General features: G+C 72.3%; 50 protein-coding genes and 1 tRNA gene (2 of these 51 cut by a window edge). 13 read left to right on the forward strand and 38 right to left on the reverse strand.

What is annotated here, in order from left to right; all coding sequences use genetic code 11:
• The 5 genes from AOM01_RS10240 to AOM01_RS10260 all read right to left on the reverse strand — a co-directional run.
• Positions 1-1,894 carry the 5' portion of a beta-galactosidase gene (locus tag AOM01_RS10240; protein WP_062292846.1) on the reverse strand. 77 nt of this gene lie to the left of the window's left edge, so 1,894 of the gene's 1,971 nt are visible here — the first part of the coding sequence; its start codon is at positions 1,892-1,894; its stop codon lies beyond the left edge, outside the window.
• A 52-nt stretch (positions 1,895-1,946) separates the two neighbouring features.
• Complete coding sequence (locus AOM01_RS10245) at positions 1,947-2,870, reverse strand: carbohydrate ABC transporter permease (protein ID WP_062292849.1); 924 nt, start codon at positions 2,868-2,870, stop codon at positions 1,947-1,949.
• Complete coding sequence (locus tag AOM01_RS10250) at positions 2,867-3,808, reverse strand: carbohydrate ABC transporter permease (protein WP_062292852.1); 942 nt, start codon at positions 3,806-3,808, stop codon at positions 2,867-2,869. Before AOM01_RS10250 ends, AOM01_RS10245 begins: the two co-directional genes overlap by 4 nt.
• 71 nt (positions 3,809-3,879) lie before the next feature.
• Positions 3,880-5,241, reverse strand: a complete 1,362-nt coding sequence (locus AOM01_RS10255; RefSeq protein ID WP_228374278.1) for an ABC transporter substrate-binding protein — start codon at positions 5,239-5,241, stop codon at positions 3,880-3,882.
• A 15-nt stretch (positions 5,242-5,256) separates the two neighbouring features.
• A complete protein-coding gene (locus tag AOM01_RS10260; RefSeq protein WP_062292858.1) occupies positions 5,257-7,386 on the reverse strand; it encodes a beta-galactosidase in 2,130 nt (709 codons plus the stop codon).
• Positions 7,387-7,567: 181 nt separating this feature from the next.
• Here AOM01_RS10260 and AOM01_RS10265 point away from each other — a divergent pair, with 181 nt between their 5' ends.
• Positions 7,568-8,653, forward strand: a complete 1,086-nt coding sequence (locus AOM01_RS10265; RefSeq protein WP_062292861.1) for a LacI family DNA-binding transcriptional regulator — start codon at positions 7,568-7,570, stop codon at positions 8,651-8,653.
• 9 nt (positions 8,654-8,662) lie between these two features.
• Here AOM01_RS10265 and AOM01_RS10270 read toward each other — a convergent pair whose 3' ends face one another.
• The 3 genes from AOM01_RS10270 to AOM01_RS10280 form a co-directional block, all read right to left on the reverse strand.
• Positions 8,663-10,339 (reverse strand): ABC1 kinase family protein, encoded by a 1,677-nt coding sequence (locus AOM01_RS10270; protein ID WP_082110172.1) that lies wholly within the window; start codon positions 10,337-10,339, stop codon positions 8,663-8,665.
• Between the two features lie 38 nt (positions 10,340-10,377).
• Entirely contained in the window at positions 10,378-10,956 is a 579-nt protein-coding gene (locus AOM01_RS10275; protein WP_062292867.1) for a PadR family transcriptional regulator, read from the reverse strand.
• A gap of 173 nt (positions 10,957-11,129) precedes the next feature.
• The gene (locus AOM01_RS10280) at positions 11,130-11,606 is read right to left on the reverse strand and encodes a hypothetical protein (protein WP_062292869.1); all 477 of its coding nucleotides are present in this window, start codon (positions 11,604-11,606) and stop codon (positions 11,130-11,132) included.
• Positions 11,607-12,024: 418 nt separating this feature from the next.
• Here AOM01_RS10280 and AOM01_RS10285 point away from each other — a divergent pair, with 418 nt between their 5' ends.
• Complete coding sequence (locus AOM01_RS10285) at positions 12,025-12,552, forward strand: hypothetical protein (protein WP_062292872.1); 528 nt, start codon at positions 12,025-12,027, stop codon at positions 12,550-12,552.
• Between the two features lie 94 nt (positions 12,553-12,646).
• Here AOM01_RS10285 and AOM01_RS10290 read toward each other — a convergent pair.
• The 11 genes from AOM01_RS10290 to topA all read right to left on the reverse strand — a co-directional run bounded on the left by AOM01_RS10290 (position 12,647) and on the right by topA (position 23,554).
• Positions 12,647-12,719 (reverse strand) — tRNA-Thr (locus AOM01_RS10290).
• Positions 12,720-12,788: 69 nt separating this feature from the next.
• Positions 12,789-14,324, reverse strand: a complete 1,536-nt coding sequence (locus AOM01_RS10295; RefSeq protein WP_062292874.1) for an alpha/beta hydrolase — start codon at positions 14,322-14,324, stop codon at positions 12,789-12,791.
• 9 nt (positions 14,325-14,333) lie between these two features.
• Entirely contained in the window at positions 14,334-15,482 is a 1,149-nt protein-coding gene (locus AOM01_RS10300) for a DNA polymerase III subunit delta' (protein ID WP_062293150.1), read from the reverse strand.
• Entirely contained in the window at positions 15,479-16,132 is a 654-nt protein-coding gene (tmk, locus tag AOM01_RS10305) for a dTMP kinase (RefSeq protein ID WP_062292877.1), read from the reverse strand. The genes AOM01_RS10300 and tmk overlap by 4 nt, the downstream gene beginning before the upstream one ends.
• A 97-nt stretch (positions 16,133-16,229) precedes the next feature.
• Positions 16,230-17,225, reverse strand: a complete 996-nt coding sequence (locus AOM01_RS10310) for a Gfo/Idh/MocA family protein (RefSeq protein ID WP_062292880.1) — start codon at positions 17,223-17,225, stop codon at positions 16,230-16,232.
• Between the two features lie 34 nt (positions 17,226-17,259).
• Positions 17,260-17,958: an ankyrin repeat domain-containing protein gene (locus tag AOM01_RS10315; protein WP_169746548.1), complete on the reverse strand. Its 699-nt coding sequence runs from the start codon at positions 17,956-17,958 to the stop codon at positions 17,260-17,262.
• Positions 17,955-18,758 (reverse strand): ankyrin repeat domain-containing protein, encoded by an 804-nt coding sequence (locus AOM01_RS14625; protein ID WP_062292886.1) that lies wholly within the window; start codon positions 18,756-18,758, stop codon positions 17,955-17,957. Before AOM01_RS14625 ends, AOM01_RS10315 begins: the two co-directional genes overlap by 4 nt.
• On the reverse strand, positions 18,755-19,291 hold the full coding sequence (locus AOM01_RS10325; RefSeq protein ID WP_062292888.1) for an RNA polymerase sigma factor: 537 nt from the start codon (positions 19,289-19,291) through the stop codon (positions 18,755-18,757). The genes AOM01_RS14625 and AOM01_RS10325 overlap by 4 nt, the downstream gene beginning before the upstream one ends.
• 94 nt (positions 19,292-19,385) lie before the next feature.
• The gene (locus AOM01_RS10330) at positions 19,386-20,234 is read right to left on the reverse strand and encodes an ankyrin repeat domain-containing protein (protein ID WP_062292891.1); all 849 of its coding nucleotides are present in this window, start codon (positions 20,232-20,234) and stop codon (positions 19,386-19,388) included.
• 11 nt (positions 20,235-20,245) lie between these two features.
• Positions 20,246-20,782 (reverse strand): sigma factor-like helix-turn-helix DNA-binding protein, encoded by a 537-nt coding sequence (locus AOM01_RS10335; protein ID WP_062292893.1) that lies wholly within the window; start codon positions 20,780-20,782, stop codon positions 20,246-20,248.
• Positions 20,783-20,905: 123 nt separating this feature from the next.
• Positions 20,906-23,554: a type I DNA topoisomerase gene (gene topA / locus AOM01_RS10340; RefSeq protein WP_062292896.1), complete on the reverse strand. Its 2,649-nt coding sequence runs from the start codon at positions 23,552-23,554 to the stop codon at positions 20,906-20,908.
• A gap of 178 nt (positions 23,555-23,732) precedes the next feature.
• Between topA and AOM01_RS10345 the strand changes: the two genes are divergently transcribed.
• Complete coding sequence (locus tag AOM01_RS10345; RefSeq protein ID WP_062292899.1) at positions 23,733-24,587, forward strand: inositol monophosphatase family protein; 855 nt, start codon at positions 23,733-23,735, stop codon at positions 24,585-24,587.
• Between the two features lie 263 nt (positions 24,588-24,850).
• Here the strand turns inward: AOM01_RS10345 and AOM01_RS10350 are convergent, their stop codons facing one another.
• The 5 genes from AOM01_RS10350 to AOM01_RS10370 all read right to left on the reverse strand — a co-directional run bounded on the left by AOM01_RS10350 (position 24,851) and on the right by AOM01_RS10370 (position 33,232).
• On the reverse strand, positions 24,851-25,576 hold the full coding sequence (locus AOM01_RS10350; protein ID WP_062292902.1) for an anaerobic ribonucleoside-triphosphate reductase activating protein: 726 nt from the start codon (positions 25,574-25,576) through the stop codon (positions 24,851-24,853).
• A 539-nt stretch (positions 25,577-26,115) separates the two neighbouring features.
• Complete coding sequence (locus AOM01_RS10355) at positions 26,116-27,642, reverse strand: DUF7059 domain-containing protein (RefSeq protein WP_062292904.1); 1,527 nt, start codon at positions 27,640-27,642, stop codon at positions 26,116-26,118.
• A gap of 193 nt (positions 27,643-27,835) precedes the next feature.
• Positions 27,836-29,188, reverse strand: a complete 1,353-nt coding sequence (locus AOM01_RS10360; RefSeq protein WP_062292906.1) for a M20/M25/M40 family metallo-hydrolase — start codon at positions 29,186-29,188, stop codon at positions 27,836-27,838.
• The gene (locus AOM01_RS10365) at positions 29,185-30,642 is read right to left on the reverse strand and encodes an MFS transporter (protein WP_062292908.1); all 1,458 of its coding nucleotides are present in this window, start codon (positions 30,640-30,642) and stop codon (positions 29,185-29,187) included. The genes AOM01_RS10360 and AOM01_RS10365 overlap by 4 nt, the downstream gene beginning before the upstream one ends.
• 229 nt (positions 30,643-30,871) lie before the next feature.
• Positions 30,872-33,232, reverse strand: a complete 2,361-nt coding sequence (locus tag AOM01_RS10370; protein ID WP_082110175.1) for a sodium-translocating pyrophosphatase — start codon at positions 33,230-33,232, stop codon at positions 30,872-30,874.
• A gap of 155 nt (positions 33,233-33,387) precedes the next feature.
• Between AOM01_RS10370 and AOM01_RS10375 the strand changes: the two genes are divergently transcribed.
• Both AOM01_RS10375 and AOM01_RS10380 read left to right on the forward strand, forming a co-directional pair.
• Positions 33,388-33,936, forward strand: coding sequence for a sigma-70 family RNA polymerase sigma factor (locus AOM01_RS10375; protein ID WP_062292912.1), 549 nt, complete (start codon positions 33,388-33,390; stop codon positions 33,934-33,936).
• Position 33,937: 1 nt separating this feature from the next.
• Positions 33,938-35,767: a hypothetical protein gene (locus AOM01_RS10380; RefSeq protein ID WP_062292915.1), complete on the forward strand. Its 1,830-nt coding sequence runs from the start codon at positions 33,938-33,940 to the stop codon at positions 35,765-35,767.
• A gap of 214 nt (positions 35,768-35,981) precedes the next feature.
• On the opposite strand, the gene AOM01_RS10385 is transcribed toward AOM01_RS10380, so the two are convergent.
• From AOM01_RS10385 to AOM01_RS14740, 3 genes are read right to left on the reverse strand one after another with little or no spacing between them, the layout of a single operon-like run.
• A complete protein-coding gene (locus AOM01_RS10385) occupies positions 35,982-36,353 on the reverse strand; it encodes a hypothetical protein (protein WP_062292917.1) in 372 nt (123 codons plus the stop codon).
• Positions 36,354-36,355: 2 nt separating this feature from the next.
• Positions 36,356-36,682, reverse strand: a complete 327-nt coding sequence (locus AOM01_RS10390) for a hypothetical protein (protein ID WP_156155942.1) — start codon at positions 36,680-36,682, stop codon at positions 36,356-36,358.
• Entirely contained in the window at positions 36,679-36,840 is a 162-nt protein-coding gene (locus AOM01_RS14740) for a DUF4244 domain-containing protein (protein WP_369401590.1), read from the reverse strand. The genes AOM01_RS10390 and AOM01_RS14740 overlap by 4 nt, the downstream gene beginning before the upstream one ends.
• A gap of 180 nt (positions 36,841-37,020) precedes the next feature.
• On the opposite strand from AOM01_RS14740, the gene AOM01_RS10395 reads away from it, so the two are divergent.
• Positions 37,021-38,322, forward strand: coding sequence for an ion channel protein (locus tag AOM01_RS10395; protein WP_082110178.1), 1,302 nt, complete (start codon positions 37,021-37,023; stop codon positions 38,320-38,322).
• Here AOM01_RS10395 and AOM01_RS10400 read toward each other — a convergent pair.
• Both AOM01_RS10400 and AOM01_RS10405 read right to left on the reverse strand, forming a co-directional pair.
• Positions 38,319-39,179, reverse strand: coding sequence for a type II secretion system F family protein (locus tag AOM01_RS10400; RefSeq protein WP_156155943.1), 861 nt, complete (start codon positions 39,177-39,179; stop codon positions 38,319-38,321). The two genes, AOM01_RS10395 and AOM01_RS10400, sit on opposite strands and share 4 nt — an antisense overlap.
• Positions 39,176-40,174 carry a TadA family conjugal transfer-associated ATPase gene (locus AOM01_RS10405; RefSeq protein ID WP_062292925.1) on the reverse strand — a complete coding sequence of 333 codons (999 nt, stop codon included), beginning with the start codon at positions 40,172-40,174 and terminating at the stop codon, positions 39,176-39,178. The genes AOM01_RS10400 and AOM01_RS10405 overlap by 4 nt, the downstream gene beginning before the upstream one ends.
• Before the next feature lie 163 nt (positions 40,175-40,337).
• Between AOM01_RS10405 and AOM01_RS10410 the strand changes: the two genes are divergently transcribed.
• From AOM01_RS10410 to AOM01_RS10415, 3 genes are all read left to right on the forward strand, one after another.
• Complete coding sequence (locus AOM01_RS10410; protein WP_062292928.1) at positions 40,338-41,147, forward strand: HAD family hydrolase; 810 nt, start codon at positions 40,338-40,340, stop codon at positions 41,145-41,147.
• 81 nt (positions 41,148-41,228) lie between these two features.
• Entirely contained in the window at positions 41,229-41,381 is a 153-nt protein-coding gene (locus AOM01_RS14430) for a hypothetical protein (protein WP_156155944.1), read from the forward strand.
• A 151-nt stretch (positions 41,382-41,532) separates the two neighbouring features.
• Positions 41,533-42,492, forward strand: a complete 960-nt coding sequence (locus AOM01_RS10415; protein WP_062292931.1) for a hypothetical protein — start codon at positions 41,533-41,535, stop codon at positions 42,490-42,492.
• Positions 42,493-42,636: 144 nt separating this feature from the next.
• Here the strand turns inward: AOM01_RS10415 and AOM01_RS10420 are convergent, their stop codons facing one another.
• The gene (locus tag AOM01_RS10420) at positions 42,637-42,909 is read right to left on the reverse strand and encodes a hypothetical protein (RefSeq protein WP_062292934.1); all 273 of its coding nucleotides are present in this window, start codon (positions 42,907-42,909) and stop codon (positions 42,637-42,639) included.
• A gap of 140 nt (positions 42,910-43,049) precedes the next feature.
• On the opposite strand from AOM01_RS10420, the gene acs reads away from it, so the two are divergent.
• Positions 43,050-45,038, forward strand: a complete 1,989-nt coding sequence (gene acs, locus AOM01_RS10425) for an acetate--CoA ligase (RefSeq protein WP_062292937.1) — start codon at positions 43,050-43,052, stop codon at positions 45,036-45,038.
• 69 nt (positions 45,039-45,107) lie between these two features.
• Positions 45,108-45,503 (forward strand): cupredoxin domain-containing protein, encoded by a 396-nt coding sequence (locus AOM01_RS10430; protein ID WP_062292940.1) that lies wholly within the window; start codon positions 45,108-45,110, stop codon positions 45,501-45,503.
• Positions 45,504-45,521: 18 nt separating this feature from the next.
• Here AOM01_RS10430 and AOM01_RS10435 read toward each other — a convergent pair whose 3' ends face one another.
• The 5 genes from AOM01_RS10435 to AOM01_RS10455 all read right to left on the reverse strand — a co-directional run bounded on the left by AOM01_RS10435 (position 45,522) and on the right by AOM01_RS10455 (position 52,350).
• Complete coding sequence (locus AOM01_RS10435) at positions 45,522-47,243, reverse strand: dipeptide ABC transporter ATP-binding protein (protein WP_062292944.1); 1,722 nt, start codon at positions 47,241-47,243, stop codon at positions 45,522-45,524.
• Positions 47,240-48,238, reverse strand: coding sequence for an ABC transporter permease (locus tag AOM01_RS10440; protein ID WP_062292947.1), 999 nt, complete (start codon positions 48,236-48,238; stop codon positions 47,240-47,242). Before AOM01_RS10440 ends, AOM01_RS10435 begins: the two co-directional genes overlap by 4 nt.
• A 2-nt stretch (positions 48,239-48,240) precedes the next feature.
• Entirely contained in the window at positions 48,241-49,329 is a 1,089-nt protein-coding gene (locus AOM01_RS10445) for an ABC transporter permease (protein WP_062292950.1), read from the reverse strand.
• 86 nt (positions 49,330-49,415) lie between these two features.
• On the reverse strand, positions 49,416-51,080 hold the full coding sequence (locus AOM01_RS10450) for an ABC transporter substrate-binding protein (protein WP_062292952.1): 1,665 nt from the start codon (positions 51,078-51,080) through the stop codon (positions 49,416-49,418).
• A gap of 484 nt (positions 51,081-51,564) precedes the next feature.
• A complete protein-coding gene (locus AOM01_RS10455) occupies positions 51,565-52,350 on the reverse strand; it encodes a phosphatase PAP2 family protein (RefSeq protein ID WP_082110180.1) in 786 nt (261 codons plus the stop codon).
• 28 nt (positions 52,351-52,378) lie between these two features.
• Here AOM01_RS10455 and AOM01_RS10460 point away from each other — a divergent pair, with 28 nt between their 5' ends.
• On the forward strand, positions 52,379-52,861 hold the full coding sequence (locus tag AOM01_RS10460) for a GNAT family N-acetyltransferase (RefSeq protein ID WP_062292958.1): 483 nt from the start codon (positions 52,379-52,381) through the stop codon (positions 52,859-52,861).
• Between the two features lie 145 nt (positions 52,862-53,006).
• On the opposite strand, the gene AOM01_RS10465 is transcribed toward AOM01_RS10460, so the two are convergent.
• The 3 genes from AOM01_RS10465 to AOM01_RS10475 are packed head-to-tail and all read right to left on the reverse strand — an operon-like array spanning position 53,007 to position 56,061.
• Entirely contained in the window at positions 53,007-54,662 is a 1,656-nt protein-coding gene (locus tag AOM01_RS10465) for an ABC transporter permease subunit (RefSeq protein ID WP_062292961.1), read from the reverse strand.
• Entirely contained in the window at positions 54,662-55,576 is a 915-nt protein-coding gene (locus AOM01_RS10470; protein WP_062292964.1) for an ABC transporter ATP-binding protein, read from the reverse strand. Before AOM01_RS10470 ends, AOM01_RS10465 begins: the two co-directional genes overlap by 1 nt.
• On the reverse strand, positions 55,573-56,061 hold the full coding sequence (locus AOM01_RS10475; protein ID WP_156155945.1) for a GbsR/MarR family transcriptional regulator: 489 nt from the start codon (positions 56,059-56,061) through the stop codon (positions 55,573-55,575). Before AOM01_RS10475 ends, AOM01_RS10470 begins: the two co-directional genes overlap by 4 nt.
• A gap of 70 nt (positions 56,062-56,131) precedes the next feature.
• Between AOM01_RS10475 and AOM01_RS10480 the strand changes: the two genes are divergently transcribed.
• Positions 56,132-56,243 carry the start of an RNA degradosome polyphosphate kinase gene (locus AOM01_RS10480; protein ID WP_062292969.1) on the forward strand. It continues 2,126 nt past the right edge of the window, so only the first 112 of its 2,238 coding nucleotides appear in the window; it begins with the start codon at positions 56,132-56,134; its stop codon lies beyond the right edge, outside the window.

Consider the following 56,243-nt stretch of genomic DNA (forward strand, 5'->3'; position numbering starts at 1 on the left):
CAGCGCCGTGGTTGATGAGGAACAGCTTCTCGCCGCGGCGCGCCGCCTCCACCTCGCGAGACGCGGAGGTCGCCACCGGCGCCACCCCCGAGTCCTCGAGCAGCCGCGCCACCACCGCGTCCGCGAGCGCGTCCGACGGCTGGGTCGCGACGTACCAGGCCGCTCCGTCGCCCGACCCGGAAGGCGCCCGGCGCGTGATGGCGGGACCGCCGGCGGCGAGGCCCTCGGTGAAGGTCGCGAGGACGTCGGCGGCATCGGCGTGAACCACCTCTGACCAGCCCTCGATCTCGCCGGCGAGCTCGCCGGCCACCGCGGACAGCGGAGCACCAGCGGGCGCGTCGAAGAACTGGTCCGGGTGCGCGAACGGCGCGAACTCCTCGACGCGGACGCCGAGCATGGACGCCCACGACCCGAGATACCCGGACGGCAGCACGCCCAGCCCGAGGTCCAGGATCGCCGACTGGTACGTCACCAGCACCGTCGCCCCGCGCTCGCGCGCCGCCGCGACCCGCTCCTGCACGTCGGGCGTCACCACCTGCATCGACGGCACGATCACCAGGTCGTACCCATCAAGCGAGGCGGAACGCGACGCGAAGTCCACCGTCACGCCCGCGCGCCACAGCGCGTGGTGCCAGGCGAGCACCGCACGCACGTAAGAGATGCGCGCGGGGGTGTCGTGCTGCTCGATCGCCCACCAGGAGTCCCAGTCGAACATCACGGCCACGCGCGACGGCACGCGCGTCCCGATCACGTCCGTGAGCCCCGCGAGCTCCTCACCGAGCGCGCAGACGTCCCGGTAGATCCGGGTGTCCTCGCCGGCGTGCGGCACCATCGCGGAGTGGAACTTCTCGCTTCCGCGCACGGACTGTCGCCACTGGAACTGCATGATGCCGTCCGCGCCGCGCGCGATCGACTGCAGCGACAGCCGCCGGAAGCCGCCCACGGGCTTGGGGGCGTTGCGCGGCCGCCAGTTGACCGCGGACGTCGCCTGCTCCATGAGGATCCACGGCTTCTCCCCCGCAAGCGAGCGCATGAGGTCGCGCACCGCCGCCGCGAACGGGATCGAGCGCGGGTCCGCGGGGTCCGGGTAGGCATCGTCGGTGACGAAGTCGACGTGCTGCGCCCACGCCCAGTAGTCGGCGGCCTTGAAGAAGCCCATGAAGTTCGTGGTGATGGGCTTGTCCGAGCGCGCGCGGATGATCTCCGACTCCATCTCGTGCAGCGCCAGGAGCGCGTCCGAGCTGAACCGGTCGAAGTCCAGCTGCTGCGTCGGGTTGATCGAGGCGGGTGCCGCGCGCGGCGGCATGATCTCCTCGAACGAGGCGTAGTGCTGCGACCAGAAGGCGGTGCCCCAGGCATCGTTCAGCGCCTCGATGTCGCCGTAGCGCTCGGCGAGCCAGGCGCGGAAGGCGACCGCCGACTCGTCCGAGTAGCAGCGCGGCACGTGGCAGCCGTACTCGTTGTTGACGTGCCACGCGATGACCGCGGGGTGGTCGGCGTACCGGTGGACGATGCGCTCGGCCAGTCGCGCGGCATAGCGGCGGTAGGTCGCGGAGCTGGGGCTGTAGTGCTGGCGCGAGCCGACGCCGAGGACCGTGCCGTCGGCCATCACGGGAAGGACGTCGGGGTGCTCGCGCACCAGCCACGGCGGCGGCGCCGCGGTCGCGGTCGCGAGGTCCACGGCGATGCCTCCGGCGTGGAGGCGGTCGATCACGTCGTCGAGCCAGGCGAAGTCGAACTCGCCGTCGGCCGGCTCGAGCTTCGCCCACGAGAACACGCCCACCGTCGCGACGGTGACGCCTGCACGCTGCATGAGGCGCACGTCGTCGTCCCACACGTCGGGGGCCCACTGCTCGGGGTTGTAGTCGCCGCCGTACCAGAGGCTGTCGAACATCGAGGTTGCTCCTTTGCAGTCGAGTGTCAGGGGCCCGGGTTCCCTGGTGGCGTCAGCCCTTGACGCTGCCCGCCGAGAGACCACTCTGCCAGTAACGCTGAAGGAACAGGAACGCGACGATCAGCGGGACGATGCTGATGAACGAGCCGGTGATCACCGTCGAGAACAGCACCTCGCCGCCGCCGCCGGACGTCCCCGCGGACTGCATCTGCGCGAGACCCACCGTGAGCGGGTAGAGGTCGGAGCTGTTGAGCATGATCAGCGGCAGGAAGTAGTTGTTCCACGTCGCGACCAGCGCGAACAGGAGCACCGTGATGAAGCCAGGGACCAGGAGACGGAACGCGACCGTGAAGAAGGTGCGGAACTCTCCGGCACCATCGACGCGGGCGGCCTCGATGAGCGAATCCGGCACCGCGTCAGCCGAGTACACCCTCATGAGGAACACGCCGAACGGGCTCACGAGCGACGGGACGATGATCGCCCACACGGTGTTGGTCAGCCCCGCGGAGCTGAACAGCAGGTAGGTGGGGAGCGCGAGCGCCGTCAATGGGATCATGATGGCGCCGAGCACGATACTGAACATGAGGTTCGAGCCGCGGAAGCCGTACTTCGCGAAGCCGTACCCGGCCAGGGTCGCGAGGAACGACGCGCCGACCGCGCTCACGCCCGCGTAGAGGAGCGTGTTGAGAGCCCAGCGACCGAAGATGCCGTCCTTGTAGCCGAACACGCCCTGGATGTTGTCCCACAGGGCGAAGCTGTCGCCGAACCAGAAGCCGAACGTCGAGAACAGGTCGCTCGTGTCCTTGGTGCTCGCGATCGCGAGCCACACCAGCGGCAGCAGGAAGTAGAGCGCGAGCGCCCACACGATCACCGAGAGCGCGGTGCTGCGCTCACGCCCACGCCGGTGGCGGCGGGGCCGGGGCTTGTGGAGGCCGGCTGCGCTCGAAGCCGCACCGGCGTTCATGGTGGCGGTCATCGCCGCACCTTCCTCTCAGCGCGCTGCGAGCTCAGCTGGACCACGTACGACATGACCGCGATGACGAGCCCCAGGAGGAACGCGATGGCGGCGGCGTAGTTGACGTCCTGGTTCACGAACGCGACGTTGTAGGCGTAGAAGTTCGGGGTGAAGCCGTTGGTGATGACCACGGGCGCGATCGAGTCGAGCAGCGCCGGCTCGTTGAAGAGCTGGAACGTGCCGATCACCGAGAAGATGACGGTCAGCATGATCGCCGGGCGGATCGCAGGGATCTTGATGCTCAGCGCGATGCGGATCTGGCTCGCCCCGTCGATCGCCGCGGCCTCGTAGAGCTCCGTCGGGATCGACCGGAGCGCGGCGTACATGATGATCATGTTGTAGCCGACGTACTCCCACGTGACGATGTTCATCATCGAGCCGAGGATCCCGGACTCGCCCAGCATGTCGGGCGGCGTGAGACCGAGCGCCTCGAAGCCCTGGGCGATGGGCCCGAAGTCCGGGCCGTACAGGTATCCCCACATGAGGGTCGCGACCACGCCGGGGACGGCGTACGGCATGAAGGCCAGCAGGCGCGCGCTGCGGGACGCCCGCGTGCGGCCGCTGTCGATCGCGAGCGCGAGGAACAGCGCGAGGCCGAGCATGATCGGCACCTGGATCACCAGGAACAGCGCCATGCGGCCCACGCCGCCGAGGAAGGCCTCGTCCATGAGGGCCTCGGCGAAGTTCTTGAGACCGACGAAGGCCTCGCCGCCGATCAGCTTCTCCTCGAAGAGGCTGAGATACGCCGAGTAGCCGAGCGGCACGAGCACCATCGCGACGAACAGGACCATGAACGGCAGGACGAAGAGGTACCCGACAGCGGAGTGCCTTGCCTTGCCCCGCGAGGGCTTCGATCGCGCCGCCCGGCGGGCGGGGGCGTCGACGGTGGTGACGGCCATGGGAACGGCCTCCTTCACTTCGGTGTGATTTCGGTGCGGGGGCGCCGGCTGCGCCCCCGCACCGGGTTGGCCTACTGGACGGTGAAGCCCTGCTCGGTCGCGTAGTCGACCAGCTGCTGCTGCCAGTCGTCGAGCGCGCTCACGGCGTCACCCTTCTTCTCGAGCGCCACGCCCACGGTCTCGTTGTACGACGAGTAGGCGAACTCCATGAACGGCAGCCACTGGAACTCGGGGTTCACCGTCGCGGAGATCTCGGCGAAGATCTTGTTCACCTGCTGGCCGCCGAAGAACTCGACCCCGGCGTCGGTGAACTCCGGGTCCTCGAGCACCGACAGCGCCGCCGGGAACAGGAACTGCTCCTGCGCGAACATCGTCGTGGGCTCGGGCTCGGCGTTGATCCACCGCGCGAGCTCGTACGCGGCGATCGGGTTCTCGGTGCTCGCCAGCACGGCGTCGGAGGAACCGCCCCAGTTGCCCGACACCTCGGTGCTCGCGTCCCACTGGGGAAGCGGTGCGGCGCCCCACTTGCCCGAGGTCGCCTCGGCGGTGCCCTGAAGGAAGATCGGACCCCAGGCCGGCACCAGCCAGCCCGCGTAATTGCCGTTGGCGATGTTCTGGAACCAGTTGTCGGTCCAGCCCGCGTCGGTGGAGACCAGGTCCGCCTGGGCGAGGTCCTGCCAGTACTGGACCACGTCCTTCGCGCCGTCGGAGTTGACGTCGATGGTGACCGTCTCGGCACCGTCGTAGCCGAACGGCTCGAGGCCGGCCTGCCACAGCAGCGCTACCATCTGCGTGGGCTCGTTCGCCGCGAGGTTGGAGATGTAGGAACCCGTCTTCTCCTTGACCTGCTTCGCGGCCTCGGCGTACTCGTCGTACGTGGCGGGAGGCGCGTCGTAGCCGGCCTCCTTGAGGATGTCGGTGCGGTAGAGGTTGCCCATCGGGCCGGTGTCCTGCGGGATGGCCCACACGCCGTCGTTCACGGCGACCTGGTTCCAGACCCACTCGACGTAGTCGCTGCCCAGCTCGCCCGCGCCGTACGGCGTGAGGTCGAGCAGCGACTCGGTCAGCGTGAAGCTCGGGATGTACTGGTACTCGATCTGCGCGACGTCCGGGGCGCCCTCGCCCGACTCGATCGCCGAACGCAGCTTCTGGTAGTGCTCGAGACCCTGGCCCACGTTCTCGACGGTGACGTCGATCTCCGGGTACGCCTCCTCGAACAGGGCGACCTGGTTCTCGATGTCGGGGACCCACGTCCAGAACGTCAGCTTGGTGGGGGTGGACATCGCCTCGTCGAACTCGTCGGTCGCGACCTCCGGCGAGGCGCTCGCCTCGCCGGTGCCGCCGTCGTCGCCGGCGCTGCAGCCCGTCGCGATGATGGAGAAGGCGGCGGCAGTGCCTGCCAGCGCCATTGCTGTCCTACGTGCCTTGTTCATTCCTGTTCCTTCTCTCTAGTGACCCGGGGTCAGGGTCTCCGGGTGGTCCGGCTCCGCGACGAGGACCATGGAGGCCCACGCCGCGAGGTCGACGTGATCGCCGGCGGCGTGCTCCGCGCCGGTGACGGGGTTCGCGAGCGGTCGCACCAGCGCGACGCTCGCGGGGTTCCAGCCCCAGTTGAAGACGAACCACACGCGGCGGCCGTCGGGGAGGGTGCCGGACGATGCGGTGACGGCTTCGGGAGGATCGGCCAGGACCGTGTTGCGAGTCGGGCCGAGCGCATCCTCGACCACCGCCGCGGCCAGCTCGCGCGACGGGACGCAGCCGACGGTGGTGACCGCACCGGCTCGACGGTCAGCCCGCGTGACCGCGGCGAAGTCCGAGAACCGCGGGTGGTCGTAGGTCGCGAGCACCCTGGCGTCCGCCGGCATCAGCCCGTCGAGCCACAGGTCGGCGGCGGCACCCTCGGGCAGGCGCAGCTCGCCGCCCGTCACCGGGACCGGCGCGTCGAGGTTCGAGAACTCCTCGTACGCCACGCCTGCGGCGTCGACCAGGCCGGGAGGCGCGACCTGGTGGCGGGCGCGCGCCTCGGTGTCGGCGTAGGCCGTGCGGGGGCCAAGCACCAGGTGACCCCCCGCGGCGACGTAGGCGTCGAGGAGGGCGATGTCCTCGTCCGAGGCGATGTAGAGGCCGGCCGCGATGAGCACCGGGAAGCGTCGCGCCAGCTCGACGGCGCCCAGGTCGTGCGCCTGCCCCACATGGAGGATGCGCGCCTGCGCCCGCGCCGCGAACGCGCCGTCGTAGAACGCGTCGACGATCCGCTCGTAGGGGTCGCTCGCGTCGCCGGCCGGCAGCCGGAACGGGGGCTGGAACTGCAGCGCGTGCTTGCTCGGGATCGACCACAGGACGGCCACCTCGGCGTCGGGCTCGTAGCCGTCGAGCAGGCCGCCGATCGCGTCGAGCGACGCGCCGATCTCCGCGATCTCCCGGTACACCCGCCCGGGTTCGAGGCTGTGGGGCAGCACGCCGCCCCAGTAGGTCTCGGCGCCGTAGGGCAGCGTGTTCCACTGCCAGTACTCGATGAGCTCGGCGCCGCGGGAGACGAGCGCGAACGCGGCCTGGGTGAGCTGCCCGGGGTACGGCGGGTAGTTGGTCGCGCAGTCGCCGATCGCCTGCGCATTCGTCTCGGTGACCAGGTAGCGGGCCTGCTTCGAGGAGAACATGCGGTCCCCCTGGCGGAACAGCGTGGGCACACCGCTGGTGGTCCAGTTGTGCGGGCTCGGCCGGCGGTCCCGCATGTCCAGACGGTCCTGCATCCCGTAGTACGGGTTGCCCGCCGTGACGGTGAGGGGCTCCGCGGTGCGCTGGTCGTCGAGGGCCGCGCGCGGGTACTGGAAGCACGTGGTGACGAACTGGTCCTCGGACCGGTACTCGTCGACGATGCGCGACTGCCAGGCGATGAACTCCGCGGTCAGGTCCGCCTGGAACGTCCGCCACGCGAGGTCGTACTGGGGGAACGAGTTGCCATCGGGGCGCCACAGCTCCGTCCAGTGCAGCAGGCGGTGCGACCAGTACGTGAGGCCCCACTCGCGGTTGAGGGTGTCGACGTCGCCGTAGGTACGCTCCAGGTGCGCGACGAACTTCGCGAACACCCCGTCGTTATGCAGGATCTCGATGCCCGGCTCGTTGTCGACCTGGAACCCCACGACGCCGGGGTGGCGCGCGTAGCGTCCCAGGATCGCGCGGATGACACGCTCGGCGCGACGGCGGAACTGGGGGTGCGTGAAGTCCATCTCCTGGCGGGCACCCCACGGGATGGGCTCGCCCGTCGCGCGGTCCGCCGCGATCTCGGGGTGAGCGACCTGCAGCCACGGCGGGACGGCGTACGTGGGGGTGCCGAGGATCACCGACATGCCGCGCGCGTGCGCCTCGTCGAGCGTGGGCAGCAGCCACTCGAGGTCGAACTCGCCATCGACCGGCTCCCACGTCGACCACACCGACTCGCCGACGCGGATGGTGGTGATGCCGGCCGCGACCATGAGGTCCAGGTCCACCGCGAGGCGGTCGTGACGCTGGTACTCCGGGTAGTACGCGACCCCGAGGCCGATGCGCTTGGCGGCAGCGCCGTCGCTGCTGTGATTCATAGATCCACTCCGTTGTTGATCCCTGCACCTGCCCGATAGGTCCGGTGTTACCGGCAACATCGGGCGACAACGGCGATGTTACCGGTAATATCGAAGAGCGCAACCCTCGGGAATGTCACGGTTCCGTGACCTTCAGGGGGTAGCGTGCAGGCAGGCGACGTGCGATGGAGGACCGAGAGCCATGGCTGAGCAGGCGATCCCGACACCGGGAACCGCGGATCGGGATGCGGGCGCCGTCCGCGCGCGCAGCCCCCGAAGCGCGACCTCAGGCGCGCGTAGGCCGGCGACCATCTACGACGTCGCGCAGGCGGCCGGCGTGTCGCATCAGACGGTGAGCAGATATCTCAAGGGCTTCGAGGGGATCCGCCCCGAGACCAGGGCCAAGGTCGAACGAGCGCTCACGGATCTCGAGTACCGCCCCAACCTCACCGCCCGCTCGCTGACCACGGGACGCTCGCGACGCATCGGCGCCCTCACGCACGACATCGACAAGTACGGCCCCAGCAAGATCCTCGGGTCGGCGTCCGCCGCGGCGCGCGACGCGGGCTACGTGCTGGACGTCGTCGCGCTCGACACGGGTGACATGGACTCGATCGCGCAGGCGCTATCCATGATCGCCGAGCACGACGTCGAGGCGATCCTCGCGTTGTCCTCGACCGACGAGATGACCAAGGCGTTCGCGCAGATCGACTTCCGCGTGCCCGCGCTGATCGCGACCGAGCCCGACGAGCCCGCGCGCGTCGCCTCGCAGTTCGCCACCGTCGGGATGCCCGCGCTGGTGGGCCATCTCGCCTCGCTGGGTCACCGCCGGATCCTTCACCTCGCGGGGCCGTCGCAGTGGTCGGCCGCGCGCAACCGTACGCGCGCGCTCGAGAACGCCGCGACGGAGCAGGGCCTCGCCGTTGTCCGGACCATCGAGGGCGATTGGTCGGCGCAGTCGGGGCACGCGGCTGTCAGCGGTCTCGCGGCCCTCGAGGCCACCGCGATCGTGTCCGCCAACGACCAGATGGCGCTGGGCGCGATCCTCGCGCTCAGCGAGCGCGGTCTCTCCGTGCCGGACGACGTGAGCGTCACCGGCATCGACGACATCCCCGACGCCGCCTTCTACCTCCCCCCGCTCACCACGCTCCGCATGGACCTCACCGGGCGCGGCCGGGCCGCGGTGCGCGAGCTGATCGGCCGCATCGACGGCTCCGAGGCGCACGAACCGCGCGCCGTGCAGTCCGAGCTGATCGTGCGCCGCTCGACGGGACCCGCTCCGCGCTGATCGACCCGCTCAGCGGTCGTGCCGCCGCCCGAAGATCACGTGCAGCAGCGGCACCACCGACGCGACCATGAGGGCGATGCCGGTGCCCGGGTCGTCGGCGTGCAGGCGCGCGCCCGCGATGAGCATCGCGGCGAAGATTAGTGCCGATACCAGGCGCCGCGCGGTGTGCTCGAGGCGGCCGAACGTGTCCTCGAGCTTGGGCGCGTTGATCGCCAGCCGGCCGTCCTCGACCGTGGTGAGCACCGCGTCGAGGCGCTTGGGCAGGTGCCACGCGACCTGCGCGTTCTCGCGCAGCTGGCCGCCCAGGTCGCCCAGCACGTTGCCCGCCTCCGCGCGCAGCAGCTGCGACGCGTAAGGCTCGACGGAGTCCCACACGTTGTATCGCGCGTCGAGCGATGTCGACAGCCCCGAGGTGAGCGACAGCGCGCGGATGATCAAGAGGAAGTTCTCGGGCAGCTGGAACGGCAGGGTCAGCATGACGTCGCTGAACTCGAGAGCGAAGTCGCGGAACTCGCGCGGGTCCAGCTCGCGCAGCTCCGCGAAGCCCATCCCGCCGAACCGCGCGAACACCTGCGTGAGGACCCTCTCGAGCTCCTTGGTGTCCGCGGAAGGCAGCAGGACCCCGGCATCGTGCATCGCGACCACCATCCCGCGGCCGTCGCGCGCGGCGGCCGCGATGATGAGCTTGCGCAGGCTCGCGCGCAGCCGGTCGGGGACCGCGCCCATCATCCCGAAGTCGACGAACGTGAGGGTCCACTCCGGCCCCTCGCCTCCCGACCGGGGCGTCACGAAGATGTTGCCCGGGTGCGGATCCGCGTGGAAGAAGCCGTGCACGAACAGCTGGTCGAGCATCACCTCCGCGAACACCTTCGCCACGGTGCGCGGCTCGATGCCGGCGGCGTGCATGGCGTCGACGTCGGTGATCTTGATCGCGGTGACGTCCTCGAGCGTCAGCACCCGGCGGGTGGTGCGCTCCCACACGATCGCGGGCACGCGCACGCGGGGGTCGTTCGCGAAGGCCTCCGCGAAGCGCTCGGCGTTGGCGGCCTCGTGGATGTAGTCGATCTCCTCGAGACTGGTCGCCGCGAACTCCTCGATGAGCCCCGGCATGTCGACGCGACGCGACACCACGCGCAGGCGGCTCAGCCACGCGCCCACGCGGCGCAGCGCGGACAGGTCCACGGCGACGATCCCGGCGATCCCGGGGCGCTGGATCTTCACCACGACCTGGGTGAAGCCCATCTCCTTCGCGACGGACGATGCGAGTGTCGCCCGATGCGCCTGGCCCAGCGACGCGGCGGCGACGGGGACCTCGTCGAACTCGGCGTAGACCTGGCCGAGCGGGACCCCGATCTCCTCCTCCGCGAGGGCGCGGATCTGCTCGAAGGGCACGGCGGGGACCTCGTCCTGGAGGTCCTCCAGCTCCTTGGTGATCTCGGGCGGAAGCACGTCGAGCCGGGTCGACATGAACTGGCCCAGCTTGATCATGAGCCCGCCGAGGTCGACCGCGAGGCTGCGGAAGCGACGCGCGAAGCGGTGCATCCGGGAGGCGCGCGTGCGCTCGGTGACGCGGCGGAAGCCGACGCGTGGGAGCAGCAGCTCGTACCACCAGAACAGCACGATCGCGCGCGCGGCGAACCGCAGGATGCGGCGGTAGCGCGCGCGGCCTTGCAGGACGTCGGGCATCAGCTCTCCCCGATCCCCGACGGCCTGACGACGGCTCGTCAGCCCTCGGCGAGGATCGAGTAGATCTTACGTCGGGCCTGGTCGAGGACCTCCACGGCCTGCTCGTGCTGCTCCGGGGAGCCGGAGCGGCCCACCTGGGCGACGGCCTGCGCGAGGTCGAAGCCGGCCTTCGACAGCGGGCCGATGCGCCCGGCCTCCTTGGTCTCGGTCGGGGCCCAGGGCGCGTCCTTGGCGGCGTCCGCGGCCTCGTCCCTGGCGGCGTCGGTGAGCGAGTAGACCTTGCGGTCGTTCGTCATCTCCGCGGTGACCAGACCCTCGTCCGCGAGCAGCTGCAGCGTCGGGTACACGGAGCCGGCGCTGGGCTTCCAGCGGCCGCCGGTGCGCTCCTCGATCTGACGGATGATCTGGTAGCCGTGCATGGGCTCCTCGAACAGGAGCGCGAGCACCGCGGCGCGCACGTCGCCGCGGCCCATCCGCGAGCCGACCTTCTTCTCGAAGCCCGAGCGGATCTGGTCGAACGCGTCCCACATGGCGTCCATCGCCTCGCCGGGGCTGGGCGGGGTGAAGCCCTTGCTGCGCGAGCCTCCGGTGGCTCCTGTGCCGTAGGTGCCGGTCATGATGCGCCTCCTCTGCGCCGTCGCCCGCGAAGCGAACGACTGTGAGCGATACATCGTTCAGTGTCGCTCGGGGGACGCGGGAGCGCAAGGGGGCCGGCGCATCGTCCGCTCGCACGGCCCGGAAACGCCGAACGGCCCCTCCCGAAGGAGGGGCCGTTCGTTCGCTCAGGCGCTTAGCAGCCCTGGAGACGGACGTTCTTGAGAAGCACCGAGGACGCCTTGGTCGCCGGCTTGGTCTTCTCCGCCTTGAAGGTGACGGTCTTGCCCGAGACCTTGAGCGGGTTCGAGGTGCTCATGTTCACGAAGGCGCCGTACTTGTTCTTGGCCTTGCCCTCGATCTTGAACTGGATGGTCTTCTTCTTGATGTTGTGCAGGTACGACTCGCTCCAGCGGAGGCCCGTGCACTGGCTCGGCACGGTGATCGAGAACGTGACGTAGCGGCCCTTCTTCGCGCCGACCTTCGCGACGTGGAAGGTCTGCTTCGGAGCGGTCGCGACGTAGGCGCGCTGGATGCCGGTCATGCCGGCGGCGGGCACCTTGTCGATCGGCAGCCACTTGGTGCCGGCGGCCTGCGACGCGGGCGCGACGGCGATGGTCATGAGCACAGCGGCGCCAACGGCGGCCAGCTTCATCCCCAGCTTGGTCTTCACAATTCCTCCCAGAAAAGTTTGCACGTTGGCACGTGATGCAGTGAAAGGATGCCATGGTTTCCAGGCGTCTCTCGACCGGATCGGCGAGATATTGCTCACTTGTCCGCGAGATTTAACACGCTGGCCACATTGCGGCGGGGGCAGGGCGGACAAACCGGCCATGCCGGAGGCGCGGCGGGGCGGTACGGGCCCGCCGTCGGATCTGCAGCCCGGGCCGCCGTCGCGCCCGCCGTCGTGCCCGCCGTCGGATTGATCCACGGGTGCAGAAAAAGGCGCGCGGATCTGCTCCGGCGTATCAATGGGGCGGCGGGCCCTGCCTGTGACAGGCTGAGCCTCAGCGTCGCCTACCGTCGCGGCCCGACGCGGGCTCCTCGGTCTCCCCGGGGGGGCACCGCTCGCCACCCGAAAGCGAGGTCCTGTGGACACCGTCTCCTCCGTCCTGGTCCTGGTCATCGCCGTGCTGCTCATCCGTGAGCTCAAGGCGGGCAATCGGATCGCCGCGTCGGATCCGACCATCCAGCTCGAGCCGCGTGAGCGCTTCCGCACCCTGCGCATGCAGATCCTGGAGCCGGTGCTCGCGCTCGTGGTGGTGGGCTCGATCCTCGCGACCGACCTCGAGCACACGCCGGTCCACGCGATCGTCGCGGTGCTCGGCGCGGGCGCCGGGTACGCATTCGGCTGGTACCGAGCCCGGTCGACCTTCGTCGCCGGGTACCCCGCGCACCGCGGGGTAGTCCTGCGCTACAGCATCGAGTCGTTCGTGGCACTGGGGCTCCTGATCGCGATCAAGCTGGTCGCGGAGCAGGACCTGCTGCCCGACGGCGAGACATTCCGCGCGATCGTCGCGGCGCTGCTCGCGTTCATCCTGGTCGAGTCGGCGGCCCGCGTCATCACGCTCGTCCAGCTGTACCGACGGGTCCCGAGCACGCTGCCCGCCGACGGGTAGGCGGCGGGCGGCACGCGCCCGGACGATGCGACGGGCGCCCCGGAAACGCGAAAAGGCCCGGCTCCCACACGGGGATCCGGGCCATTTCACAACGAGCCGCCTGTGGGAATCGAACCCACGACCTATTCATTACGAGTGAATCGCTCTGCCGACTGAGCTAAGGCGGCGTGCGCTCCGCGGGATACCCGCGGGAACGCATCCATGCCCCGGAGGGCACGGAAAGACATGATAGCGCCTCAGCAGCGCTTTCCCGAATCCGGCATCTCGCCGTCGACCAGGTACCCGCCCACGGCGTCGAGCACGCACGAGTTCGAGCGTCCGTACGCGGTGTGCCCCTCGCCCTCGTACGTGAGCAGCGTCGACCCGGCGAGCTGGTCGCTGAGCGACTCCGCCCACGCGTACGGCGTCGCAGGGTCGTGGGTGGTGCCGATCACGAGGATGGGCGCCGCGGAATCGGCGGCGTCCAGCGAGGTGACACGCTCCGACCCCTCCCACGGCCAGCCGTCGCACCCGAGCGAGGACGCGAACCACCAGCCGAACGTCGGGGACGCCTCCTCCATGGTCGCCCGGAAGGCATCCAGCGAGGCGACGGTGAACGGCTCCGTCATCCCGCCGTCGAGGCAGCCGATCGAGGTGAACGCCCACTGCGAGTTCGACAGGTACTCGCCCGTGGTCGGGTCCTTGTCCAGGTAGAAGCCGGCCAGCTGGTAGAAGATGTCCGCGGTGCCGCGGGTGAGGACCTCGTCGAGCCCCGCCTGCAGGTAGGGCCACGAGCCCTCGTCGTACATGGTGATGACCATGCCGTACACCATGACGTTGCCGTTGACGGGATCGCCGTCGAGCGAGGAGTAGCCCCGGTCGCGCGCCTGCAGAGTGATGTCCTCGACCTGTTGACGCGCCGCCTCGCGGTCCGCGGCCAGCGGGCAGTCGGCCTGCTCGTGGCACCAGTCGATGAAGTTCATGAGCGCGCCCTCGAAGCCGGCCGCCTGACCCGCCGCCTGCTCCTCGACCGGGAGCGTGAAGTCGACCGCGCCGTCGAGCACCATGCGCCCCACGCGCTCGGGGTAGAGCTCCGCGTAGGTGGCGCCCAGCTGCGTGCCGTACGAGTACCCGAGGTAGTTCAGCGAGGAGTCGCCCACCAGCGCCCGGATGAGGTCCATGTCGCGCGCCGCCGAGGACGTGTCGACGTTCTCGATGAGCGGCCCGCTGAGCTCGCGGCAGCCCTCCGCGAAGTCGGTGTTCGCCTGCCGCGCGTCCGCGATCGCCGCCTCCGTGTCGAGGGTGAGGTCGGTGAGGTAGTAGGCGTCGATCACGTCCGTGTCGCCGCACGCGAGGGGGCTGGACTCCCCCACGCCGCGCGGGTCGAAGCCGATCACGTCGTAGGCCGCGAGCACGTCCTCGCCGGCGGAGACCACGAACGACTCCGTGAGGTCCAGGCCGCTGCCGCCCGGCCCGCCCGGGTTGATGAGCAGGCTGCCGATCCGCGCGTCGGGATCGGTGGCGCGCGCGCGGTTGATCGCGAGGTCGACGGTCTCGCCGTCGGGGTCCTCCCAGTCGAGCGGCACCTGGATGGTCGCGCACTCGAGCTCGCCGCAGTCCTCCCAGGACACCTCCTGCGAGTACACCGCGGGATCCCCCTCCTCCACGGCGCCCGAGGTCGAGCCGGAGGTGGGCGCGGGGGTGACCGGGGCATCGTCATCCGTGGCCGTGCACCCCGCCAGCAGGGACGATGCGGCGGCCAGGGCGATCACGACGGCGAGGGGGCGTCTCATCCCGCCACCCTAACGACGGCCGGCGGTGGGAGGTCGCAGGTCGAGCGCCATCGCCTCCAGCGCGAGCAGCGGCGCGACGTTGCCCGCGAGCCGCTCGCGCGCCATGGCGAGCGCGTCCAGGCAGCGCATGGTGTCCGCGAGGGTGGTGCGGGCGGCGAGGTCGCGCACGTGGCCCTCGTGGGCGACGTTGACCATGCGCACCGAGGCACCGGTCTGCGCGACCGCGACGTCGCGGTACAGGGACATGAGGTCCGTGATGGCCCGGTCGAGCACGTCTCGCTTGTGGCGCGTCGCGCGGCGCTTCTGGTCCTCCTCGAGCTGGCGCAGCTGGGCGCGCAGCGCGGGCGGGATGCGGCCGCCGTCCTCGACGCCGAGCGTGGTCATGAGCTGCGCCCGCTCCTCCGCGTCGCGCTCCTCGGTGGCGGCCTTCGCGTCCGTGTCCGCGACCTCGACCAGGTCCGCGGCGGCGAAGATCGCGTCGCCCACGCCGCGGATGTCCGTGGCGAGCGCGAGCACCTGGTCGCGGCGGGCGCGCGCCTCGGGGTTGCGGGCGAGGCGGCGCGCGACGCCGATGTGGCTCTGGGCCGCGAGCGCGCACTCGAGCGCGAGCGCGGGCTCGATCCCGTCGCGAGAGACCAGCAGGGCGGCGACGTCATCGGGGTCGGGCGTGCGCAGGCCGACGATCCGGCAGCGGCTGCGGATGGTGACCGCGACGTCCTGCGGGCTGGGCGCGCACAGCACCCACACGGTGCGCGGCGGCGGCTCCTCGATGGACTTGAGCAGCACGTTCGAGGTGCGCTCGGTCATGCGGTCCGCGTCCTCGACCACGATCACGCGCCAGCGCCCCTGGCTGGGCGACGTGGCCGCGAGGCCGATGAGGTCGCGGACCTCGTCGATCGCGATGGTGACCTTCTCCGTGGCCACGAGGGTGACATCCGCGTGCGTGCCCGCGAGCGCGGTGGTGCACGCGCGGCACTCGCCGCAGCCGCCCTGTTCGCACTGGAGCGCGGCGGCGAACGCGCGCGCCGCGTAGGAGCGGCCGGAGCCCGGAGGACCGGTGATGAGCCACGCGTGGGTCATCGAGCCAGGGTCGTCGATCGCGGCGCGCAGCGGCCCGATCGCGTGCCCCTGACCGACCACCGACTCCCACACGCTCACGGCGTGCCCCACGGCTCGAGCGGCAGACCGTCCCGACGCCCCATCGCGCGCTCCACCGCCTCCACCACGGACGCGTGGACGGCCTCCACCGACCGCGCGGCGTCGACGACCGCGTACCGTCCCGGGTCCAGGGCGGCACGCTCGAGGAACGCGGCGCGCATCTGCGCGGCCTTGGCGATGGTCTCGCGCTCGACGCGGTCGAGGTCCCGGCTCATGCGCGATGCGTCGGGCTCCATGTCGAGCACCACGGTCACGTCCGGCAGCAGCCCCTCCGTGGCCCAGCGCGAGATCCGCTCGACCTCGTCGCCGAGCCCCCGGGCGCCGCCCTGGTAGACCACCGACGAGTCGAGGTAGCGGTCCTGCAGCACCACCGCTCCCGCCTCGAGCGCCGGCCTCACCAGCGTGGCGATGTGGTGCGCACGGTCCGCGGCGTAGAGCAGCGCCTCCGCGCGGGGAGCGACGTGGTCGCCGTGCATGATCGCCTGGCGCAGCTCCACCCCGAGCGGGGTGCCGCCTGGCTCACGCGTGGTGAGCACCTCGCGCGACCCGCCCGCGGCGGAGCGCAGACGCGCGGCGAGCAGCTCGACCTGCGTGGTCTTGCCCACGCCGTCGGCCCCCTCGAACACCACCCAGAAGCCCGGAAACGCCATGGGAAGAATCTACCGGGACCCTCCGACGCCGCCTCGCACGGGACGATGCGGCGGTCACCCGGCCGCGGCATCGTCCCCCGGGGACGTCGCGTCCGGGCTACAGCTCGTTCGGGTAGCGCAGGCCCACCTGCATGCGGACCTCGTCCATGATCTCCATCACCTCGATGGACTGGTCGAGCGTGAGCAGCGGGCTCTCCGTGTCGCCGGCGTGGATGCGGCGCGCGACCTCGGCGGCCTCGAACTGGAAGCCGTTGGGCACGTCGCCGTCGTAGGTCCACGAGGTGCCGTCGAGGCGCTTCACCGTGAAGGACGTGGGGGCGTAGAACGTGTCCTGCACCTCGATGCGGCCCTCGGTGCCGCCGATCAGCGCCATGCACGGCGTGCGCGCCTCCATGGTGGTGGTGAGGCTGGCCTGCGCCGTCGCGTAGTCGAAGATCATCGCGACCTGGCCGTCGACGCCGGTCTCGCGGAGGCGGCCCGTGGCGGTGATCTTGTCCGGCACGCCCAGGAGGTCGTGCGCGAAGGCGACCGGGTAGACGCCCAGGTCCAGCAGCGCGCCGCCCGCGAGCGCGGGGTTCCACATGCGCTCGACGTGGGTGAGGAGCTGGCCGTGGTCGGCCTGGACGGACACCACGTCGCCGATCTCGCCGCGCGCGATCGCGTCGCGCAGCGCGTACACGTGCGGCAGGTGGCGGGTCCACATGGCCTCCATGAGGAACACGCCCTTGGCGCGGGCGGCGGCGACCACCTCGCGCGCCTGGTTGGCGTTCTGCGTGAACGCCTTCTCGCACAGCACGTTCTTGCCCGCCTCGATGGCCATGAGGGCGTGCTCGTGGTGGTGGCTGTGCGGCGTCGCGACGTACACCACGTCGATGTCCGGGTCCGCGAGCAGCTCCTCGTACGAGCCGTACGCGGTCGGGATCCCGGCCTCGTCGGCGAAGGCCTGGGCCCGCGCCTGGTCGCGCGAGCCCACGGCGATCACCGTCGACGCGGTGTAGTGCGTGACGGCGTCGGCGAGCTTGCGAGCGATACCCCCGGCGCCGAGGATCCCCCAGCGGACGGCGGGTGCGGACATGGGCAGCGGTGCACTCATACGGCCAGCATAGGGGGGACGATGCGCGGGCCGGCTACTCCACGGACCGCAGGTAGTCGGCGAGGTCGGGCCACTCCCACTCCTCCGCCACCGCGGACCGTGGCGTGCCGTCGTCATCGATCGACCGGACGTCCGCTCCGTGCGCGAGCGCCCACCTCACCGCGTCCTCCTCGCCGAAGAACACGGCCCACTGGAGCGCGTCCACGCCCCACTGGTGGGTGGTGGTCCAGGAGGCGCCGGCGTCGAGGAGCGCGCCCGCCGCGTCGGTTGAGCCCGAGGCCATCGCGATCATGAGCGGGGTCAGGTCGGAGTCCTGGCCGCCGGCGACCTCCGGATCCGCGCCCGCGCTCACCAGCGCCGCGACGGTCTCCGCGTCGTCCGCGAGCGCGGCCAGGTGGAGCGGGGTGTCGCCGGCGACCGTCTGGTCGACCCGCGCACCCGCGTCGATGAGCGCCCGGACCACGTCGGCATGGCCGTGATGCGCGGCGGCGTGGAGCGGCGTGCTCCAGCCCATCATCGCGCCGACCTCGGCGCCCGCGGCGATCGCCTCCCGTGCCGATGCGGCGTCACCCGTCACCGCGGCTGCCATCAGCTGCTGGTCCGCGGTCAGGGTCACCGCGTCGACGGCCGCGATCGACGAAGCGGCACTCGCGCCCTCGCTCGCGTCGGAACCCCCGGTGCAGGCCGCTACCAGCAGCGATGCGAGCGCCACCACCACCATCCTGAGCCTCATGACGCCTCCCGCGCGGCCTCGACGGCCGCGATCGCGCGCGCGCTGCCATGCTCGCGCACATAGTCGATGAGCGGCCCCTCGTCGATCGTGACGTCGGGATCGGCGCCCAGATCGAGCAGCAGGTCGACCCGGTCGTCGAGGCCGTGGAGCGCCGCGTACGCGACCGTGCTCCAGTCCCCGGCCCCCTCGAGCGGTGCCCCCGCCGAGACGAGCACGGTGAGCGCCGCATCGTCCGCCTTGTCGACCGCCTGCAGCATCGTCGTGTCGCTCAGACGCGGCGCCGTGACCGGGTCGACGATCCGTGCGATCACGTCGGAGTCGCATCGGCCGATCGCCACGCGCAGCGCCTCGTCGTCGTAGCGCCACACCTCGCGCACGGTGCGCGGAGCCCCGGCCTCCTCGAGGATCTGGAACGCGGTGACGTCGCAGTTCTCCATGGCGGTCGCGGTGAAGGGACGGTTGCCCTGGTGGTCGAGGTACACGCCGAGATCGATGAGCGCCTGCATGGTCGGGTAGTCGCCGCGGCCGATCGCGCCGCTCAGCTGGATGTCGAGCGGATCCTCGGTGATCTCCACCGGGGTGTCGGTGGTGGCGGGCTCGACCGGGTCGGCACCCACGACCGTGGTCACGGCCCAGGCGCCGAGCGCGAGGGCGGGGATCAGGATCGCCGCGCCCCCCGCGACGCGGCGACGACGCGCCCGGGTGATGCCCGCGAGCGCCGGCGCGGTCCCGGCGGCCTCGAGCCGGGCGGCCATGCGGGCGCCGTGCTCGGCGGCGGCGGCGGTGAGCTGATCCATCATCGCGCCCGTCCCTTCGCGACGCGGACGGCGACGCCCGCAGAATCGGTCTCGGTGGCCTGCAGCCACGCACCCAGCCGCTCCCGGGCGGTGAAGAGGTACTTCTTGACGGCGCCCTCGGTGACCCCCATGCGGATAGCCACCTCCGCGGTGGTGAGGTCGTCGGAGTAGCGCAGCGCGACCGCGACCCTCACGCGTGGCAGCAGCTCGCGCAGGGCGCGGGCGACCTCGTCCTCGCCTGCGACCTGGTCCTCGAGGCGTCCGTCGCCGAGCGTGACCTGCGAGGACATCACGCGGCGCCACCGCGTGGTGCGACGGCCGGCGTCGATGACGAGCGTGCGCATCGCCGCCCGCACGTACGCCTCCGCGGAGGCCGCGTCCTCGAGGCGACGGTGCCGGCTGAACGTCTTCACGATCGCCGCCTGCACCACCTCCTCCCCCTCCGACTCGGAGCCGGTGAGCAGGAACCCGTAGGCGCAGAGGCGAGGGATCGCGGTGCGGTAGAGCTCCTCGACCACGCTGGTGCTGTCGCCCATGTCCTCGCCCCCTTCCACCCCTAGAACGCCGACCCCTGCCCCCAGGGTTGCGTCTCACCTCACCGACCGCCAGAGCGTGCGCGTCAGGGTCCCGTCACGGCCGGCCGCCGTGGACCAGCGCGGCGCATGCCACGCGCCACACCGCACGCTCACCCGGGCTCATGGTGGTGCACTCGAACTCGTTCGGGATCATGTCGAGGAGCCGCGCGAGGGGGATGCCGTCCACGGTCCGGCGCCTGGTGTCCGCGCCGAGGTCGATGAGGGCCCGGGCGACGTCCGCCCGACCGGCGTGGATCGCTGCCTCGAGCGGGCTGGGGCCGCCCGGCACGTCGACCGGGAGGCCCAGCTCCGCGAGGGTGCGCACCGCCGCGGCGCTGCCCTCGAGCGCGGCGAACACCATGAGGTGGATCGGGGGTGTTCGCACGACCGCCCCCTGCCAGACCTCGCGGATCACCGCCGGTCCGCAGAACCGGATCACCGTCACCAGGGCCACGTCCTGCCCGGCAGCACCCGCGTCCGCGGCGCGTCGCGCGCCTCCGTCACGCAGAAGCCGGAACATCGGCTGATCGCACCGTGTGAGCGCGAGCCTCACCGCCTCGGTGGGACGCCGGGCGTCGAGCTCGTCGAGCGCGCCGTCGCCGATCAGCGCCGCAGTCGCCACGCGATCGCCCGCGGTGATCGACGCGACCAGGCGGTCGGGCAACGGCAGCTCGGGGTCCGCCAGCCGCAGCACCCCCGACGTGAGCGCCAGCGCGATCGCCGCGGCCGCGGCGGTCGCCACCGCGACACGCACCCGGCGCCGCCGGCGTGCCCGGCCGTCCGCTCCGGCGAGGGCACGGGAGGCCCGCCCGCGCATCGTCCTCCCGGCCGCGTCCCCCGCGAGGACGAGCCTGTCCTCCACGCTGGCCGGCGTGCTCTGGAGCTCCGGGGGACCGAGGGCCATCGCGCGCCTGGCTAGGGGGTTCCCCTCCGACGCCGGACGGCCACGTCGACGTACTCGAACGCGTCGGTGGGCGCGGCCTCGACCGCGCGGGCGACCCCCGGGAAGTCCGCCCGAGACGCCGCGCGCGGCGTCGCCGTCGCGCGGAGGTCGTAGAGCGTGGCGGCGACCTCGCGCTCGGGTTCGCCGATCGCGCGTGCGACCTCCGCGACCGTCAGGCGGTCGACGACGGAGAGCACGAGCACCGCGCGCTGGCGGGGGCTGAGCGAGTCGAGCAGCTGGAAGACGCCCGGTCGCGGCGCCCGCGGACGGCGACGGTCCCGCCGGTGGAGCGACCGGTGAGGGAGGTGGCGGTGGTGGAGGTGCCGGGTCGCGAGCGACGCGCGCATGCGCGCCTCGAGGGTGCCATCCGGGTGCCGCTCGGCTGCGACGTGGACGGCGGCGTCGCGAAGGAGGCGTTCGGCGACCTCCCGGGATCCCGTGAGGAGGTACGCGTCCGCCCCGAGGCGCGCGATCGCCTCCTCAGAGAGCTGTGCGACGGTGCCGCCCATGGGGACCCCCTCCGAGAATCAAGAGTCTCGCTCTCGAGGGGCGGGCGCAAGGGGAACCGCGAACGGCGAGAGATCCCCCTGGTGGGGGCCGTCGCGCTCGGGCTCCACAGGCTGCGGCGTGCGCTACTTCTTCCGGGTGGTGGGCTTCTTGGCGGCGGTGCGACGGGCCGGCTTCTTGGCCGGACCCTTGGCGCGCTTCTCCGCGAGCAGCTCGATCGCACGCTCGGGGGTCACGGACTCCACGGTCTCCGTCTTGGGGATGGTGACGTTGGTGACGCCGTCGGTGATGTAGTCGCCGAACCGGCCCGACTTCGCGACGATCGGCTTGCCCGAGGTGGGGTCCTCTCCGAACTCCTTGAGCGGCGGCGTGGCCGCGCGGCCGCGGCCCCGCTTGGGCTGCGCGTAGATCGCGAGCGCCTCCTCGAGCGTGATGTCGAGCAGCTGCTGCTCCGACTCGATGGTGCGCGAGTCGGTGCCCTTCTTGAGGTAGGGACCGAAGCGGCCGTTCTGCGCGGTGATCTCCTCGTTGGTGGCGGGATCCACGCCGACGACGCGCGGCAGGCTCATGAGGCGCAGCGCCTGTTCGAGCGTGACCGTCTCGAGGTCCATCGACTTGAACAGGCTCGCCGTCTTGGGGCGGCCCTTCGCGTCCTCGGGCAGCACCTCGGTGACGTAGGGGCCGAACCGCCCGGCCTTCGCCACGATCTCGAGGCCGGACTCGGGGTGCGTGCCGAGCACGCGCTCGTCGCCGCCCTGGTTCTGCAGCAGCTCCTCGGCCTTGGCGACCGTGAGCTCGTCGGGGGCGAGCTCGTCGGGCACGGAGGCGGTCTGCTTCTCGCCCTCGACCTCGCGCTCGAGGTACGGACCGTACTTGCCCACCCGCAGCGCGATGCCGTCGCCGATCTCGAACGTCGAGTTCGCGCGGGCGTCGATGTCGCCCAGGTCCTCGACCAGGCGCTTGAGGCCCTGGCCGCGGCCGTCCTCGTCCTCGCCCGACCCGAAGTAGAACTCGCTCAGCCAGTCGATCCGCGAGAGGTGGCCGCCGGCGATCTTGTCGAGGTCCTCCTCCATGTCCGCGGTGAAGTCGTAGTCGATGAGCCACGCGAAGTGCTCCTCGAGCAGGCGGATCATCGCGAACGCGAGCCACGTGGGCACCAGCGCCTGCTTCTCGACGCGCACGTAGCCCTTGTCGATGATGACGTCCACCATCGCGGCGTACGTGGACGGGCGGCCCAGCTTGCGGTCCTCGAGCTCCTTGATCATGGAGCCCTGCGTGAACCGCGGCGGCGGGGTGGTGGCGTGGGTCAGCGGCTCGATGCCCTCGGCCCCCACCTTCTGGCCCTGCTCGAGGACGGGGAGGCGCGACTCCTTCTCGACCTTGGTCTCGTCCTCCTCGTAGCGCGCCTTGTCGCGGGACTCCTCATAGAGCGCCATGAAGCCGGGCGCGGTGAGGATGGTGCCGGAGGCGGAGAACTCGACCGCGTGGTGCGCGGCCGTGGTCGCGCCGATGCGCACCGTCGACGTGGTGCCCACGGCATCGGCCATCTGCGACGCGAGCGTGCGCTTCCAGATCATCTCGTACATGCGGAACTCGTCGCCCGTGAGCTCGGCGCGCAGCGAGTCGGGCGTGCGGAAGCTGTCGCCTGCCGGGCGGATCGCCTCGTGCGCCTCCTGGGCGTTCGAGTCGGCGGACGCGTACACGCGGGGGCTGGCCGCGACGGCGTCCGCGCCGTACAGCGCGGTCGCCTGCTTGCGCGCCGCACGGATCGCCTCGCCGGACAGGCCCGGCGAGTCGGAGCGCATGTAGGTGATGTAACCCTTCTGGTACAGCGCCTGCGCCACGCCCATCGCCTGCCGCGCGCCCAGGCGGAGCTTGCGGCTCGACTCCTGGATCAGGGTCGAGGTGATGAAGGGCGCCGCGGGGCGGCGCTTGTACGGACGGGAGTCCACGCCGACCACGGAGAACGATGCGTCGGCCAGGCCCGCGGCGAGCGCGCCGGCGAGCGCGGCGTGGACGTGCACGGCCTTGCTGTTGGTGAGGTGGCCGCGGTCGTCGAAGTCCTTGCCGGTCGCGACGCGCTTGCCGTCGACCGTGGTGAGGCGCGCGTCGAAGCTGCGGCCCGCGTCCGTGCCCTCGGTCGCGGTGAACGTGCCCTTGAGGTCCCAGTACTCGGCGGACTGGAACGCCATGCGCTCCCGCTCGCGGTCCACCACGAGGCGCAGCGTCACGGACTGGACGCGGCCGGCGGACAGGCCCGACTGGATCTTGCGCCACAGCACCGGCGAGACCTCGTAGCCGTACAGGCGGTCGAGCAGGCGGCGCGCCTCCTGGGCCTCGACCAGCTCCATGTCGACCTCGCGCGGGTTCTCGAGCGCCCTCGAGATGCCCTCGCGGGTGATCTCGTGGAACGCGAGCCGCTTGACGGGCACCTTGGGCTTGAGGACGTCGAGCAGGTGCCAGGCGATGGCCTCCCCCTCGCGGTCCTCATCAGTGGCGAGGTAGAGCTCGTCGGCCTCCTTGAGGCGCTTCTTGATGTCCGCGACGATCTTCTTCTTGTCGGCGTTCACCACGTAGTACGGCTGGAAGCCGCCGTCGATGTCGATCGCGAACTTGCCGATGTCCGACTTCTTGAGCTCCGCCGGCAGGTCCGACCGCTCGGCGAGGTCCCTGATGTGACCCACCGACGACACCACGTCATAGTCGGCACCCAGGTAGCCGCCGATGGTGCGCGACTTGGTGGGCGACTCGACGATCACGAGCTTGCGGGCCATGGAACCTTCTCTCTGGGATTCGCGTCCCGGCGGCTTCCGCCTGCCTGAGACGCACTCAATATACATATGGGGTCGGACGCGCCCACCGGGACCTGGGGACAAGGCGACGGGGTGAACGTCGGGTAGCCGAGCATCGTCCCTGCGCAATGGCGTCGGACCGCCGTGGTTCGATGGACGCATGGAGCCCATCCTCGATGCCGCCGCTCGCGCGGCCGTCGGCGAGGCCATGCGCCGCGTCGCGGACGCCGAGATCCGCCCGCGCTTCCGCGCGCTCGCCGACCACCACGTCCACCTCAAGGGCCCCGGCGACTACGTCACCGAGGCGGACCTCGAGGCCGAGCGCGCGCTCACGCCGCTGCTGCGCGAGATCCTCGACGTGCCCGTGGTGGGCGAGGAGGCGACCGCGGCGGACCCATCCGTGGTGGAGGTGCTCGCGACCGAGGGCACTGCGTGGACCGTGGACCCGGTGGACGGCACCGCGAACTTCGTCGAGGGCTCGGACACCTACGCCGTCATGGTGGGCCTGGTGGAGGACGGCCTGCCGGTGGGCGGGTGGATCCTCCAGCCCGAGTTCGGGCGCATGTTCGAGGCGCTGCAGGGCGTGGGCGCGTTCCTGGACGGGCGCTCGCTCGCCGCGGGTGTCGAACGCTCGCGGGGGGACGATGCCCGGGCCGCCTGGGCGGGCGAGGAGCCCCGAGGCGCGGTGTCGGTGAGGTACGCGGTGGACGGCGTGCGCGAGGGGCTGCTCGCCGCGGAGCCCGAGCTGGGCGGCTACGAGGACCTGCGCATGTGCGCGGGCTTCGACTACGCCGACCTGGTCACGCAGCAGGTGGGCTTCCTGGTCTACACGCGCGCCAAGCCGTGGGACCACGTGCCCGGCGCCGCGATCGCCGCGGAGGCGGGGTTCACGGTCGGGCGCGTGGACGGGTCGGGCTACCGGCCCGCCGTCGAGGTGGGCGCGCCGCTGCTGGCCGCGCGCACGGACCGCTGGGAGTCGATCCGCGAGGTGCTCGCGAGGAACCTGGGGTTGTAGGGGCTGCTGCGGCGCCCCGCGCTCCGCGCCCGCCCGCTGCGCGCCCGCCACCGGACGCGCGCTATGGGGTGCTGAGTGACGGTTTCGCGGGATTCCGGCGCGCTGCGGGGAGCTGAGCGACGGCCGTCGGGAGTTCTGCCGCGACCGTCGCCGAGTTCCCCATGGCAGCACGGGATCGTCGGAAACCGTCAGCGGGTTCCCCCCAGCGCGCGGCGGTGGTGGGAGCCGCGCGGGGGTGGAGCCGCGGGGTGGAGCCGCGAGCGTCAGCGGCGGGCGAGGTCCGGGAGGTCCTCGTGGGTGATGACGTCGTACAGGCCGCGGCCGCGGAGCGCGCGACGGTAGCCGGCCGAGGCGGTCATGCGGCGGGGCTGCTGCAGCACGGGGGCGTGGAAGCCGCGGTGGATGATCGCGCGCACGGTCGCGAGGATGTCCTCGCGGGTGTGGACGGTCGGGTCGACGGTGAACTGCACCTCGTAGTCGACACCGGACTCGTGGATGGCCTCGAGGGAGGCCCACGCCTGGGTGCCGGCGGTGTCGGAACCGGTGATGTGCTCGTACATGGCCGGGGTGCCCTTGAGGTCGAAGCGGACCCAGTCCACCTCGGGCAGCACGGACGCGAGGCGGCCCGGGTGGGCGCCCATGGTGTGAAGGCCCACCGAGTAGCCCATCGCGCGCACCTCACGGATCGCGGAGAGGAGGCCGTCCTGAGCGGTCGGCTCGCCGCCGCCGAACACCACGGAGTCGACCATGCCGCGGTGCGACTCGAGCTGCTCGAGGACACGGCTCCAGGAGACGCGTCCCTCACCCTTCGGGTCGTGGCTCTCGGGGGTGCCGCAATAGGCGCACAGCCACGGGCAGCCCTGCAGCGTCAGGGTGGCGGCGATGCGGCCGGGCCACGCGTGCGTGCACGAGGAGAGGAAGTCCGCGATGACCAGCCCGTGAGCGGTCGGGATCGCGATGGCGGAGGTGTCGAGCTCGGTGGTGGACATGGGGCGTGCCTCCTGGGCTGGCAGTCCCGCGGGATCTCCGCGGAGCAACTCTCCGACGTCCGGCGTGGACGTCTTCAGGGTGCGCCGACGAGACGCGGTTCGACGCGCCGACACACCGTTGTCTTGGGATTCGGTGACGAGGGGGCGATGGGGTTCCATCTGCGCCGCCTCGGCATCTCCATTCTTACCCGTCTCCGGGTCCGACGAGACCGTGCGAGGCGCCTGAGCCTCCGGTCCCGCCGCGAACGTCGATGTCACCCTTCAAGGGTAGTTTTGCCATGCGGTGACCGCCTCGGACCAGGGTCCCGTATCTGGTGTAGCGGAGACCAGGCCGGGACCAATGGCGGGTAAAGTCCCGGGGCTGCTCTGCCAAGGCAGGGCAAGCGGGCCGCGCGGATGAATTCCCAGGAAACTCTCGGGCCGCGCCGACCATCAGCGACCACCGACACGCACGGATCCCGCGAAACCGACCAAGAGATACCAATGCGGGCGGGGCGGGACCGGGACCTCGCCGCGACCCGGGACCGGGACCCCGCCGGCTACTCCAGGAACCCGTCGGCGACCAGCTCGCGGATCGCCGGGACCAGCCCCGCGACCATGCGCCCCGAGTCGACGTCGAGCAGCGCCGCCAGGGCGTGCGCGATCTGGCCCGCGGTGAGCTCGCCGTCGCACGCGCCCACGAACCCGGCGAGTGCCGTGTCCATCGACACCGACCGGCCCAGCCCCGCGCCCTGGCGCAGCAGCAGATAGGACGGGTCCGCCTGCAGGACCGGCCCGTAGCTCTCCCGCGTGACGTCCGCGGCGGCGGTCCACGCGGTGGCGAGCAGGGCATCGTCCGTCATGCCGGCGATTCGGTCGTGGGCCGCGAGGGCCGCGACCAGGTACCCGCCGAACGGCTCCTGCAGCGCGCCCTCGTGCTGCTCGAGGCGCCGCAGCGTGGGCTCGCCGGACACGGGGCGCCGCAGCAGCACCATCCCGAAGCCCACCGCGCTCACCCCGCGCGCATCGAAGTCGGACAGATACGCCTGGTAGGCGGCCTCGAACTCGGCGCGGCCGCGCTCGGGCGTGACGCCGGCGTCGCGCAGCCAGGTCTCGGCGTACTCGGCGGCGTCGAGCTCGTCGCGCTCGATCACCCACGCGTCGAGCGGGCGGCCGGCCGAGGCGGAGGCCGCGAGCCACGCCTCCAGCCCCTCCTGCCATGACGACCCGCCGTGGACCTCCCAGTTGCCCAGCATCTGCGCGACGCCGCCCGGCGCGAGCACCGCCCCGACCGAGGAGATCAGCGTCGACACGATCCCGTCGCCCGGCACCCCCGATGCCCGGTACTCGAACTGCGGTGCGCCCTCCGGCGTGATGACGAACGGCGGGTTCGACACCACCAGGTCGAACTCCTCACCCGCGACCGGCTCGAGCATCGACCCCTCGCGCAGGTCCCAGTCCGCGATCCCGTTGAGGACCTGGTTGAAGCGGGTGTAGGCGAGCGCGCGGCGCGAGACGTCCGTCGCGACCACCGCGCGCGAGTGCAGCGAGGCGTGCAGCGCCTGGATCCCGCAGCCCGTGCCCAGGTCGAGCACGCGACCCACCGGCGCGCGCATGGTCATCCCCGCGAGCGTGAGGGACGCCCCGCCGATCCCGAGCACGTGGTCGTCGCGCAGGCGCGCGCCGGTGACGGCCTCGCCCTGGTCGGACGCGACCCACCACTGCGCCTCGCCGTCCTCGTGCGTGGCGGCGTACGGCCGCAGGTCCACCCGGCCGCGCGCCTCGCCCCCGGACAGCTCGATGAGCCCCAGCCGCGCGGCGCCGTCCGCGCCCACGGACGGCAGCGCGCGGTCCACGTCGCGTACGGGCACGGCGTCTCCCAGGAGGAACAGCCGGGTGAGGGTCGCCTCCACGGTGGACGATGCGCGGCTCGCCACCCGCGCCGGCAGCACCTGCTCGCGGGCGAGGGCCCGCATGGCCCGATCCCCCACCACCGCCTCGACTGCGTCGACGGTCCACGTGGAGAGGTCGGCGCGGAGGGCCTCGGCGGCGGAGGCGTCGGGCAGCACGGGGACGTCGAGGCTCACGTACCCGAGGCTAGTGCCGGGCGGGGTTCAGAGCGCGCGTAGGCCGCCCGGCTCCGACGCCCCCGACCGGACTCCACACGGATTCTGCACTTGCCCCCCTGCTGGTCGGGCGATGCGACGCGAGTTGCATGCAGATCCGGGCCGAGCAGGGATTCCGTGTGGATCGCGGTCGCGCGGGGCGCCGAGAGGGAGGTCAGGCCAGCCGCTCGGACGTGAGCAGCGCGCGGTAGAACACGACGCCGCGGCCGAGCGACTCGACCTCCACCTTCTCGTTGGGCCCGTGCACCGCCTCGCGCTGCGCCTTCGACATCCGCAGCGGCGCGAACCGGTAGGTCGCTCCGGCCGCCGGCGCCAGGTGGCGCGAGTCGGAGGCGGCCAGCATGACGTACGGGAGGGTGAGTGCGTCCGGGTACGAGACCGCGACCGCCTCCACCAGCGAAGCCCACCGCGCATCGTCCCCCCGCGGGGAGACGGGGGACGGCTCGGACGGGACCTCGACGGCGATGGCGACCCGGGCATCGTCCACCGTGCGCCGCACGTGCTCCACCGCCTCCGACACGCTCGACCCGATCGCGACCCGCAGGTTGAGCACCGCGGTGGCGCGCGTCGCGAGGACGTTGTGCGCGGGGCTGCCCTCGAGCTGCGTGATCGCGACGGTGGTGCGGACCATCGCGGCCAGCTCGGGCGACAGGCGCGGCATCACGCGCGCGAGCACGCCGCGGAGGGACGATGCGCGGCGCAGCAGGGCGCCGAGCGGTCCCTTCAGCCTCCCGCCGACCAGCTCCAGCATCTCGACGGAGACGTCGTTGACCGCGACGGGGTGCGGGTGGGCCTCGATGCGGGCGAGCGCGCGGGCGAGGATGCCGGGCGCGGACTCGCGCGGTGGGGTCGAGGCGTGGCCGCCCAGGCCCTCGACGGTGAGGCGCAGGTCCACAATCCCCTTCTCCGAGACGCCGATCACCGCCGCCTCCCCGTCGAGGCCGGGGAACGCGCCGGTGGCGACGGCGCCGCCCTCGTCGAGCACCATCCATGGCGTGACGCCGCGCTCTGCGAGGAGGGACGCTGCGGTGATGGCGCAGTCGCCGTAGGACTCCTCGTCGGCGCCCATGAGGAGGTAGAGGTCGTGCGGGGGCGTCCGGCCCTCGGCGAGCAGCGACTCGACGGCCTCGAGCATGACGGTGAGGGCGCCCTTGTCGTCGAGCGCGCCGCGGCCGTGGACCCACCCGTCCGCGATCACGCCGGCGAACGGCTCGTGCTCCCAGCCCTCCGCGGCCCAGTCGCGCGGGACGGGGACCACGTCCTGGTGGGCCATGAGGACCAGCGGGCGCTCGTCGTCCTTGCCGGGGATGCGGATCAGCAGCCCCGCCCGCCCGACCGTCTCCACCGCGTGGCCGAACGTGCGGGGGTAGAAGGCGCGCAGCGCATCGTGCAGGGCGGTGAACGATGCGGCGGTCGCCTCGTCGTGGGGCCCCGCGTCGCGCGGCGTGACGGTGGGGATGCGGATGAGCGCGGCGAGGCGCTCCGCGGCCTGGGTGGTGTCGGTCATCGAGCCGTGCCGGCCTCGGCCTCGACCACGTCGACGTTGTGCTGGAACGCGACCTTGGGCACCGCGAACAGGCACGCGGCGGCGACCAGCGCGGTGCCGCCGCAGATGCCCCACACGGTCATGTAGCCAGACAGGGTGCCGGCGGTGGACTCGCCTCCCGTCGCCGCCGTGGAGGCCCCGCTCACCAGCGCGATCGCGAAGGCGGTCGACGCGAACGCGCCGCCGATGGTCTTGGTGGTGTTGGTGAGCCCCGTCGCCATCGCGGTCTGGTGCGGGGGCGCCGCGGAGGCGGCCGCGGCGGGCAGAGCCGCCACCAGGGCGCCCGAGCCGAGCCCCGCGACCACCATGCAGATGACCACGGTGATGACGGTCCCGTGGAACGGGATGAGGGCGAGGTAGCCGCCCGCGACCAGGAACGATGCGGCGATCAGGACCGCGCGCGGGCTGAAGCGGGCGCTGAGCCGGGCGAACAGCAGCGCGCCCACCAGGAGCGAGACCACGTACGCGCCGATGAGGTAGGAGACCGTGGCGGACGTGAGGCCCAGGCCGTAGCCGACCTCGTCCGGGTCGGTGCGGGCGAACGTCGACAGCGGGCCCTGCGCACCCAGGACGCTCACGCCGAACAGGGTCGCGGTGAGGATCACGGGCCACACCGTGGGGCGCTTGAGGAGGTCGATGTCGACCAGGGGCTCGTCGGTGCCGCGCTCCACGCGGACGAACACCCACATGAGCGCGAGCCCCGCGAGCACCATCGCGGCGACCCACGGAGTGAAGCCGTCGAGGCGGACCAGCGAGAGCCCGCCGGTGAGGGCGAGCAGACCCAGCGTGAGGACCACGGTGCCCTTGGTGTCGATGGCGCCGCCGGCGCGGACGCCGGTGTCGGGCACCTTGAGGATGACGACGGCGAGGGCGATCGTCACCAGCGCGGCGGGGACGGACAGGGTGGCCCACAGCGGGAGCATGCCGCCCAGCTGGCCGGCCGCGAGCGCGCCGATGATCGCGCCCGCCTGCAGCGCCGCGACGATGATGCCCGCGCCCCGCCGGGTGAGCGCGGCGCCGTCCTCGCGGTCGCGGGCGCGCGAGTGGATGATCGCGACGTTGAGCGGCAGCCACACGACGTAGAAGCCCTGGATCGCCCACGCGAGCACGAAGAGCGGGAAGCTGGGCGCGAACGCAAGGGCCCAGCTCGCGACCGCGGTGACGATCAGCGAGCCGATGAGCACCTTGCGGTGGCCGATCATGTCGCCCAGCCGCGCGAGCACCGGCACCACGATGGCGCTCAGCAGCAGCTGGGCCGCCTCGAACCAGTTGACGTCCGCGTCGTGGATGCCCAGGTGGCGGGCGATGTCGGTGAGGAGCGGGGTGTAGTAGCCCTGGAGGACCCCGGAGGTGCCCTCGACCACGACCAGGGCGCCCACCACTCCCCCGGCCAGCCTGGTGCTCATGCGTGCCATCCGCGCATCGTGCCAGGTGCGTGTGTCGCGGGTGTTGCGGCGCGCCCGGCGTCCTCGCGCACGGCCGGCGATGGATTGATACGCGAATGCAGATCTCGCGCCAGTTCTCGGCACTTTCTGATCAATCCGACCGGGCGGCAACCGCAGGCCGAGCGCGAAGCCAGGCGCGGCGCCTGTCAGCCGGGGGGCAAACGACAGGCGCCGCGCCGCTCGGGGGCGCGCTTGACCCTTAGCGCTGCTCCCCGCCCGCGGGCGTGGCCGCGGGAGTCTCGTGGTGGTCGGAGAGGACGGCACCCGGCCCGTGCCCCTCGTCCTCGGCGGCGGAGTCCGCCTCGCTGGCGATGCCACCCGCGTGGGCCCGGCGCGACGCCATCCCGACGGCCACCACCGCGACCACGCCCGCGACCCCGGCGATGAGCGCCCGCATCCACGGGTTCGCCGAGTCGCCGTAGGTGAGCAGCACCACCGCGGGCGCGATGAGCAGCGCCACCAGGTTCATCACCTTGATGAGCGGGTTGATCGCCGGGCCGGCGGTGTCCTTGAACGGGTCGCCGATGGTGTCGCCGATCACGGTCGCCTCGTGGGCCGGCGAGTTCTTGCCGCCCCAGTAGCCGTCCTCGACGATCTTCTTCGCGTTGTCCCATGACCCGCCCGCGTTCGCGAGGAACACGGCCATGAGCACGCCCGTCCCGATCGCGCCGGCGAGGAAGCCGGCCAGCGCACCCACGCCGAGCGCGAAGCCGACGAAGATGGGCGCCATCGCGGCCAGCAGGCCCGGCGTCGCGAGCTCGCGCAGCGAGTCGCGCGTGCAGATGTCGACCACCCGCCCGTACTCAGGTCGCTGGGTCCCGTTCATGATCCCGGGAATCTCGCGGAACTGGCGGCGCACCTCGAACACGATCGCCCCGGCCGCCCGCGTCACCGCGTCGATCGCGAGCCCCGAGAACAGGAACACGGTCGCGCCGCCGATGATGACGCCGACGAGGGTGAGCGGGTGGATGATCTCGTAGGAGAACGATGCGGCGGTCGCCGCCGCGTCCTCCAGCGCGTGGGTGACGGCGTCCGAGTACGAGCCGAACAGCGCCGTCGCCGCCAGCACCGCCGTCGCGATCGCGATGCCCTTGGTGATGGCCTTGGTGGTGTTGCCGACCGCGTCGAGGTCGGTGAGGGTCTTGGCGGCCTCCTCGTCGACCTCGCCGGACATCTCGGCGATGCCCTGCGCGTTGTCGGACACCGGCCCGAACGTGTCCATCGCCACGATCACACCCACGGTGGTGAGCAGCCCGCAGCCCGCGAGCGCGACCAGGAACAGCGCGAGCGTCACGGACCCGCCGGCGACGGCGAACAGCACCACCACGGCGCCGGCGATGACGGTCGCGGTGTACACCGCGGACTCGAGGCCCACCCCGATGCCCGCGAGCACCACGGTCGCGGCCCCGGTGAGCGAGGTGCGCGCGACGCGGCGCGTGGGCCGCTGCGCGGTGTCGGTGAAGTAGCCGGTGATCCACAGGATCAGCCCCGCGAGGCCGATCCCGACGAACACGGCGACGGTGGAGACGATGCGCGGGTCACCCGACTCGTCGACCACGGAGGCGCCGTTGAGGTCGGCGAAGGACGACGGCAGGTAGACGAACGCCGCGATCGCGGCGAGGACCGCGCCCACCGCGGCCGCGGTGTAGAAGCCGCGGTTGATGGCCTTGAGGCCCGGCTCGGAGCCGCGCACCTTGGTGATGGCCACGCCCAGCGCGGCGACGAGCGCGCCGATCGCGGTGACGATCAGCGGGAACACCAGACCCTGCTCGCCGAACGCCGCCTTGCCGAGGATGAGAGCCGCGACCAGCGTCACCGCGTAGGACTCGAACAGGTCCGCGGCCATGCCGGCGCAGTCGCCCACGTTGTCGCCCACGTTGTCGGCGATGGTGGCGGCGTTGCGCGGGTCATCCTCGGGGATGTGCTTCTCGACCTTGCCCACGAGGTCGGCTCCCACGTCCGCCGCCTTCGTGAAGATGCCGCCGCCGACCCTCATGAACATGGCGAGCAGCGCGGCCCCGAAGCCGAAGCCCTCCAGCACAGCCGCCGCATCGTCCCGATACAGGAACACCACCGCCGCCGCGCCGCCCAGGCCCATGCCCACCACGGACATGCCGACGGCGCCGCCGGTGCGGAACGCGATGCGGGCACCCTCGGCGCGCCCGCCGTCGCGGGTCGCCGCGGAGGCGACGCGCACGTTGGCGCGCACCGCGAGCCACATGCCCATGTAGCCGATGGTCGCCGAGCAGCCCGCGCCCAGCAGGAAGAACAGCGAGCGGCCCACCCGCACGCCCGTGTCCCCCGGCAGCAGGAACAGCAGCGCGAACACCAGCGCCGCGAACAGCGCGAGCGTGCGCAGCTGGCGGCTCAGGTATGCGGAGGCGCCCTCCTGGACGGCCGTCGCGATGTCGTTCATCGCCTCGGTGCCCGCGGGCGCCTGCAGCACGTTGCGGCGCAGGAACCAGGCGGCGATCAGGGATACGGCGGCGATGACCCCGATGACGACCACGATGGTCGCGCTTCCGGAGCTCACCTCCACGGCGGTGACTGCGGCACGCATACGTCCTCCTCGACGTCTCCCCGACGCGACTCCGTTGTCACGCCCGCAAGGGGTACCAGGCCACTCTAGGGGACAAGGTCGGCGAGCCGTCGAGACCTGCCCCAACGTTTCTGCGACGGTGCTCGTCACCATTGCATCGACGGTGAGGTGGGGCGATGAGCGAGTGGCGGGAGATCATGGCGCAGCTGGTGCGCGACCGCGAGCGTGCGCTGCTCGGGTACGCGTACGTGGTGTGCGGCGACGGCGCGCTGGCGCAGGACCTGGTCCAGGACGCCCTGGTACGGACGTTCTCACGGCCGCGGCCGGGGCTCACGGCGGTGAAGGCGGAGGCGTACGTGCGCCGCGCGATCACGTCCGTCTACATCGACGGGTACCGCCGCGACCAGCGGTGGCGCCGCGTCGAGCACCTGTTCCGCCCGGCGCCGTCCGCGGTCGATCCGCTCGCGGGGGTGGAGGCCGGCGCTGACGTGCTCGAGGCGCTCGCGACCCTCGCACCGCGTGAGCGGGCCTGCGTGGTGCTGCGCTTCTTCGACGACCTCACGGTGCCGGACATCGCGCGCCACCTGGGCCTCGCGCCCGGGTCCGTGAAGCGCTACCTGCACGACGGCCTGGGGCGGCTCGAGCTGCTCCTGGGCCCCCTCGACGACGACATGACGGAGGACCGGCACGACGTGCCCACCCGCCGACGGATGGAAGGCGACTGACATGAAGCTCTCGGATGCCCTGCGGGGCGCCGCCGACCGCGCTCCGCTCGACGGGCTCGCGGTCGACACGGGTCGCGCCGCGCGCCGCGCCGCGACGCAGCGCGGCCTGCGCACCGGCGCGAGCGGCGTGCTCGCGTGCGGGATGGTCGTGGTGGTCGGGTACGGCGTGTCCGGCGTCACCGGCGGGGTCTCGTTCTCCACGGCGGACGATGCTGGACGTGAGGAGTCCGCGGCCGTCGCCGGGGATGCCTCGGGCGGGTCCGCGGAGGACGGCGACATGGCGGCCGGCGGCGGCGCGGCGGCATCCTCGATCGCGTGGGGCCTGTGCGGCGAGACGCTGCCGGACCTGAGCGACGTGCGCGCGCCCGTGTCCCTCGAGACGGTCCTGGACGAGGCCGTGGTCGCCGGTGCGACCGCCCCGGCCGAGCTGGCCGGCATGGTGACGGCGACGGTGCTGGTGCCGGGCTCGTACGAGGGCTTCGGCACCGACGTGGTGGTGCTGTGGGACGGGATCGTGGTGGGGACCGGGAGCGCGGACTCGGTGCTGGGAATCGCTCCGTCGCCGGATGGTCCTGTGGGGGTGGACCTCATGGAGGGCGAGCAGCCCGCGACCGGCGTGTCCGTGCCGCTGGTGAACTGCTGGGACGGCGAGCCGCTTCCCGCGGGCGACTACACGGTGGTGTCGTCGGTCGAGCTGTGGCAGGCGCCCGAGGTGGCCGAGGACGGATCCGCGGTGGCGTCGAGCGCCGGGGCGCGCGCGGTCGCGACGGCGGTACCCTTCACCGTCACCGGAGACGCCGTCGACGACCCGTTCGGCGCGTACCTCGGCACGGTGGACCCGCCGGTGGATCCGACGCTCGAGCCGACCGAACCCAAGCCCGACGGCACGCCCTCCGACGCGAAGCCGACCGCCAACCTCGACGCGCTCGACACGGACACCGCCCGCGACCTCTACCGGGCGGGCCTGGCGGGGGCCTGGGACATGGCGGCGGGGTCGCAGCGGTGGCTGGTCTCCGGGGACTCGTCAGGCGATCTCGCCTCGACATGGTTCGGGTGCGCGTGGGAGGGCGACGGCGCGTTCCCGGCGCGATCCTCCGCGATGGACCTGCTCGACGTGTCCGTCGACGCGCCCACGACCATCGACGTGAGCTACGGCTGGGTGGTCGACGGCAACCCCGCGGTGGCAAGCCGCGTCACCAACACGTCGGCGTGGGACCTCGACGGCTTCTGGAGCGCCGGGAGCGTGCAGCTCGCGCTGGTCCGTGACGGCCGCGTGGTCGCCGAGGCGTACCCCGTCGACCCGCGCCTGCAGGGCGTGGTCGCGTACGGGGGCGTCGCGGAGCCCGCGATCGCCGAGGACACGGCCACGGCCCTGGACTCGGGCGCCGGTGCCGCGGACATGACCATCGCGCCGTACCCCGCTCCCGACAGCGGGCTGGGGCGTGGCGAGACCGTCGCGACGGAGCTGCTGTGGCGCGACGTCACGGGCTGCTGGGACGAGTCCGGCCAGGCCGCGGTGGAGCCCGGCACCTACACGCTGCTCGCGATGCACTACCTCACGGTGAGCGGCGACGCGGCGTGGACGGGGGCGACCGGCGACGGCTCGACCAGCGACCTCGGAGGCACGGTCCGCGACTCGCTCGGCGACGCGGACGACGGCCCGTCCCTGATGGCGCCCGAGCCCGGCAGCCTCGACGGCACGAGCACGGGCGGCACCTCGGAGGGGCGGTCCGGCGGCGCCGGCGACGCGGCCATGCCTCCGATCGACGGGGCGTACGACGCCGTCGACTTCCAGGTGTGGACGTCGCTCGGGACGCTCAGCATCCGCTGACGCCCCCGACATCGCAGGTAAACGATGTGGGCTTTGTCACAACTCACGCACGAGAGGGGCAACACGCGCCACGCTGTTATGGAAATCGTGCCGATAGAAAGTATTGAATCGGCTTACGCGGTTGCCTCCGGCGATCGCGGACAGGTTTCCTGACAGCGGCACGATCCCTCAGCCGTCCGCTGACAGGAAAACGCCGGCGGCGGTCCGACCCCCCTCAGCTCGTGCCGCCGCCGGCACCCCCTCTCCCCGCCCTCGCCGAGGCGCCCCTCCCCTCGACCTCCACGGTCACGGTCACCGTGCCGCGCGGGTCCGCCACGCAGCCACGCACCGCGCCACCCGCACGCGCGGCCACGGCCGTCGCGACGGCGCACACCGCGCCGGGATGGACCGGCGATCCGCGTGCGAGCACGGCGCGGGCCTCAACCGCGCCCGCCAGGGCCGCGCCGTCCGCGGCCGCCTGCGCCCGTGCGAGGGACCCGACGGCTCCCGCCGCGACCGCGAGCGCGAGCACCGCGACCAGCGCCGCCAACGCGATCGCGATCGCCACCACCGACCCGGCGCCGGCGTCCTCACGGGGCCCGCGCATCGTCATCCCTCCGCCGGCAGGGCGGCGGTCGCGGACCGCGCACCCCACGGCCACCCGAGATCCACCGTCACGGTCACCTCGACCCAGCCGTCGGCGCGACCGATGCCCACGTGAGCACCGGGCCCGGCGGCGCGAGTCGCCGCGGCGACCGCGGCATCGTCCCCGGCAATCGCGCCCGCTCTGGCGCCCGCGAGGGCGGCGGCGGGCGCGGCTACACCGACGGCAGCCGCCTGCACCGCCGACAGCGTCGCGGCGAGCACGACGACCGCGGCCGGCAGCGCGAGCGCGAGCTCGACGGTCGCCGATCCACGGTCGTCGCGCATCCTCATGTGCCGAGCGCCCCGCGAAGGATGCCCATGAGCAGCCCCCGCACCTCGTCGGACTTGAGGATCACCACGAGCAGGCCGGCGAACCCGGCCGCGGCCACCGTGACGAGCGCGTACTCGACCGTGGCCATCCCCTCGTCGCTGTGCAGATCCCTCTCCATTCCCACTCCCTTCTCCGGTGCTCTCCACGCTCCGCGCGTGGCGGCGCCACGGCGAGCACGACGCCGAGATCTGTGGGCGACCGGCGTCGACGCGGGGGCCGTGGACATCGCGGGAGGGGCGCCGCGGCCTAGAGTGGCCGGAGGGCATCAGACGCCCTGGCACACGCCTCGAGGGGGACCATGAACGACGTCGCGCAGAGCCCGAGCCCCGCGTTGCTCGCGAAGTCCGCGATCCCTGCGGCGATCGTCGGAGTCGGGTCCGCGCTGGTGCTGTTCGGCGTCGACGCGGTCGCGCACCAGCTGCACCAGGTGTGGTGGGAGGTCCTGCCGGACGCCTTGGGCGTCGACGGCGAGGCGCGCTGGTGGGCGGCGCTCATCCTCATCCTCACCGGCGCGCTGGTGGGGCTCACCCTGTGGAAGGCGCCCGGGCACGGCGGCCACGACACGGCCACCGTCGAGCTCGTGTCGCCGCCGCTGCCGTGGCGCACGCTCCCTGGTGTGGCGGTCGCGCTGATCCTGGGCCTCGCGGGCGGCGTCAGCCTTGGCCCCGAGGGGCCCATCATCATGATCGCGACGGGCCTGACGGTGATCGCCTACCGGAAGTTTCTCCCCCAGGTCCCGGTGCCGCTCATCATGATGATCTCCACCGCGGCGATGCTGGGCGCCATGCTCGGCACCCCCGTGGCGGCGGCGCTGGTGCTCACCAGCGTGCTCGGCGGGTCCGCGCCCGGCCAGCTGTGGGACAAGCTGTTCGCGCCGCTCGTCGCCGCCGGCACGGGTGCCGCGGTGTATCACCTGCTCGGCGGCGCGTCGTGGGACATGGGGCTGCCCGACTACTCCGTGCAGTGGATCGACCTCCTCTCGGCGTCGATCATCGGCGTGATCGGCGCCGCGCTCGGCGCCGGCGCCGCGGCGCTCTTCGCGCCCGCGCACCGCATGTTCCGGCGGCTGGGCCACCCGATGCTGTACGTCACCGCGGGCGGCGTGCTGCTCGCCGTCCTGGTGCTCATCGGCGGCCAGATCACCACCGGCAAGGGCGCAGACCAGACGGCGGAGATCCTCGCGACGTGGCAGGACTACTCGATCGCGGGGCTGGCGCTCATCGTGGTGGTGAAGCTGTTCGCGATCGTGGTCTCGGGCGCCGCGGGCTTCCGCGGCGGACGCATCTTCCCCGCGATGTTCACGGGCGTGGCGCTCGGGGTCTTCTCCCACGCGCTGGTGCCGGCCGTGCCGCTCACCCTCGCGGTCGCCGCCGGCGTGGTCGGCGTGGTGTTCGCCGTGGGCCGCGACGGCTGGCTCGCCCTGTTCGGCGGCGTGCTCATCTCCGGCTCGATCACGGTGCTGCCGGTCCTGTGCATCGCCGTCCTCCCCATGTGGCTGGTGCTCACGCGCGCTCCGCACATGCTGGTCCACGAGGCGCCCGCGCACGCCGGCGAGGCGCATGCCGCGGCCCCCGACGCCGGCGGGACCACCGCCCGCTAGCCACCCCCTCCCGCCAGCACGCTCCCGCCCACCACCGCGACGAGCAGCGGCGCGAGGCCCACCGCCAGGAACGCCGGCAGCAGGCACAGCGCGAGCGGCAGGGCGACGCGCACCCCCAGCTCCCCCGCCGCCACCGCGGCCTCCGTGCGGGCGCGCCGCGCGGCGGCCCGGGACACCGCCTCGAGGGAGGCGACCGGGCTCGCCCCGGCCCTCACGGCCGGCAGCACCGCCCGCGCCACGCCGTCCCAGGGCGGGTCGGCCCCCTCCATCCCGTCGGCGAGCGACGCGAGACCCGGCTCCCCCAGCGCCTCCCCCACCGCCCTCACCGCGCCCGGCACCGACGCCCCGGCCTCGAGCGCGGCCGCCACCAGCGCCGCCCCGGCGACCACGGCATCGGCCTCCCCACCCGCGGCACCCGCCCGCGCGACGATCCGTGCGGTCCACGCCCGCCCCGCCCACGTGAGCGCACCCCCGATCCCGAGCAGCACCCACCCGAGCGGCGTGAGCGCGAGCACCCGGAGCGTGCGGGCGTCGACCAGCGCGCCGAGGGCGAGCCCCGCCACCGGCAGCCACATCAGCACGCGCGCGCTCAGGCGCGGGCCCGCCAGCGCGGCACGGCGGAGGGCGTCCGCCTCGCGCGCGTCGGCGCCGGCCTCCGCGATCGCGAGCAGCATCGACGCGAGCGGCGCACCCGTGCGGACGGCCAGCGCGTCCGCCGCGGCGACGGCGCGCTCCAGCGTCCCGTCCGGGCTCGCGGGGACCTCGACACCGGCGCGCGCCCACGCGTCTGCGGACGGCAGCCCCGCGCGCAGCAGCCCCACCACGCGCGGCAGCGACTGGTCCCACCCCTCGCTCACGCCGCCACCCCCGCCGCGAGCGCGCGCAGCCCCGGCCACGCGGTCCCGAAGCGTTCCCCCGCGACGTCGCGCTCGACCGCGGTCACCGTCGTGAGGCCGTCCCCGTCCGCGCGCAGCCGCGCGACCTCCCGCACCCGCCTGCCCGTCGCGCCGCGTTCGACGTGCACCACCACCGCGAAGGCCGCCGCCGCCTGGGCGGCCAGCTGCGCGGGCGAGAGCCCCGCGAGGACCGCGAGCGCCTCGAGTCGCGCGGGCACGTCTCGCGCGGAGTTGGCATGCACGGTCGTGAGCGCGCCGCGATGTCCCGTGTTGGCCGCGGCGAGCACCTCCCGCAGCTCCGCCCCGCGGCACTCCCCCAGGACTATCCGGTCCGGCCGCATCCGCAGCGCCTCCCGCACCAGCCGCTCGAGCGGCACCGCTCCCGCGCCCTCGACGTTGGGCCGGCGCTCGACCAGCCGCACCACGTGCGGGTGCCCGAGCGCGAGCTCCCCCGCCTCCTCGACCAGCACGATCCGCTCCCCGGGGTCCGCGGCGGTGAGCAGCGACGCGAGCAGCGTGGTCTTGCCCGCGCCGGTGCCGCCGGAGACCAGCAGCGGCACCCGGGCCCGCACGAGCGAGGCGAGCAGTCCCGCCACCTCCTGCGACAGCATCCCGCCCGCGACCAGGTCGTCCAGCGCGAACGGCGTCGCACGGATGCGCCTGAGCGAGATCGCGGCGCACCCGTCCGCGATGGGCGGCAGCACCGCGTGGAGGCGCGTGCCGTCGGCGAGGCGGGCGTCCACGGTGGGCGCGGCATCGTCCAACCGCCGGCCGGCGGAGGCCGCGAGCGCGACCGCCAGCGTGCGCACGTCCTCCGCGGTCGCGAGGTCGACGGGCCGGCGCTCGATCCCCTGCCCCCGGTCCACCCAGGCGACGCCGGGCGCGTGCACCATGACGTCCGTGACGCCGGGCAGCGCGAGCAGCGGCGCGAGGGGTCCCGCGGGGAGGTCGGTCACCCCACGAGCGTCGCTCCCGCGGCGCGGGCGTGCCAGGCCCGACGTCGTTCCTGGGGACGATGCGGCGGTGGCGCGGGCACGGGGACATCGGCCCGCGCGGGGCCGGGCGGGAACCGGGTCAGGGCCGAGCCGGGCTGTCGGGGCGTGCGGCTACGCTGACGTCATGGCGGCAGCGGGTCCGCGGCAGAGCGCGGCATTCTTCGACCTGGACAAGACCATCATCGCGAGGTCCTCGTCCATGGCGTTCTCGCGCTCGTTCTACGAGGGCGGCCTCATCACCCGCAGCAAGGCGCTGCGTACCGCGTTCGCGCAGTTCCTGTTCGAGGTCGGCGGAGCGGACGAGCGCCAGACGTCGCGGCTGCGCGACGCGCTCAGCGAGCTCATCACGGGCTGGGACGTGGCTCAGGTCGACGAGATCGTCGGGGAGACGCTTCACGAGCACATCGACCCGATCGTCTACCAGGAGGCGCTCGACCTGATCCGGCGGCACCAGGCCAACGGCCGTGACGTCGTGATCGTGAGCGCGTCCGCGCACCAGGTGGTCGAGCCGATCGCCCGGCTGCTGGGCGCGGACGCCGTGGTCGCCTCGCGCATGGAGGTCGAGGAGGGCCGCTTCACCGGGGAGATCTCGTTCTACGCGTACGGCCCGGCCAAGGCGGACGCGATCAGGGAGCTCGCGGACCAGCGCGGCTACGACCTCCCCACCAGCTACGCGTACTCCGACTCGATCACGGACGCCCCCATGCTCGACGAGGTGGGCCACGGCTTCGCGGTCAATCCGGACCGTGCGATGCGCCGCGCCGCCCGCCGCCACGGCTGGGGGGTGCTGGTGTTCCGCAAGCCGGTCGGGCTTCGCTCGCCCGCCGGGACACGCCCCGCGATCGTCGCCACGGTCGCGCTCGCCGCCGTCGCGACGGTGTGGCTCGTGGCGCTCGCCGCGCGCGGCAGATCGGGCCGGGACCAGGACATCTGACCCGAATTCCGGCCCTGATAACTGCGTTAGTGTGTTCTCGCCCGGGCGCGAAGGTCGCGCCGCGGCAGGGGGATCGCATCGATGAACAAGGCTCTGGCGGCGGCGCTCGTGGGCGTGCTCGGGCTCGCGCTCGGCTTCGGCGCCGGCTACCTGTGGGACAACTCCCGCGGCGGCGACGGCGACCCCGCGGACAGCCCCACCCCGACCGCCTCGGCGACCCCGGCATCGTCCTGAAACCCGCCCTGTGTGCAGTACGTCACACGGGGCCGGATCGGGCCTGCACGGCCGGGCGAGGCGAGTCCGAATCGTCCCATCGATGACGTATCCTCGCCACAGCCCCCTCGCGTCGCCGGTGGGCTGAGCACACCCTTCTCGAGGACGTCACTTGCGCAAGATCCTTCTCGCCCTCGCCGCGCTGGTCATCGCGGTGGGCTCCGCCGCCGCCGGATGGTTCGGTGTCAAGGCGTGGAAGGCGTCGCAGGTCGCGGGCGGCCCGCTCCCGAGCCCCATCACCTCGCAGCCGACCAGCGGCGAGACCGTGCCGCTCACCTTCCGCCTGTCCGAGGTGGTCGCGTCCGGCAACCAACTGTTCGACCCGCCCGCGTGCGGCGAGACGTGGACGCCCGACGGCGCCGACGCGAACGGCGTGCTGCCCGTGGTGGACGCCTCCCTGCAGGAGGTCGACGGCGTCGACACCGTCACCGTCATCCCCGGCTACACCACCGAGACCGCGGGCCTGGGCTTCCTCGCATCCGAGGGCAACATCATCGTGACCAGGGACGATGTGGTGGTCACCCCGGACTGGGGAGGCGAGTTCGTCCCGGAGTACTTTGTCGCGACGCCCGGCGAGACCACGCTGACGCAGAACAACCTGTCGGTCACGGCGGCGCTGCTGTGCGACGTGTCCGCGGACCTCAACGCGATCTGGCAGGGCTTCGACTGGTCGACCGCCACCGAGGACGAGATCGCCGCGAAGCAGGCCGAGGCCGCCGAGTTCTACGCCGCCCACGAGTCGCTGCCCGCGGGCACCTACCGCGTCTACCAGTGGTCGCCGATCATCCTCGGGGAGCCGGCCGCGATCGCGCGCGTGCTCGCCGAGGAGGGCATCACGGGACTGTCGGGCCTCCAGTACAACGCGGGCTACACGTCGCTGTACGACGACCCTCGCGTGCAGGACAACTGCACGGACCAGGTGGATGCGGACGGCAACCTGCTGCAGCGCAGCTGCGACGTCCCCGAGGACGTGCTCGCCGAGGTGCTCGAGCGCGACGTGCCCGTCGAGTACATCGCCGACGTGCCGCCCGCCGTGGCGTTCTCGCTGGCGGCGGAGTTCACGGTCGACTAGCGGCGCGCGCGGCGCCAGGCCCGACTCCACACGTGGGCGGGGCTGGGAGCGCTCTCGCGGTGCAACTCGCGTCGCATCTCCCGACCACCGGGGTTGCAGTTGCAGAATCCGTGTGGAGAACGGTCGGCTGACGCGGTCAGGGCGTCAGCCGGACTTGCGGCGGAACTGCTGAGGCGCGTGCGCGGAGCCGTTGCCGCGCAGGTGCGCACCCGGCCCCTGCGCGGCACCATGCAGCCCCCCGCCCTGGCCGTCGTTGCCGACAGCTGCGGCCATCACCGCCTGCGCGTCGCCGTCCTTGACGGACGACAGGAAGCTCTGCGCGGGCTCGTCCTTGAGCATCTTGGCGAGCTTCCCGTGGTGGAAGATGTGGACCTCGCCGTTGGTGCGGGTCCGGTAGTCGAAGCCTTCAGCACTCATCGCCCCAGGCTCGCACGGACCGGACCGAAGCGCGCGGGGAAACCCGCGCATCGTCCCCCGCGACACGGGCGACCCATCGAATACCAGGCCCTCTAACAAAGCCTTCACAGCCCCGGGACCTTGGTCCTAGGGTGGCGCGCATGGACAACGTCGCCCATACCCTCGAGAACCTGCACACCGAGACCCGGTCCTTCCGGCCCCTCGCGAGCTTCGCCGCGCATGCCAACGCGACCGCATACGAGTACAAGAAGGCCGGCGTCGACCGGCTCGAGTACTGGCGCGAGGCCGCGCAGCGCCTCGCCTGGAAGACCCCGTTCACCGAGATCCTCGACTGGTCCGACGCGCCCGTCGCGCGCTGGTTCCACGACGGCACGCTCAACGCGTGCGACAACGCCGTCGACCGGCACATCCGCGAGGGCCGCGGTGACCGGGTCGCCTTCCACTTCGTCGGCGAGCCCGGTGACACCCAGACCCTCACGTACGCCGACATCCACGAGCGCGTGCAGAAGGCCGCCAACGGCCTCGCCAGCCTGGGCGTCGGCAAGGGCGACCGCGTCGCGATCTACCTGCCGCAGATCCCCGAGGCCGTGGTCGCGATGCTCGCGTGCGCACGCGTGGGCGCGATCCATTCGGTGGTGTTCGGCGGCTTCAGCGCGGACAGCCTGCGCCAGCGCATCGACGACGCGGAGGCGAAGCTGGTCATCACGGCCGACGGCGGCAACCGCCGCGGCTCGCACCTCGCGCTCAAACCGCTGGTGGACGATGCCCTGGCCGGGCACCCCGAGCAGGGTCCGGCGGCCTCGGTGGAGCACGTCCTCGTGGTGAGGCGCACCGGCCAGGACACCGCGTGGACCGAGGGTCGGGACCTCTGGTGGCACGACGTGGTCGATCCGCAGCCCGCCGAGCACGAGCCCGTGTGGGTCGAGGCCGAGCACCCGCTGTTCATCCTCTACACGTCGGGCACCACCGGCACCCCCAAGGGCCTGTGGCACTCCACGGGCGGCTACCTCACGGGCGCCGCGCAGTCGCACCGGCTGGTGTTCGACCTCAAGCCGGAGACCGACGTGTACTGGTGCACCGCGGACGTGGGGTGGATCACGGGGCACTCGTACATCGTCTACGGTCCCATGATCAACGGCGCGACGCAGGTGCTCTACGAGGGCACCCCGAACACCCCGCACGAGGGCCGCTGGTGGGAGATCGTCGAGGAGTACAAGGTCACCATCCTGTACACGGCACCGACCGCGATCCGCACGTTCATGAAGTGGGGCAAGGCGATCCCGCAGCAGTACGACCTCAGCTCGCTGCGGCTGCTGGGCTCGGTGGGCGAGCCCATCAACCCGGAGGCGTGGATGTGGTACCGCCGGGTGATCGGCGGGGACCGCTGCCCGATCGTGGACACGTGGTGGCAGACCGAGACGGGGTCGATCATGATCTCGCCGCTGCCGGGCGTGACCGCCACCAAGCCCGGGTCGGCGATGACGCCGATGCCCGGGGTGTCGATCGACGTGGTGGACGATGCCGGACGCCCCGTCGCGAACGGTGAGGGCGGGTACCTGGTCATCACGGAGCCGTGGCCGTCGATGCTGCGCGGCATCTGGGGCAACCGCCACCGGTACGTGTCCACGTACTGGAACCACTTCGACGGGCTGTACTTCGCGGGCGACGGAGCCAAGAAGGACGTCGACGGCGACCTGTGGCTGCTGGGCCGCGTCGACGACGTCATGAACGTGTCGGGGCACCGCCTCACCACCACCGAGATCGAGCACTCGCTGGTGTCGCACCCGTGGGTCGCGGAGGCGGCCGTGGTGGGCGCGTCGGACGAGGTCACGGGGCAGGCGGTGGTGGCGTTCGTCATCGTCCGGTCCGATGCTCACGGCGTCCCGTCCGAGGGGTCCGAGGTCGCGGCGGCATTGCGCGAGCATGTGCGCCGGCAGATCGGCGCGCTCGCCAAGCCGCGCACCATCCTGGTGGTGTCGGAGGTGCCCAAGACGCGGTCGGGCAAGATCATGCGCCGCCTGCTGCGGGACGTGGCCGAGAACCGGGCGACGGGCGACGTCACCACGCTCGCGGACCCGACCGTCATGGACGCGATCCGCGGCGGGCTGGAGGCCGGGCGCGCGGACTGAGGGCGCGCCTCCCGCCCGCCCCTGCATCCCCGGGGCGCCCGGCGTACCGTGGCGGGAGGGGAGGTCCTCATGCGCGGTGCGATGAGCCGGGCGCTCCGGGGCTCGGTGGTCGTGGGGGCGTTGCTCGCCCTCGCGGCGTGCGGCGGCTCGGATACCGATGCCCCGTCCGTCACCTCGCCCCAGCCGGCGGACGCGACCGTGGTCGAGGTGAGCGCGGTGGAGTACGCCTTCACCGCCTCGGAGACGGAGATCGATGCGGGCTCGATCACCTTCGAGCTCACCAACGAGGGCGAGATGTCCCACGACCTGGTGCTCGACGGAGACCCGGGCGGCGCGACGTCGGTGATCGGGCCCGACGAGACCGACCGCTTCACGGTCGACCTCGAGCCCGGGGACTACACGCTGTACTGCTCGGTGGGCAACCACCGCGCGCTCGGGATGGTCCTGACGATCACCGTGTCGTAGCGCGGCGCCGACCGCCTCTCAGCCCCGCAGCGCCTCCCACTCGGCGCGGCGCGCCGCCTGCTCCACCGGGTCGGGCACGGGCAGGGATGCGAGCAGGCGCTGCGTGTACGGATCCGAGGGCGCCCCGAGCACCGAGGCCCCCGTCCCCTCCTCCACCAGCCGCCCGCGGTGCAGCACCGCGATCCGATCCGCGAGCATGTCCACCACGGCGAGGTCGTGGCTGATGAACAGCGCCGCGAATCCCAGCTCGCGGTGGAGCTCGTCGAACAGGTCGAGCACGCGTGCCTGCACGGACACGTCGAGCGCCGAGGTCGGCTCGTCCGCGATGAGCAGCTCCGGGTCGAGCGCGAGCGCCCGCGCGAGCGAGGCGCGCTGGCGCTGGCCGCCGGACAGCTCGTGCGGGTAGCGGTCGCCGTAGGAGGCGGGCAGCTGGACGGCCTCGAGCAGCTCGTCCACGCGCGCCCGTGCACCCTCCGCGGACCCGAAGCGCCCGTTGACCACCAGCGGCTCGGCCACGCACTGCGCGATGGTGAGCAGCGGGTTGAAGCTGGTCGCCGGGTCCTGGAACACGAACCCGATGCGCGGCCGGATGGGGCGGATGTCGCGCTCGCGCGCGCCCGCCATCTCCACGCCGAGCACGTCGAACGAGCCTCCCGACACCCGCGTCAGGCCCGCCATCGCGCGCCCGATGGTGGTCTTGCCGGAGCCCGACTCGCCCACCAGGCCCAGCACCTCGCCGGGCCGGATCGCGAAGGACACCCCGTCGACGGCCACGAAGTCGGGCTGGCGGAAGCGCCCCGGGTAGACGATGCGCAGGTCACGGGCCTCGACCACCGGCGCCTGGTCCTCCCAGCCGGCGGGGCGACGGGACGCGCGCTCCTCGGCGCGGGCGAGCCCCTCGCCGATGCGCGGCACGGCCGCGAGCAGCTGCTGCGTGTACGGCTCCTGCGGGTTCGCGAAGAGCTCGCGCACGGGCGCCTGCTCGACCAGCTTGCCCTGGTACATGACGGCGACGCGGTCCGCGAGGTCCGCGACCACGCCCATGTTGTGGGTGATGAGGACGATCGCGGCGCCGAACTCGTCGCGGCAGCGCCGCAGCAGGTCGAGGATCTCGGCCTGCACGGTGACGTCGAGCGCCGTGGTGGGCTCGTCGGCCACGATCACGCCGGGGTCGAGCGCCAGGGCCTGCGCGATCACGATGCGTTGCTTCTGGCCGCCCGAGAACTGGTGCGGGTAGTGGTCGACACGCGTCTCGGGGTCGGGGATCCCGACGCGACGCATGATGTCGATCGCCTTCTCGCGCGCCTCCTGCTTGGACATCTTGCCGTGCGCGCGCAGGCCCTCCGCGATCTGCCATCCGACGGTGAAGACCGGGTTCAGCGACGTCGACGGCTCCTGGAACACCATCGCGGCGTCGCGGCCACGGAGCTTGCGCAGCCGGGACGCGGACATCGTCACGACGTCGGCGCCGTCAGCCGGGCCGCCCCCGGCGGAGGAGCCGCCCCCGGCCGCCGCATCGTCCCTCCCGCGCACGATCACGGCACCGCGGACGGTCGCCGTCTCGGGCAGGAGGCCCAGGATGGACTTGGCGGTGACGGTCTTGCCGGAGCCGGACTCGCCGACCACGGCGAGCACCTCGCCCGGCTGGACCGCGAGCGAGACGCCGTCGACGGCGCGGACGGGGCCGTGGTCGGTGGCGAAGGTCACCGCGAGGTCGCGGATCTCGACGATCTCGGTCATGCGGAGGCCTCCTGGGTCGCGTGGGCGGGGTCGAGCAGGTCCTCGACCGGCTCGGCGCCCACGGCGCGCTTGCGCAGGCGAGGGTCGGACAGGTCGTTGAGGCTCTCGCCCACCAGGGTGAGGCCCAGCACCACCAGCACGATCGCCGTGCCGGGGAACACGGCCGTCCACCACACGCCGCTCGAGACGTCGGCGACGGCCTTGTTGAGGTCGTAGCCCCACTCCGCGGCGGCGGTGGGCTCGATGCCGAAGCCCAGGAAGCCCAGGCCCGCGAGCGTGAGGATCGCCTCCGACGCGTTGAGCGTGAGGATGAGCGGCAGCGTGCGCGTGGAGTTGCGCAGCACGTGACGGATCATGATGCGCGCGTGGCTGGCGCCCACGACCCGCGCGGACTCGACGAATGCCTCCGACTTGATGCGGATCACCTCGGCGCGGGTGACGCGCAGGTACTGCGGGATGAAGATCACGGTGATCGACAGCGCCGCCGCGAGGATGCCTCCCCACATGCTCGACTGGCCGCCGCTGATGACGATCGCGAGGACGATCGCGAGCAGCAGGGACGGGAACGCGTAGATCGCGTCCGCGATCACCACGAGCACGCGGTCGAGCCAGCCTCCGAAGTACCCGGAGATGAGGCCCAGCGCGACGCCGATGAGGATCGACGCGACCACCGCGACCACGATGACGAGGAGCGCGGTGCGGGAGCCCCAGATGAGGCGGGACAGGACGTCGTACCCGCCCTGGGTGGTGCCCAGCAGGTGCTCGGCGGACGGCGGCTGGGTCGCGCCGAACGCGCCGTCGGGGCCGCGCAGCTGCGCGAAGCCGTACGGCGCGAGCGCGGGAGCGAGGAGTGCGGTGAGGAGGAACAGCCCGGTGAGCACGAGGCCGACGATCAGCATGCCGCGCTGCAGCCCGATGGACTGGCGCAGGTGGGAGATCACGGGGACGCGCGCCCACAGCGGGCGGCGGGACGATGCGGGGGCGGGGGTGGTCATGGTCAGTACCTCACCCTCGGGTCGAGGAGCGCTGCGATGATGTCGACGATGAAGTTGGTCACGGCGACGATCACGGCGAGCACGACGACGATGCCCTGCACGGCCACGAAGTCGCGGGCCTGCAGGTACTGGGAGAGCTGGAAGCCCAGGCCCTTCCACTCGAACGTGGTCTCGGTGAGGACGGCGCCGCCGAGCAGCAGCGCGATCTGCAGGCCCACCACCGTGACGATGGGGATGAGGGCCGGCCGGTAGGCATGCTTGCGCAGCAGGCGGCGCTCGGAGACGCCGCGCGAGCGGGCCGCGTCGACGTACCCGGCCCCGAAGGTCGAGATGACGTTGGTGCGCACCACGCGGAGGAACACCCCCGCCGTGAGGAGTCCGAGAGTCACCGCGGGCAGGATCGCGTGCTGGAGCACGTTGCCGAGCACCGCGGGGTCGCCGGTCCTGATGGCGTCGATGAGGTAGATGCCGGTCGCGCCGTCCCCGCGGGAGAGGGTGAGCTCGGTGCGGGTGTCCGCGCGTCCGGCGACGGGCAGCACGTCGAGCCAGACGGAGAAGACCAGCTTGAGCAGCAGGCCCGCGAAGAACACGGGTGTCGCGTAGGCGAGGATGCCGCCCACGCGGAAGATCGCGTCGGGCCAGCGGTCGCGGTGGAACGCGGCGAGGCGGCCGAGCGGGATGCCCACGAGGAACGCGACGATGAGCGCGTAGAACGCGAGCTCGAGGGTCGCGGCGCCGAACGTGGCGATCACCTCGGTGACCTCGCGCCGGTCGGACAGCGTGGTGCCGAAGTCGCCCGTGAACACGCCGCCGAGGTAGTCGAGGTACTGCACGAGGATGGGGCGGTCGTAGCCGGCCTCGTGGATCCTCTCGGCGAGCTGGTCGGCCGGGAGCCGGCCGCCCTGCGCGGCGGTGATCGGGTCACCGGTGAGCCGCATCAGCACGAAGACCGTGGTGACGAGGATGAAGACGGTGGGGATGATGAGGAGGGCGCGGACCGCGAGGTAGCGTCCGAGCGACCCTCCGGGCTTCTTCGCCCAGGCGCGAGGCGCGCCGGCCCGGGCCGCGGGAGCGTCCGAGGTGGTGGTCATGCGAGGTCCAGACTGGCCGCGAGCGGCCCGAGAAAACGCCCAGGGGCGTGGGGAGGGCCGTCCGGCCCTCCCCACGCCCGAGAGGTTCAGCCCTTGGCGAGGGCCGCGTAGCGGAACTTGAACGAGGCGTCGAGGGTGTCCTCGGCGCCGGTGACCGTGGTGCCGGTCACCGCGACCTGCGCGCCCTGCAGCAGCGGCAGGGTCGAGAGGTCCGCGGCCACGGTGTCCTGGATCTCCTCGATGATCCCGGCCCGCTCCGCCGGGTCGGCGGTGGTGGCCTGGGCGAGGATCAGCTCGTCCACGGTGGGGTTCGAGTAGTGGTTGCCCAGGAAGTTCTCCGTGAGGAAGAACGGCGTGAGGTAGTTGTCCGCGTCCGAGTAGTCCGGGAACCAGCCGAGCTGGTAGGCCGGGTACACGTCGGAGGTGCGGTCCTTCGAGTACTGGACCCACTCGGTCGACTGCAGGTCGACGGTGAACAGGCCGCTCGCCTCGAGCTGGTCCTTGACCAGCGCGTACTCGTCCGCCGAGCCCGAGCCGTAGTGGTCCGGGTTGTACTGCAGGCTGAGCGCGACGGGGGTCTCCACGCCTGCCTCCTCGAGCGTGGCCGCGGCCTTGTCGAGGTCGGGCGCGCCCGCGCCGTCGCCGTAGAGCTCCTTGAGGGACTCGGTGGCACCGGTCAGGCCCGCCGGGACGTAGGAGAACAGCGGGGTGTAGGTGCCCTGGTAGACCTGGTCGGCGATCTCCTGGCGGTCGACGATGTCGGCGACGGCCTGGCGCACGGCCAGCGACTTCGCCTCGTCCGCGTCCGCGGTGGTGGCGCCGTAGGGCATCGTGTCGAAGTTGAACACGATGTAGCGGATCTCGCCGCCGGGGCCGTCGATGACGCTGACGTTCTCGTCCTCGCGCAGGTCCGCGATGTCCGTGGCGGACAGCGAGCGGAATGCGACGTCGATGTTGCCCTGCTGGATGTCGAGCTTGAGGTTCGACTCCTCGGCGTAGTACTTCACGTCGACGATCGGCGTGATCGCGGCGCCCAGGAGGCCCTGGTAGTCGGCGTTCGCCTCGTAGCTCAGCAGGTTGTTCTGGTCGTAGTCGGTGATGACGTACTGACCGGCGAACGCGTTGCCCGCGACGATGTCGGCGTCGGGGGTCAGCGCGTCGGCGGCGAAGACCTCCTCGTCGACGATCGGGCCCGCGGGCGAGGACAGGATCTGCGGGAACACCTGGTCGTTCTCGGACTTGAGGTGGAACACCACGGTGACGTCGTCGATCGCCTCGACCGAGTCGAGGTTGTAGAGCAGCGAGCCGGGGCCGTTGCCGTCGTCCGCGCCGGACTCGAAGATCGACAGCATGCGGTCGAACGTGAACTTCACGTCGGAGGACGTGAGGTCGTGGCCGTTCGCGAACGTGAGGCCCGGCTTGAGGACCACCGTGTACTCGGTGGGGCCGGTGAACTCGGCGGACTCCGCGATGTCGGGCTCGACGTCGGGGCTGCCGTACGGGGTGTTGAGCAGGAACGGGTAGACCTGGTTCATCACCGCGAACGAGCCGTTGTCGTACGAGCCGGCGGGGTCGATGGTGGTGATCTTGTCGGTGGTGCCGACGATGATCGACTCGGCGGTCTCGACGTCGCCCGCGGACGCGCTCGACTCGGACTCGGAGTCACCGCCGGAGCAGGCCGCGAGGGTCAGCGCGGACGCTGCGATGCCGGCCATGAAGGCCGCGCGGCGGAGGTTGGACGGGTACGGCATTGGTACTTCCTTCCTGAGGTCCAGCGGCCGGCGAGTGCTCGCGGCGGCCGTGGGAAGAATTCCTAGCACCTAGTGCCGCATCGGAACGGGGAGTGCCGCGTTTATTTACAGCCCTGCAACATTTAGCGGCCTCCGTCCCGTCTGGCGTGACCGAATCGTTACGGTCGCGGACACGCCGTTCCGCATCGTGAGACGGCGACCCCCGTCTCGCGCCGGTCGCGTCCGATTCGCCCCGATTGGGAGCGCTCCCAAACGACGTCATCCCTGCGAAGTGAGTGCCCCGCTCCCAATTGGCAGGAAAGGGCGCCAACACGCCGAAAAACCGCGTCGAAATGGATGGACGCATACCCCAGGGGGCCCTATGCTGATCAACGGCGACGGGCCGGACTACCGCCCTGATCGCCGAAGACGTCCCCGGGGTGGGACGGCCGCGGTGCCCCCCAGCGCAGCCGACCCCCCGGGGCACCTTCGTCTCCGGGGCCTGTCAGGCCCGCTCCTCGCCGTCCGCACCGTCGAGGCCCGTGAGACCCTCGCCCCAGCCGACCGCGGCATCGTCCTCCTCGGACAGCGGGCGCGGCCGCTCGGGCGGGTCGCGGCGCTCGATCCAGAGGTCGTGCCAGCGCTCGACCGCGACCACGAGCCCCAGCACCACGACCGCGACGCACACGCCCGCCAGGACGTCGGTGAGGAAGTGGTACCCCAGGTACATGCGGCTCGCGCCCACCAGCCCGATCACGCCGATCGACAGCACCGTCCAGCCGGCGAGCGCCCACGAGGCCTCCGCGTCCTCGTGCCACAGCAGGTAGCCGACCACCAGCACCAGCGTCGCGGCGCCGATGGTGTGCCCCGACGGGAACGAGCCGGACGTCTCGCCGCCCGGGATGGACATGAACTCCTGGCCGGGGCGCGTGCGTCCCACGGTCGCCTTGAGCACCACGGACAGGCCCGTCGACAGCACCATCGCCCCCACGAGCACCGCGGGCTCCCACCAGCGTCCCGAGATGCGCCACCACAGCAGCGCGATCACGGCCACCACCAGGGGCAGCAGGAACGGACCGAAGAGGTTCGTCACGACCGTGAAGAACGTGGTGAGCGCGTCCGTGCGGTTCGCCGCGAGCCACTCGAGCAGGGGCTGGTCGACCAGGAAGAGGTCCTCCTGCTCGACCACCCAGTCGAGCAGCGCCGCGAATCCCGCCACGCCGAGCACCACCAGGATCAGCCCCGGCCACACGGCCGAGGCGACGTCCCGCGCACGCATCCGCTGAGTCATCCGACCACCCTAGGCACGCCCGGCCCGGATGCCGGGATGGCACGATGGCGCGGTGAGGATCTCCCCGACCGACCCGGCCACCCCCGACGTGGTCGAGCTGCTGACCGAGCACCTGGCGGACATGCACGCCACGTCCCCCGCATGCTCGGTGCACGCGCTCGACGTCGAGCGCCTCCGGGCGCCGCACGTCACGTTCGTCGCCGCGAGGGACGATGCGGGGGTCCTGCTGGGCGTCGGGGCGCTGGCCGGTCTGGGCGAGGGGCACGCGGAGCTCAAGTCGATGCGCACCGCCAGGCCCGCGCGCGGACGCGGGGTCGCCGCAGGAGTGGTGCGCGCGCTGCTCGAGGTGGCGCGCGCGAACGGCGTCACCCGCGTGAGCCTCGAGACGGGGACGGGCGACTACTTCTCCGCCGCGCATCGCCTGTACGAGCGGGAGGGTTTCGCGGAGTGCGGGCCCTTCGGGACGTACACGCTCGACCCCTTCTCGCGCTACTACACGCGCGAGGTGTGACCCGAGCCGGGTTACCCGGAGATTCCCCATGACGCTTGTGGCTGGAGTGACGGGGATCGACTCGTGAGGCACTCACATCCTTCACGCGACAACATCCGCGTGACCAGTGTCATGGGAAGTCGACGCGTGGGCAGTCGACGCACGCTCACCCCTTGAGGTCGCGCCTCACGTAGCCCGCGACGCCGGCCGCGAACAGCACCGCCGCCGCGCCGAACAGCACCACGGGCTGGTACCAGTACAGCCCGTTGTCCAGGGGGAACTCCCACGTGTAGTAGTAGAAGGGCGAGACGTGCGCGAGGGGGACCAGCGCATCGTTCACCGCGGCGAACGCGGTGAGCGCCCACCCGACGATCGCCACGCCGGTGCCCGCGCCCGTCGCGATGCGCGGCACGCCGGTGAGGCCTGCGCCCAGGAACGCGGCGGCGCCGAGCACGGCGCCGAGCCCCCACACCAGCACGCCCGTCGCGGCGATGTGCGCGTAGCTCATCCCGAGCCCGGCGATCCAGTTGCCGAGCGAGATGCCCGCGGTCACCGCGACCGCGATCACGAGGGCGACCGTGAGCGTCGCGACGGCGCGCCGCCACGCCACCTGCGCGCGCGACAGCGGCGAGCCCAGCAGCACCGCGATGGTGCGCCGGCGCTCCTCCCCCGCGAGCGCGCCGCCCGCGGAGATCGCGGCCACGGCGACCGCGATGGGGACCGTGATCGACAGCATCTCGCCGTGATACCAGCCCTCGGGCCGCGAGTAGTCGGCGAAGCCCACCATCGCCATCACCTTGTCGGGGAACGCGCCGGCGAACTCGCCGATGAAGTCGGTCATCAGCGTGAACAGCGGGCCCATGACGACCGTCATGGCGAAGATGCCGCCGCCGGCGATGGTGAGGATCGCGCGGCTCTCGCTCAGCGCCTTCCCCACGATCCCGCGGGTGCTGGACGTGCCGCGCAGCAGCTCGAGCACCTTCGCGACGCGCTCGGCCTCGGTGAGGCGGGTGACCAGCGCGATCGACCGCTCCCCCGCGAGCAGGTCGCGGCGCAGGTAGAGCGCCCAGCCGATCAGCACCAGCACCGCCGAGATCGCGATGAGCACACCCACCTGCGCCCAGTCCGTGCCGTTCGCCAGCGGCGCGGCGCCCTTGACGTAGTACCAGGGGAAGATCTTGGCCCAGTCCTCCCAGCCCTCGATCATGGGCAGCAGCCCGGCGGCGAAGAAGGACACCACGAGGAAGCCCGTCGCGGCGCCCGACGCGACCCGCTGGTGGCCGGTCGCGGCGCCGATCGCGAACGCGACGGCGCCGTAGAGGATGGCGACCGCGGTGACGTGGACGGTGGCGGCGCCGATGTTCACCGCGTCGGTCGACTCGCCGAACGCGACGATCGACAGCGCGTAGCCGGCCCACGCGGCGAGGTTGACGGCGACCGCGATGGTGAGGGCGGCCAGCCCCTTGGAGGCGAGCAGGCGCGAGCGCGAGCGCGGCGCGGTGGTGAGGACGTTCATGGTGCCGTCACCCTCCTCGCCCGCGAGCGCGGCCGCGCCCATCGAGATCGCGATGCCCGCGACCACGAACGGCCCGATGAAGTTGAACATCATGCTGAGCATGAGGCCCGCGGTGCCGGCGTCTCCCGTGATGCCCACGAGGTCCGTGTAGAAGGCGGGCATCTCGTCGAAGAAGGACACGGCGTCGGAGCCGAGGCCCGCGTAGGCCCACATCCCGAACACCGCGACGCACCACAGCGAGGAGACGCCGATGAGCGCTCCGACCGCGCGGTCGCGGATGGTCTTGAGGTACAGGGTGCGCAGCATCACACGACCTCCGCCTCCGCGACCTCGTCGCGGTAGAACTCGAGGAAGATCTCGTCGAGGTCGACGGACGAGGACTCGAGCGAGAGGACGTCGTGGGCGGTGGCGACGCGCAGCAGCGGACCCATCGAGCCCTCGTACTGCGCGGTCACGCGGGCGCCTTCCGCGGAGACGCCGTGGACGCCCTCGACGCCCTCGAACGCGTCCGCCGGGACCGGCGCGGCGAACTCGAGCGTGACGCGGCGCAGCGCCTTGTCCATGAGCTCGCTCATCCGCTCGACGGCGATGAGGTGGCCGCGGCGGATGAACCCCACACGGTCCGCGACGCGCTCGACCTCGGACAGCGTGTGGCTCGAGAGGAACACCGTGTTGCCGTCCGCGACGTGCTCGCGCATGAGCGTGTGGAACTCGAGCTGGACCAGCGGGTCGAGGCCGGTGATGGGCTCGTCGAGGATCACCACCTCCGGGCGGTTCATGAACGCCTGGATCAGCCCCACCTTCTGGCGGTTGCCGCTCGACAGCTCCCCGACCTTCTTGGACAGATCCGCGTCGAAGCGGCCGGCCAGGGTGTCCACCCAGGCCCAGTCGACGCCGCCGCGCAGGTTCGCGAGGAACTGCAGGGTCTCGCGGCCCGTGAGGTTGGGGTACAGCGCGAGGTCCGACGGCAGGAAGCCCAGGTGGCGGCGGATCTCGACGGCGTCGCGGCGCGAGTCCAGCCCGACGATGCGGCACTCGCCCCCGCTCGGGCGGATCAGGTCGAGCAGGCACCGGATGGTGGTGGACTTGCCGGCACCGTTGGGGCCGAGGAAGCCGAAGATCTCGCCCCGCTCGATGGTGAGCGAGACGTCCTGGACTGCCGGGAGGTCGCCGAATCGCTTGGTGAGCGCGACGGTCTCGATGGCGGGGGTGGCGGTCATGACTGTCCCTTCGTGAGGTTCGCTTGCATGCGCTCGAGCAGCGGCGGCCACTCGCGTGCGAAGAAGTCGGCGAGATCGGCGAGCTCGGTGACGCGCTCGGGGCGGACCTGCGGGAGCACCGGCCCGGCGGCCCGGGCGATCTCGCCCATCGCGTGGATGCGGCCCAGCTCGGAGGACATCACCTCGAACCACGCGCCCGACCGTAAGCGGTAGCGCTGCGTGCGGTCGCCGCGTACGCGCACCTGCTCGACCATGCCCAGCTGCACGTGCGCCCGCAGCTGCGTCGAGACCGTGCCGGCGCTGAGCCCCAGGTCCTCGGCGATCTCGGCCTGGGTACGCTCGGCCGGCTCGCAGATCATCAGCCAGCCGAGGATCTCCGCCCACGCGCGCGCCGATCCGAACATGGTGAAGAACGTGGCGACCCTGTCCACGTACTGGTGCTGCGCATCGTCCATCGGCACAATTTCAGTATTGCCTGAATTCATTGAACTACGCAAGGGGTGGGCAGGATCCGCGGGGGTAGCGAGCGCCCCGCGCGCGTGGAAGCATGGCCCCATGCCCGAGAGCCTCGACATCAACGACGCGCCCGCCCCTGCTTCCGCGCCCGCACCTGCGGATTCGGAGGAGACGTACCCCGTCCCGACCGTCGAGTTCGAGGAGGACGAGG

Origin of the sequence: Demequina phytophila, from assembly GCF_000971135.1 — a bacterium.
Taxonomy (GTDB): domain Bacteria; phylum Actinomycetota; class Actinomycetes; order Actinomycetales; family Demequinaceae; genus Demequina; species Demequina phytophila.

What these genes read in the sequence shown, in the direction of transcription:
- AOM01_RS10245 (WP_062292849.1), bottom strand. Translation starts at nt 2,870, where the DNA reads ATGACCGCCACCATGAACGCCGGTGCGGCTTCGAGCGCAGCCGGCCTC.
- AOM01_RS10250 (WP_062292852.1), bottom strand. Translation starts at nt 3,808, where the DNA reads ATGGCCGTCACCACCGTCGACGCCCCCGCCCGCCGGGCGGCGCGATCG.
- AOM01_RS10255 (WP_228374278.1), bottom strand. Translation starts at nt 5,241, where the DNA reads ATGAACAAGGCACGTAGGACAGCAATGGCGCTGGCAGGCACTGCCGCC.
- AOM01_RS10260 (WP_062292858.1), bottom strand. Translation starts at nt 7,386, where the DNA reads ATGAATCACAGCAGCGACGGCGCTGCCGCCAAGCGCATCGGCCTCGGG.
- AOM01_RS10265 (WP_062292861.1), top strand. Translation starts at nt 7,568, where the DNA reads ATGGCTGAGCAGGCGATCCCGACACCGGGAACCGCGGATCGGGATGCG.
- AOM01_RS10270 (WP_082110172.1), bottom strand. Translation starts at nt 10,339, where the DNA reads ATGCCCGACGTCCTGCAAGGCCGCGCGCGCTACCGCCGCATCCTGCGG.
- AOM01_RS10275 (WP_062292867.1), bottom strand. Translation starts at nt 10,956, where the DNA reads ATGACCGGCACCTACGGCACAGGAGCCACCGGAGGCTCGCGCAGCAAG.
- AOM01_RS10295 (WP_062292874.1), bottom strand. Translation starts at nt 14,324, where the DNA reads ATGAGACGCCCCCTCGCCGTCGTGATCGCCCTGGCCGCCGCATCGTCC.
- tmk (WP_062292877.1), bottom strand. Translation starts at nt 16,132, where the DNA reads ATGGCGTTTCCGGGCTTCTGGGTGGTGTTCGAGGGGGCCGACGGCGTG.
- AOM01_RS10310 (WP_062292880.1), bottom strand. Translation starts at nt 17,225, where the DNA reads ATGAGTGCACCGCTGCCCATGTCCGCACCCGCCGTCCGCTGGGGGATC.
- AOM01_RS10315 (WP_169746548.1), bottom strand. Translation starts at nt 17,958, where the DNA reads ATGAGGCTCAGGATGGTGGTGGTGGCGCTCGCATCGCTGCTGGTAGCG.
- AOM01_RS14625 (WP_062292886.1), bottom strand. Translation starts at nt 18,758, where the DNA reads ATGATGGATCAGCTCACCGCCGCCGCCGCCGAGCACGGCGCCCGCATG.
- AOM01_RS10325 (WP_062292888.1), bottom strand. Translation starts at nt 19,291, where the DNA reads ATGGGCGACAGCACCAGCGTGGTCGAGGAGCTCTACCGCACCGCGATC.
- AOM01_RS10330 (WP_062292891.1), bottom strand. Translation starts at nt 20,234, where the DNA reads ATGGCCCTCGGTCCCCCGGAGCTCCAGAGCACGCCGGCCAGCGTGGAG.
- AOM01_RS10335 (WP_062292893.1), bottom strand. Translation starts at nt 20,782, where the DNA reads ATGGGCGGCACCGTCGCACAGCTCTCTGAGGAGGCGATCGCGCGCCTC.
- topA (WP_062292896.1), bottom strand. Translation starts at nt 23,554, where the DNA reads ATGGCCCGCAAGCTCGTGATCGTCGAGTCGCCCACCAAGTCGCGCACC.
- AOM01_RS10345 (WP_062292899.1), top strand. Translation starts at nt 23,733, where the DNA reads ATGGAGCCCATCCTCGATGCCGCCGCTCGCGCGGCCGTCGGCGAGGCC.
- AOM01_RS10350 (WP_062292902.1), bottom strand. Translation starts at nt 25,576, where the DNA reads ATGTCCACCACCGAGCTCGACACCTCCGCCATCGCGATCCCGACCGCT.
- AOM01_RS10360 (WP_062292906.1), bottom strand. Translation starts at nt 29,188, where the DNA reads ATGACCGACACCACCCAGGCCGCGGAGCGCCTCGCCGCGCTCATCCGC.
- AOM01_RS10365 (WP_062292908.1), bottom strand. Translation starts at nt 30,642, where the DNA reads ATGGCACGCATGAGCACCAGGCTGGCCGGGGGAGTGGTGGGCGCCCTG.
- AOM01_RS10370 (WP_082110175.1), bottom strand. Translation starts at nt 33,232, where the DNA reads ATGCGTGCCGCAGTCACCGCCGTGGAGGTGAGCTCCGGAAGCGCGACC.
- AOM01_RS10375 (WP_062292912.1), top strand. Translation starts at nt 33,388, where the DNA reads ATGAGCGAGTGGCGGGAGATCATGGCGCAGCTGGTGCGCGACCGCGAG.
- AOM01_RS10380 (WP_062292915.1), top strand. Translation starts at nt 33,938, where the DNA reads ATGAAGCTCTCGGATGCCCTGCGGGGCGCCGCCGACCGCGCTCCGCTC.
- AOM01_RS10385 (WP_062292917.1), bottom strand. Translation starts at nt 36,353, where the DNA reads ATGCGCGGGCCCCGTGAGGACGCCGGCGCCGGGTCGGTGGTGGCGATC.
- AOM01_RS10390 (WP_156155942.1), bottom strand. Translation starts at nt 36,682, where the DNA reads ATGAGGATGCGCGACGACCGTGGATCGGCGACCGTCGAGCTCGCGCTC.
- AOM01_RS14740 (WP_369401590.1), bottom strand. Translation starts at nt 36,840, where the DNA reads ATGGAGAGGGATCTGCACAGCGACGAGGGGATGGCCACGGTCGAGTAC.
- AOM01_RS10395 (WP_082110178.1), top strand. Translation starts at nt 37,021, where the DNA reads ATGAACGACGTCGCGCAGAGCCCGAGCCCCGCGTTGCTCGCGAAGTCC.
- AOM01_RS10410 (WP_062292928.1), top strand. Translation starts at nt 40,338, where the DNA reads ATGGCGGCAGCGGGTCCGCGGCAGAGCGCGGCATTCTTCGACCTGGAC.
- AOM01_RS14430 (WP_156155944.1), top strand. Translation starts at nt 41,229, where the DNA reads ATGAACAAGGCTCTGGCGGCGGCGCTCGTGGGCGTGCTCGGGCTCGCG.
- AOM01_RS10420 (WP_062292934.1), bottom strand. Translation starts at nt 42,909, where the DNA reads ATGAGTGCTGAAGGCTTCGACTACCGGACCCGCACCAACGGCGAGGTC.
- acs (WP_062292937.1), top strand. Translation starts at nt 43,050, where the DNA reads ATGGACAACGTCGCCCATACCCTCGAGAACCTGCACACCGAGACCCGG.
- AOM01_RS10430 (WP_062292940.1), top strand. Translation starts at nt 45,108, where the DNA reads ATGCGCGGTGCGATGAGCCGGGCGCTCCGGGGCTCGGTGGTCGTGGGG.
- AOM01_RS10435 (WP_062292944.1), bottom strand. Translation starts at nt 47,243, where the DNA reads ATGACCGAGATCGTCGAGATCCGCGACCTCGCGGTGACCTTCGCCACC.
- AOM01_RS10440 (WP_062292947.1), bottom strand. Translation starts at nt 48,238, where the DNA reads ATGACCACCCCCGCCCCCGCATCGTCCCGCCGCCCGCTGTGGGCGCGC.
- AOM01_RS10445 (WP_062292950.1), bottom strand. Translation starts at nt 49,329, where the DNA reads ATGACCACCACCTCGGACGCTCCCGCGGCCCGGGCCGGCGCGCCTCGC.
- AOM01_RS10450 (WP_062292952.1), bottom strand. Translation starts at nt 51,080, where the DNA reads ATGCCGTACCCGTCCAACCTCCGCCGCGCGGCCTTCATGGCCGGCATC.
- AOM01_RS10455 (WP_082110180.1), bottom strand. Translation starts at nt 52,350, where the DNA reads ATGACTCAGCGGATGCGTGCGCGGGACGTCGCCTCGGCCGTGTGGCCG.
- AOM01_RS10460 (WP_062292958.1), top strand. Translation starts at nt 52,379, where the DNA reads ATGCCGGGATGGCACGATGGCGCGGTGAGGATCTCCCCGACCGACCCG.
- AOM01_RS10465 (WP_062292961.1), bottom strand. Translation starts at nt 54,662, where the DNA reads ATGCTGCGCACCCTGTACCTCAAGACCATCCGCGACCGCGCGGTCGGA.
- AOM01_RS10470 (WP_062292964.1), bottom strand. Translation starts at nt 55,576, where the DNA reads ATGACCGCCACCCCCGCCATCGAGACCGTCGCGCTCACCAAGCGATTC.
- AOM01_RS10475 (WP_156155945.1), bottom strand. Translation starts at nt 56,061, where the DNA reads ATGAATTCAGGCAATACTGAAATTGTGCCGATGGACGATGCGCAGCAC.